Annotated in this window: 59 protein-coding genes and 1 tRNA gene (2 of these 60 running past the window's edge); 37 read left to right on the top strand and 23 right to left on the bottom strand. The window is 61.5% G+C overall.

Features of this window, described 5'->3' with window-relative positions; translation table 11 throughout:
• From NKJ20_RS15455 to NKJ20_RS15430, 6 genes are all read right to left on the bottom strand, one after another.
• Window positions 1–1,493, bottom strand: partial view of a carboxyl transferase domain-containing protein gene (locus NKJ20_RS15455; protein WP_352745066.1) — the 5' portion only. 115 nt of this gene lie to the left of the window's left edge; the window shows 1,493 of its 1,608 coding nt (coding positions 1–1,493); the start codon lies at window positions 1,491–1,493; its stop codon lies beyond the left edge, outside the window.
• Window positions 1,494–1,497: 4 nt separating this feature from the next.
• Window positions 1,498–1,881, bottom strand: coding sequence for a type II toxin-antitoxin system VapC family toxin (locus NKJ20_RS15450; RefSeq protein ID WP_023677795.1), 384 nt, complete (start codon window positions 1,879–1,881; stop codon window positions 1,498–1,500).
• Window positions 1,878–2,270, bottom strand: coding sequence for an AbrB/MazE/SpoVT family DNA-binding domain-containing protein (locus NKJ20_RS15445; RefSeq protein WP_352449021.1), 393 nt, complete (start codon window positions 2,268–2,270; stop codon window positions 1,878–1,880). The genes NKJ20_RS15450 and NKJ20_RS15445 overlap by 4 nt, the downstream gene beginning before the upstream one ends.
• 82 nt (window positions 2,271–2,352) lie before the next feature.
• On the bottom strand, window positions 2,353–3,516 hold the full coding sequence (locus NKJ20_RS15440; RefSeq protein ID WP_352449020.1) for an isovaleryl-CoA dehydrogenase: 1,164 nt from the start codon (window positions 3,514–3,516) through the stop codon (window positions 2,353–2,355).
• A gap of 48 nt (window positions 3,517–3,564) precedes the next feature.
• Window positions 3,565–4,227 carry a TetR/AcrR family transcriptional regulator gene (locus tag NKJ20_RS15435; RefSeq protein ID WP_352449019.1) on the bottom strand — a complete coding sequence of 221 codons (663 nt, stop codon included), beginning with the start codon at window positions 4,225–4,227 and terminating at the stop codon, window positions 3,565–3,567.
• Between the two features lie 147 nt (window positions 4,228–4,374).
• A complete protein-coding gene (locus NKJ20_RS15430; protein WP_352449018.1) occupies window positions 4,375–4,653 on the bottom strand; it encodes an acylphosphatase in 279 nt (92 codons plus the stop codon).
• Window positions 4,654–4,850: 197 nt separating this feature from the next.
• Here NKJ20_RS15430 and NKJ20_RS15425 point away from each other — a divergent pair, with 197 nt between their 5' ends.
• Window positions 4,851–5,351: a MarR family winged helix-turn-helix transcriptional regulator gene (locus NKJ20_RS15425; protein WP_352745063.1), complete on the top strand. Its 501-nt coding sequence runs from the start codon at window positions 4,851–4,853 to the stop codon at window positions 5,349–5,351.
• A 32-nt stretch (window positions 5,352–5,383) separates the two neighbouring features.
• On the opposite strand, the gene NKJ20_RS15420 is transcribed toward NKJ20_RS15425, so the two are convergent.
• Complete coding sequence (locus tag NKJ20_RS15420) at window positions 5,384–6,490, bottom strand: pyridoxal phosphate-dependent aminotransferase (RefSeq protein WP_352449016.1); 1,107 nt, start codon at window positions 6,488–6,490, stop codon at window positions 5,384–5,386.
• 120 nt (window positions 6,491–6,610) lie between these two features.
• Here NKJ20_RS15420 and NKJ20_RS15415 point away from each other — a divergent pair, with 120 nt between their 5' ends.
• Window positions 6,611–8,263, top strand: a complete 1,653-nt coding sequence (locus NKJ20_RS15415) for a tetratricopeptide repeat-containing sulfotransferase family protein (protein WP_352449015.1) — start codon at window positions 6,611–6,613, stop codon at window positions 8,261–8,263.
• 80 nt (window positions 8,264–8,343) lie between these two features.
• Window positions 8,344–9,996 carry a tetratricopeptide repeat-containing sulfotransferase family protein gene (locus NKJ20_RS15410; protein ID WP_352449014.1) on the top strand — a complete coding sequence of 551 codons (1,653 nt, stop codon included), beginning with the start codon at window positions 8,344–8,346 and terminating at the stop codon, window positions 9,994–9,996.
• Window positions 9,997–10,259: 263 nt separating this feature from the next.
• On the opposite strand, the gene NKJ20_RS15405 is transcribed toward NKJ20_RS15410, so the two are convergent.
• A complete protein-coding gene (locus NKJ20_RS15405; protein WP_352449013.1) occupies window positions 10,260–11,411 on the bottom strand; it encodes a porin in 1,152 nt (383 codons plus the stop codon).
• Between the two features lie 449 nt (window positions 11,412–11,860).
• On the opposite strand from NKJ20_RS15405, the gene NKJ20_RS15400 reads away from it, so the two are divergent.
• The 4 genes from NKJ20_RS15400 to NKJ20_RS15385 all read left to right on the top strand — a co-directional run bounded on the left by NKJ20_RS15400 (window position 11,861) and on the right by NKJ20_RS15385 (window position 14,882).
• Window positions 11,861–11,951 (top strand) — tRNA-Ser (locus NKJ20_RS15400).
• 187 nt (window positions 11,952–12,138) lie between these two features.
• Window positions 12,139–12,264, top strand: coding sequence for a hypothetical protein (locus NKJ20_RS15395; RefSeq protein ID WP_352449012.1), 126 nt, complete (start codon window positions 12,139–12,141; stop codon window positions 12,262–12,264).
• Between the two features lie 124 nt (window positions 12,265–12,388).
• On the top strand, window positions 12,389–13,585 hold the full coding sequence (locus NKJ20_RS15390) for a porin (protein ID WP_352449011.1): 1,197 nt from the start codon (window positions 12,389–12,391) through the stop codon (window positions 13,583–13,585).
• Window positions 13,586–13,823: 238 nt separating this feature from the next.
• Window positions 13,824–14,882, top strand: coding sequence for a tyrosine-type recombinase/integrase (locus NKJ20_RS15385; protein ID WP_502895000.1), 1,059 nt, complete (start codon window positions 13,824–13,826; stop codon window positions 14,880–14,882).
• Window positions 14,883–15,188: 306 nt separating this feature from the next.
• Here the strand turns inward: NKJ20_RS15385 and NKJ20_RS15380 are convergent, their stop codons facing one another.
• From NKJ20_RS15380 to NKJ20_RS15370, 3 genes are all read right to left on the bottom strand, one after another.
• On the bottom strand, window positions 15,189–16,082 hold the full coding sequence (locus NKJ20_RS15380; protein ID WP_352449010.1) for an alpha/beta fold hydrolase: 894 nt from the start codon (window positions 16,080–16,082) through the stop codon (window positions 15,189–15,191).
• Between the two features lie 209 nt (window positions 16,083–16,291).
• A complete protein-coding gene (locus tag NKJ20_RS15375) occupies window positions 16,292–18,331 on the bottom strand; it encodes a lytic transglycosylase domain-containing protein (protein WP_352745057.1) in 2,040 nt (679 codons plus the stop codon).
• Between the two features lie 101 nt (window positions 18,332–18,432).
• Entirely contained in the window at window positions 18,433–18,633 is a 201-nt protein-coding gene (locus NKJ20_RS15370; protein WP_352745054.1) for a hypothetical protein, read from the bottom strand.
• A gap of 26 nt (window positions 18,634–18,659) precedes the next feature.
• Between NKJ20_RS15370 and dapA the strand changes: the two genes are divergently transcribed.
• The 4 genes from dapA (at window position 18,660) to NKJ20_RS15350 (ending at window position 21,567) form a co-directional block, all read left to right on the top strand.
• Complete coding sequence (gene dapA / locus NKJ20_RS15365; protein ID WP_352449009.1) at window positions 18,660–19,541, top strand: 4-hydroxy-tetrahydrodipicolinate synthase; 882 nt, start codon at window positions 18,660–18,662, stop codon at window positions 19,539–19,541.
• A 25-nt stretch (window positions 19,542–19,566) separates the two neighbouring features.
• Complete coding sequence (gene smpB / locus NKJ20_RS15360) at window positions 19,567–20,046, top strand: SsrA-binding protein SmpB (RefSeq protein WP_023768487.1); 480 nt, start codon at window positions 19,567–19,569, stop codon at window positions 20,044–20,046.
• A gap of 106 nt (window positions 20,047–20,152) precedes the next feature.
• A complete protein-coding gene (locus tag NKJ20_RS15355; protein WP_352745051.1) occupies window positions 20,153–20,881 on the top strand; it encodes a GH25 family lysozyme in 729 nt (242 codons plus the stop codon).
• Window positions 20,882–20,988: 107 nt separating this feature from the next.
• Window positions 20,989–21,567 (top strand): hypothetical protein, encoded by a 579-nt coding sequence (locus NKJ20_RS15350; RefSeq protein WP_352745048.1) that lies wholly within the window; start codon window positions 20,989–20,991, stop codon window positions 21,565–21,567.
• Here NKJ20_RS15350 and NKJ20_RS15345 read toward each other — a convergent pair.
• Together NKJ20_RS15345 and NKJ20_RS15340 are read right to left on the bottom strand one after the other, a co-directional pair.
• On the bottom strand, window positions 21,540–22,217 hold the full coding sequence (locus NKJ20_RS15345; protein WP_352745045.1) for a uracil-DNA glycosylase: 678 nt from the start codon (window positions 22,215–22,217) through the stop codon (window positions 21,540–21,542). The two genes, NKJ20_RS15350 and NKJ20_RS15345, sit on opposite strands and share 28 nt — an antisense overlap.
• Complete coding sequence (locus tag NKJ20_RS15340; RefSeq protein ID WP_352449005.1) at window positions 22,214–22,795, bottom strand: LabA-like NYN domain-containing protein; 582 nt, start codon at window positions 22,793–22,795, stop codon at window positions 22,214–22,216. The genes NKJ20_RS15345 and NKJ20_RS15340 overlap by 4 nt, the downstream gene beginning before the upstream one ends.
• 278 nt (window positions 22,796–23,073) lie before the next feature.
• Between NKJ20_RS15340 and rpoZ the strand changes: the two genes are divergently transcribed.
• From rpoZ to recO, 12 genes are all read left to right on the top strand, one after another.
• Entirely contained in the window at window positions 23,074–23,475 is a 402-nt protein-coding gene (rpoZ, locus tag NKJ20_RS15335) for a DNA-directed RNA polymerase subunit omega (RefSeq protein ID WP_023677773.1), read from the top strand.
• Between the two features lie 111 nt (window positions 23,476–23,586).
• Entirely contained in the window at window positions 23,587–25,815 is a 2,229-nt protein-coding gene (locus tag NKJ20_RS15330) for a RelA/SpoT family protein (RefSeq protein WP_023677772.1), read from the top strand.
• Between the two features lie 86 nt (window positions 25,816–25,901).
• Window positions 25,902–26,480 carry an orotate phosphoribosyltransferase gene (gene pyrE / locus NKJ20_RS15325; protein ID WP_352449004.1) on the top strand — a complete coding sequence of 193 codons (579 nt, stop codon included), beginning with the start codon at window positions 25,902–25,904 and terminating at the stop codon, window positions 26,478–26,480.
• Between the two features lie 13 nt (window positions 26,481–26,493).
• The gene (locus NKJ20_RS15320) at window positions 26,494–26,874 is read left to right on the top strand and encodes a VOC family protein (protein WP_352745042.1); all 381 of its coding nucleotides are present in this window, start codon (window positions 26,494–26,496) and stop codon (window positions 26,872–26,874) included.
• Between the two features lie 231 nt (window positions 26,875–27,105).
• A complete protein-coding gene (locus NKJ20_RS15315) occupies window positions 27,106–27,687 on the top strand; it encodes a DUF2062 domain-containing protein (protein WP_023677769.1) in 582 nt (193 codons plus the stop codon).
• Window positions 27,684–28,097: a holo-ACP synthase gene (acpS, locus tag NKJ20_RS15310; RefSeq protein ID WP_023719885.1), complete on the top strand. Its 414-nt coding sequence runs from the start codon at window positions 27,684–27,686 to the stop codon at window positions 28,095–28,097. The genes NKJ20_RS15315 and acpS overlap by 4 nt, the downstream gene beginning before the upstream one ends.
• A gap of 77 nt (window positions 28,098–28,174) precedes the next feature.
• On the top strand, window positions 28,175–28,924 hold the full coding sequence (gene lepB / locus NKJ20_RS15305; protein ID WP_352449002.1) for a signal peptidase I: 750 nt from the start codon (window positions 28,175–28,177) through the stop codon (window positions 28,922–28,924).
• Between the two features lie 4 nt (window positions 28,925–28,928).
• The gene (gene rnc, locus NKJ20_RS15300; protein WP_352449001.1) at window positions 28,929–29,654 is read left to right on the top strand and encodes a ribonuclease III; all 726 of its coding nucleotides are present in this window, start codon (window positions 28,929–28,931) and stop codon (window positions 29,652–29,654) included.
• Entirely contained in the window at window positions 29,651–30,577 is a 927-nt protein-coding gene (era, locus tag NKJ20_RS15295; protein WP_023677765.1) for a GTPase Era, read from the top strand. Before rnc ends, era begins: the two co-directional genes overlap by 4 nt.
• A 367-nt stretch (window positions 30,578–30,944) precedes the next feature.
• Complete coding sequence (locus NKJ20_RS15290) at window positions 30,945–31,649, top strand: antitoxin Xre/MbcA/ParS-like domain-containing protein (protein WP_352745038.1); 705 nt, start codon at window positions 30,945–30,947, stop codon at window positions 31,647–31,649.
• Window positions 31,650–32,008: 359 nt separating this feature from the next.
• Window positions 32,009–33,097 carry a porin gene (locus NKJ20_RS15285; protein ID WP_352745035.1) on the top strand — a complete coding sequence of 363 codons (1,089 nt, stop codon included), beginning with the start codon at window positions 32,009–32,011 and terminating at the stop codon, window positions 33,095–33,097.
• Window positions 33,098–33,213: 116 nt separating this feature from the next.
• Window positions 33,214–33,966 carry a DNA repair protein RecO gene (gene recO, locus NKJ20_RS15280; RefSeq protein ID WP_352745032.1) on the top strand — a complete coding sequence of 251 codons (753 nt, stop codon included), beginning with the start codon at window positions 33,214–33,216 and terminating at the stop codon, window positions 33,964–33,966.
• A 23-nt stretch (window positions 33,967–33,989) separates the two neighbouring features.
• On the opposite strand, the gene NKJ20_RS15275 is transcribed toward recO, so the two are convergent.
• Window positions 33,990–34,430: a hypothetical protein gene (locus NKJ20_RS15275; protein ID WP_352745029.1), complete on the bottom strand. Its 441-nt coding sequence runs from the start codon at window positions 34,428–34,430 to the stop codon at window positions 33,990–33,992.
• Complete coding sequence (locus tag NKJ20_RS15270; RefSeq protein ID WP_352745026.1) at window positions 34,393–35,007, bottom strand: COG3904 family protein; 615 nt, start codon at window positions 35,005–35,007, stop codon at window positions 34,393–34,395. The genes NKJ20_RS15275 and NKJ20_RS15270 overlap by 38 nt, the downstream gene beginning before the upstream one ends.
• Window positions 35,008–35,071: 64 nt before the next feature.
• On the opposite strand from NKJ20_RS15270, the gene NKJ20_RS15265 reads away from it, so the two are divergent.
• From NKJ20_RS15265 to NKJ20_RS15230, 8 genes are all read left to right on the top strand, one after another.
• On the top strand, window positions 35,072–35,233 hold the full coding sequence (locus tag NKJ20_RS15265) for a PaaI family thioesterase (RefSeq protein WP_352743287.1): 162 nt from the start codon (window positions 35,072–35,074) through the stop codon (window positions 35,231–35,233).
• 84 nt (window positions 35,234–35,317) lie between these two features.
• Window positions 35,318–38,020 carry a DUF2339 domain-containing protein gene (locus NKJ20_RS15260; RefSeq protein WP_352743289.1) on the top strand — a complete coding sequence of 901 codons (2,703 nt, stop codon included), beginning with the start codon at window positions 35,318–35,320 and terminating at the stop codon, window positions 38,018–38,020.
• 36 nt (window positions 38,021–38,056) lie between these two features.
• On the top strand, window positions 38,057–38,389 hold the full coding sequence (locus tag NKJ20_RS15255; protein WP_352745022.1) for a DUF6572 domain-containing protein: 333 nt from the start codon (window positions 38,057–38,059) through the stop codon (window positions 38,387–38,389).
• A gap of 161 nt (window positions 38,390–38,550) precedes the next feature.
• On the top strand, window positions 38,551–39,069 hold the full coding sequence (locus NKJ20_RS15250) for a sigma-70 family RNA polymerase sigma factor (protein ID WP_352745019.1): 519 nt from the start codon (window positions 38,551–38,553) through the stop codon (window positions 39,067–39,069).
• Window positions 39,066–39,857 (top strand): anti-sigma factor family protein, encoded by a 792-nt coding sequence (locus NKJ20_RS15245; protein ID WP_352540777.1) that lies wholly within the window; start codon window positions 39,066–39,068, stop codon window positions 39,855–39,857. The genes NKJ20_RS15250 and NKJ20_RS15245 overlap by 4 nt, the downstream gene beginning before the upstream one ends.
• Before the next feature lie 209 nt (window positions 39,858–40,066).
• Window positions 40,067–41,173 (top strand): peptidase C39 family protein, encoded by a 1,107-nt coding sequence (locus NKJ20_RS15240; protein ID WP_352745015.1) that lies wholly within the window; start codon window positions 40,067–40,069, stop codon window positions 41,171–41,173.
• Complete coding sequence (locus NKJ20_RS15235) at window positions 41,170–42,633, top strand: RimK family ATP-grasp domain-containing protein (protein ID WP_352448993.1); 1,464 nt, start codon at window positions 41,170–41,172, stop codon at window positions 42,631–42,633. Before NKJ20_RS15240 ends, NKJ20_RS15235 begins: the two co-directional genes overlap by 4 nt.
• A 22-nt stretch (window positions 42,634–42,655) precedes the next feature.
• The gene (locus NKJ20_RS15230) at window positions 42,656–42,928 is read left to right on the top strand and encodes a DUF3303 domain-containing protein (protein ID WP_023719871.1); all 273 of its coding nucleotides are present in this window, start codon (window positions 42,656–42,658) and stop codon (window positions 42,926–42,928) included.
• Window positions 42,929–43,057: 129 nt separating this feature from the next.
• On the opposite strand, the gene NKJ20_RS15225 is transcribed toward NKJ20_RS15230, so the two are convergent.
• The 3 genes from NKJ20_RS15225 to ygfZ form a co-directional block, all read right to left on the bottom strand.
• Window positions 43,058–45,196 (bottom strand): putative bifunctional diguanylate cyclase/phosphodiesterase, encoded by a 2,139-nt coding sequence (locus NKJ20_RS15225; protein ID WP_352745012.1) that lies wholly within the window; start codon window positions 45,194–45,196, stop codon window positions 43,058–43,060.
• Between the two features lie 64 nt (window positions 45,197–45,260).
• Entirely contained in the window at window positions 45,261–45,893 is a 633-nt protein-coding gene (locus tag NKJ20_RS15220) for a YfbR-like 5'-deoxynucleotidase (RefSeq protein ID WP_352448990.1), read from the bottom strand.
• Window positions 45,893–46,753, bottom strand: a complete 861-nt coding sequence (gene ygfZ / locus NKJ20_RS15215) for a CAF17-like 4Fe-4S cluster assembly/insertion protein YgfZ (RefSeq protein ID WP_352745010.1) — start codon at window positions 46,751–46,753, stop codon at window positions 45,893–45,895. The genes NKJ20_RS15220 and ygfZ overlap by 1 nt, the downstream gene beginning before the upstream one ends.
• 83 nt (window positions 46,754–46,836) lie before the next feature.
• Here ygfZ and NKJ20_RS15210 point away from each other — a divergent pair, with 83 nt between their 5' ends.
• Window positions 46,837–48,168, top strand: coding sequence for a dihydroorotase (locus tag NKJ20_RS15210; RefSeq protein ID WP_352745007.1), 1,332 nt, complete (start codon window positions 46,837–46,839; stop codon window positions 48,166–48,168).
• 32 nt (window positions 48,169–48,200) lie between these two features.
• On the opposite strand, the gene NKJ20_RS15205 is transcribed toward NKJ20_RS15210, so the two are convergent.
• The 4 genes from NKJ20_RS15205 to NKJ20_RS15190 form a co-directional block, all read right to left on the bottom strand.
• A complete protein-coding gene (locus NKJ20_RS15205; RefSeq protein WP_352745005.1) occupies window positions 48,201–49,004 on the bottom strand; it encodes a hypothetical protein in 804 nt (267 codons plus the stop codon).
• 81 nt (window positions 49,005–49,085) lie between these two features.
• Window positions 49,086–49,343 (bottom strand): hypothetical protein, encoded by a 258-nt coding sequence (locus NKJ20_RS15200; protein WP_023677749.1) that lies wholly within the window; start codon window positions 49,341–49,343, stop codon window positions 49,086–49,088.
• Window positions 49,344–49,716: 373 nt separating this feature from the next.
• Window positions 49,717–50,094 (bottom strand): TIGR02301 family protein, encoded by a 378-nt coding sequence (locus NKJ20_RS15195; RefSeq protein WP_023677748.1) that lies wholly within the window; start codon window positions 50,092–50,094, stop codon window positions 49,717–49,719.
• A gap of 48 nt (window positions 50,095–50,142) precedes the next feature.
• The gene (locus NKJ20_RS15190; protein ID WP_352745002.1) at window positions 50,143–50,568 is read right to left on the bottom strand and encodes an NUDIX hydrolase; all 426 of its coding nucleotides are present in this window, start codon (window positions 50,566–50,568) and stop codon (window positions 50,143–50,145) included.
• A 123-nt stretch (window positions 50,569–50,691) separates the two neighbouring features.
• Here NKJ20_RS15190 and NKJ20_RS15185 point away from each other — a divergent pair, with 123 nt between their 5' ends.
• Window positions 50,692–51,453 carry an SOS response-associated peptidase gene (locus tag NKJ20_RS15185; RefSeq protein ID WP_352744999.1) on the top strand — a complete coding sequence of 254 codons (762 nt, stop codon included), beginning with the start codon at window positions 50,692–50,694 and terminating at the stop codon, window positions 51,451–51,453.
• 56 nt (window positions 51,454–51,509) lie between these two features.
• Here NKJ20_RS15185 and NKJ20_RS15180 read toward each other — a convergent pair whose 3' ends face one another.
• Window positions 51,510–51,659 (bottom strand): hypothetical protein, encoded by a 150-nt coding sequence (locus NKJ20_RS15180; RefSeq protein WP_023677745.1) that lies wholly within the window; start codon window positions 51,657–51,659, stop codon window positions 51,510–51,512.
• Window positions 51,660–52,071: 412 nt separating this feature from the next.
• On the opposite strand from NKJ20_RS15180, the gene cysS reads away from it, so the two are divergent.
• The 4 genes in view from cysS to NKJ20_RS15160 are tightly spaced (at most 6 nt apart) and all read left to right on the top strand, a layout consistent with a single transcriptional unit that may run on beyond the window.
• Complete coding sequence (gene cysS / locus NKJ20_RS15175) at window positions 52,072–53,541, top strand: cysteine--tRNA ligase (protein ID WP_352744996.1); 1,470 nt, start codon at window positions 52,072–52,074, stop codon at window positions 53,539–53,541.
• Window positions 53,538–53,924: a VOC family protein gene (locus NKJ20_RS15170; RefSeq protein WP_352744993.1), complete on the top strand. Its 387-nt coding sequence runs from the start codon at window positions 53,538–53,540 to the stop codon at window positions 53,922–53,924. The genes cysS and NKJ20_RS15170 overlap by 4 nt, the downstream gene beginning before the upstream one ends.
• Window positions 53,925–53,930: 6 nt before the next feature.
• Window positions 53,931–54,422: a GFA family protein gene (locus tag NKJ20_RS15165; RefSeq protein WP_023677742.1), complete on the top strand. Its 492-nt coding sequence runs from the start codon at window positions 53,931–53,933 to the stop codon at window positions 54,420–54,422.
• Window positions 54,419–54,458: the 5' end (the start) of a GFA family protein gene (locus NKJ20_RS15160; protein ID WP_352744990.1), read on the top strand. It continues 437 nt past the right edge of the window; only the first 40 of its 477 coding nucleotides appear in the window; its start codon is at window positions 54,419–54,421; its stop codon lies beyond the right edge, outside the window. Before NKJ20_RS15165 ends, NKJ20_RS15160 begins: the two co-directional genes overlap by 4 nt.

Here is a 54,458-nt window from a genome sequence, read left to right as displayed (position 1 = left end):
AGCCTTGCCGACGAATAGAGCGGGTGTCCCTCGTGCTCGTACTTCATCAGGATCGGCTTCTTGAATTTCGCTTCCTCCTCGGCGCTCCATTCCCCGCCCTTGCGCTCGATGCCTTCGCGCTTGACCACGGCAAGCACCGTTGCCGCCTGCTCGCCGCCCATCACCGAAATGCGGGCATTCGGCCACATCCACAGGAAGCGTGGCGAATAGGCGCGTCCGCACATGCCGTAATTGCCGGCACCGAACGAGCCGCCGATGATCACGGTCACCTTCGGCACCTTGGCCGTTGCGACCGCCATGACCAGCTTGGCGCCGTCCTTGGCGATGCCGCCGGCCTCGTATTTTCGCCCGACCATGAAGCCGGTGATGTTCTGCAGGAAAATCAGCGGGATCTTGCGCTGGCAGCACAGCTCGATGAAGTGCGCGCCCTTCAGCGCGCTTTCCGAAAACAGCACGCCATTGTTGGCGACGATGCCGACCGGCATGCCGCTGAGATGGGCGAAACCGGTGACCAGCGTGGTGCCATAATTCTGCTTGAACTCATCGAACTCGGAACCGTCGACGGTGCGGGCGATTACCTCGCGCACGTCGTAGGGCTGGCGCAGATCCGTCGGCACGATGCCGTAGAGTTCATGTGGATCGTGAAGCGGCGGAATCGATTTCTGTAAGGCAAGGCTTACAGTCTTGTTCCGATTCAGGTTTTTGACGATACGCCGGCATATGGCCAGCGCATGCTCGTCGTCGAGCGCATAGTGGTCGGCAACGCCGGAAAGCCTTGTGTGCACGTCGGCGCCACCGAGGTCCTCGGCGGTGACGTCCTCGCCGGTGGCCGCCTTCACCAGCGGCGGCCCGCCGAGAAAGATGGTCGCCTGGTTGCGCACCATGATTGTCTCGTCCGACATCGCAGGCACATAGGCGCCGCCGGCCGTGCACGAACCCATGACGCAGGCGATCTGCGGAATGCCGGCGGCCGACATGTTGGCCTGGTTGTAGAAGATGCGGCCGAAATGATCGCGGTCGGGAAACACCTCGTCCTGGTTGGGCAGATTGGCGCCGCCGCTGTCGACCAGATAGACGCAAGGCAGATTGTTCTGCAATGCGATCTCCTGTGCACGCAGATGCTTCTTCACCGTCAGTGGATAATAGGTGCCGCCCTTCACCGTGGCGTCATTGACGACGACCATCACTTCGGTGCCTTCGACGCGGCCGATGCCGGCGATGAGGCCGGCCGAAGGGATGTCCTCGCCATACATCGACCATGCCGCGAACTGGCCGATTTCGAGGAAGGGCGAGCCTGTATCGAGCAATTGGGCTAGGCGTTGCCGCGGCAGGAGCTTGCCGCGGGAGACGTGCCGCTCATGCGCCTCTTCCGAGCCACCGCGCTCGATGGCGGCGGCTTTTTCAGCAATATCGGCGACCAGCGCCCGCATGCGCTCGGCATTGGTGCGGAAGAAATCGGAGGCGGACGACATCTGAGAGGTGAGGGGGGCCATGGCGCTACCGGATCAGCTCGATCTTGCAGCCGACATCGAGGTCGCCCCAATCGCGATCAGCGGTGACGGCAATGGCATTCTCGCGAATTGCCAGCGCCAGGCAAGCCCGATCGCCCAGCGACAAGCCGCGATGCCGCGTCAATTGGCGAAGCTGCCCGGCGGCGATGCCCATCGCGTCGTCGAAAACGGCGATCGGCATGCCGAGACTGGCGAGGTCGTCCGCGGCCTGTTCCATGCTGCGTCCCTTGTCGATCAGCTTGGCGATGATTTCGGCCGCATTGACTGAACTGCATTGTGCGTCCGGCGCGAACCCCAAAGCATTGTCGGTGCCTTGCTCGTTGAGCAGGATTGCGAGCGCCGCCGAACTGTCCATGACGTAGGGCTTCATTTCGTCCGCTTTCCCGTTGTCCCTTCGGCGTGAAGCCGGTCGAGACGCTTGTCGCTTCGACGCTGCTCTTCCCGTCGCTCTTTCAGAAATTCGTCGACGACGCTTTCACCGGGCTGTTTCAACGCTGACAATTCGGCCTGGACGCGTCGCAGATTCTGCAGCCACGATCTTACCCGCAGCTCGCCGTTTTCGACATGAAGGATCATGTCCTCGCCAGGCTTCACGCCCATCTCCTCGCGCATCGCGGCAGGAATGACGAAGCGCCCGCCCTCGCCAAGCTTGACACGCTCGCGTTTCGCCGGAGCACGAAGCTGTGGTTGGCGAGCGCCGGCATCGAACCGTGCCTGCGGATCTTCGTCAAATCCGGACTTTCCCGTTTTGCCAGCCATGGTCCGTCTCGCCCGTGTTGTGGCACATATTCCGAAGTGTGCCACATCGTGCGGCTTCTGGCAAAATCTCAAAAAGACGCCATCAGGCGCCCTCCACCATGATTTCCCGCCCGATCAGCCAGCGACGGATTTCGCTGGTGCCGGCGCCGATCTCGTAGAGCTTGGCGTCGCGCAAAAGCCGGCCGGTCGGGTAGTCGTTGATGTAGCCGTTGCCGCCCAAAAGCTGGATGGCGTCGAGCGCCATCAGCGTTGCCTTTTCGGCGGCGAAGAGAATACAGCCGGCAGCATCCTTGCGGGCCGTCTCACCGCGATCGCAAGCGGCGGCCACGGCATAGACGTAGGCGCGCGCCGCGTTCATCGTCGCATACATGTCGGCTAGCTTGCCTTGCACCAGCTGGAACTCGCCGATCGGCTGGCCGAACTGCCTGCGTTCGTGCACGTAAGGGATCGCCACGTCGAGGCACGCAGCCATCAGCCCGATCGGGCCGCCGGCCAGCACGGCGCGTTCGTAGTCGAGGCCCGACATCAGCACCTCGACGCCGCGCCCTTCCTCGTGCAGCACATTGTCGAACGGCACTTCGACATCCTCGAACACCAGCTCGCCGGTGTTCGAGCCGCGCATGCCAAGCTTGTCGAGCTTTTGCGCCACGGAAAAACCGGCAAAAGCCTTTTCGACGATGAAAGCGGTGATGCCGCGCGAATTGAGTTCCGGATCGGTCTTGGCGTAGACGACCAGCGTCTCGGCGTCCGGCCCGTTGGTGATCCACATTTTGGTGCCGTTCAGCACATAGCGATCGTTGCGCTTTTCGGCGCGCAGGCGCAGCGACACCACATCGGAGCCGGCACCCGATTCCGACATCGCCAGTGCGCCGACTTTTTCGCCGCTGCAGAGCGAAGGCAGATACTTTTCCTTCTGCGCCTGCGTTGCCCAGCGGTTGATCTGGTTGACGCAGAGGTTGGAATGGGCGCCGTAGGAGAGGCCGACCGAGGCCGAGGCGCGCGAAATCTCCTCCATCGCCACGACATGGGCGAGGTAGCCCATGCCGCTGCCGCCGAAATCGGGATCGGCGGTGATGCCGAGCAGGCCGAGCCCGCCGAGCTCCGCCCACAGATGTGCCGGGAATTCGTTCGAGCGGTCGATCTCGGCGGCGATCGGTGCGATCTTTTCCTGGGCGAAGCGCCGCACCAGGTCGCGCAGCGCCTCGATGTCTTCGTCAAGCCCGAAGTTGAGCGTATGCGTGTACATGCCGTTCCTCCCGGCGCACGACCGCGAAAATCGGGATCATGCGCGAAATCAAAGTGCTGCAGCGTCCGTTGCGCGCTCGAATGGACGCACGGCGCCGTGGCTCGTCCTCGCGCCATCGCTCTTTGCTCCAACAAGGCGCATTGTCATTGCTAGATATGTAGCGGTGACTTCGGCGATCGACAGCCGTTCGCCCGGCCGGAACCAGACGATGACGCCGGTCATCATCTGGATCAGCGCCATGGCGGTGAGCCCGGTGTCTTCGATGCTGAATAACCCCGCTTCGACGCCGTCGCGCAGGATGGCGCGCAGCTCCTTCTCGTAGGCCGTGCGCATGCGCAGGATCTGCGTGAGTTTTTCATGCGACAGGCTGCGCAGCTCCATGTTCGAGACATGGGTGGAGTGGCGGCGTTCGATATGGAAAGCGATGTGGTTTTCCACATAAGCGGCAAGCCGCGCTGCCGGATCGGCACCGACAGGGCGTGTTGCGCGCCACGCCTCGATCAAGCCTTCCATATGCTCATGCATCAGCACGAACAGAAGATCCTGCTTGGTCGGGAAGTAGCGGTACAGCGCCGCTGCCTGGACGCCGACCTCGGCCGCCAGCTGGCGCATCGACATCGCCTCGTAGCCGAGACGCGCAATCAGGCTGACCGCCGCCTCGCGGACCGCAGCTTCGGTCTTCTCTCCGTCGGAACCGGTCGTACGCGCCATGACAAGCCGCCTTTTCGCGGACAATAAAACAAACGTTCAATTAATTCAAGGACCGAGGCATGTCCGGGCAGGGTGGCTTCAGATTTGCTCTATCTGCGCCCTGGAGAATTTTGTGCGATGGAAGCGAATGAGCAGGATCATGCCTTGCTAGGCAACAATCCTGAAACCCGCGGACATATCGCGAACCTCGATCTCCTCGACGTCGACTTTCGAAACCGCTGCCCCCGGCGGCCCTTGCCAAAGCCGTTCGATCATTGTCGAGACCGCCGCACCGGTCCCTGCGATCAAGGCTGTCACCGAGCCGTCAACTTCGTTGCGCACCCACCCGGCAAGGCCAAGCGCCGACGCCTCGCGCCGCGCCCAAACCCGGTAGCTGACGCCTTGCACCTTGCCGTATATGCGTACCTGTACAGTCCGGTCGGTCATCGCGCTCTCCATCCTCTGAGTCGAGTCTGGCGCATCGCCGTGCAAATTCAACCGCGCAACGTGCATCGAAGGTCTCTCTCCGGTCGCTATCCGCCAGCCTCACGTGCGAGATAGGCGGCGTCTCCATTAATGATTGACTAAGTCAAATAATAGGCGATCATGGCCCTGACGGAGCGGTCCGTCCGAAGGAGGTCGACATGCCGGCCGATCGGAATGCCCTTGTCGCGGAGATACGTGGCTTCAATCGCTTCTACACGCGCCTGATCGGGCTGCTCGACCTGACCTTGACGCACAGCGCCTATACGCTGGGCGAGGCGCGGCTGCTGTTCGAATTGGGCGGCCGATCCCGCGCTGTCGCCAATAGCGGCGGTGAGGCAGGGTTTCTTGCACGGGCGTTCCACCTCGATCTCCGGCCGGCGGCCTCCGAAATCGCTGCCGAACTCCGGCTCGATCCGGCCTATGTCTCGCGCGTCCTGAGGAGGTTCGCCGCCGCTGGCCTGACCGAGACACGCTCTGACCCAGCCGATCGGCGCAGACGTATCCTGTCGCTGACCGCTCGCGGAAGTGCTGAGCTCGCCAGGCTTCAGGCTGCGGCGGATCGCGACCTCGCCCGGCTGACGGCCGGCCTCGCCGATGACGCGGCTGCCGAATTATCGGACGCCTTGAAGCGCGTCATGCGCCTGCTCGGGGAGAAATAGCGGGCAGCACTGGAATCCCGGCGTTGCGCTCTTCAGTTCCCCCGCGCTGCCGCCAGTGCGCCAGGCAGTTCCTCGGCAAAGATGTCGAGCTCGTGGTCGAGGCCGACAGTGACCCGGATGCAGCGGTCGAGAACCGGCACCATCGGCTTGCGGATGAAGACGTCGCGTGACAACAGCGCCTGCAGCACTTTCAGTGCGAAGGCGCCGTCGCGGCCGCAGTCGATGGTGACGAAATTGGTCGCCGAAGCCAGCGGCTTCAGCCCGTTCGCTTCGGCTATTGCGGCGATACGCCCGCGGCCGGCGGCGACCCGCGCCACCACGCTATCCAGCCAGGCCTGATCGGCAAGCGCCTCGACACCGGCGATCTGCGCCATGCGGCTGACGCCATAGTGGTTGCGGATCTTCTCAAAGTCCCGAATCACCTGGGCCTCGGCCACCGCATAGCCGCAGCGTACGCCGGCCAGCCCATAGGCCTTGGAGAAGGTGCGCATGCGGATGACGTTCGGCCGCGCGACATCGATCGGCGGCAGCGCTGAGGCTGGCCCTAATTCGCCATAGGCTTCGTCGAGCACCAGCATTGTGGTCTCCGGCAAGGCTTCGATGAAGCGGCTGAGCTCGGCGGCTTCCCACCAGCTGCCCATCGGATTGTCCGGATTGGACAGGTACACCAGTGGCGCCTTTTCCCTGGCCACTGCCGCCAGCAGGCCGTCGAGGTTTTCCCGATCGTTCTCGTAGGGCACTGCGACCAGCCGGCCGCCGACGCCGGCAACATGAAAGTTGAAGGTCGGATAGGCGCCTAGCGAGGTCACCACCGCATCGCCCGGCGCCACATACATGCGCGCAACCAGGCTGAGCAGCCCGTCTATCCCTTCGCCGACAACGACGTTTTCGGCGCCGACACCGAGATGCCTAGCTACGGCTACCTTCAAATCGTGATTGTCAGGGTCGCAGTACATCCACATGTCGCCGGCAATCTCGGCCATACGGGCAACGACGCGCGGCGAAGGGCCAAAGCTGCTCTCGTTGGCGCCGATACGGGCGCGAAAGGCGCGGCCGCGGTCGCGCTCCTGCGCCTCAGGGCCGACAAACGGCACCGTGGAGGGAAGCGCGGCGATGAGCGGCGTAAGGGGAGGGCGCATGGCAAAGGCTCATTCGAAAAGGGGCCTTCTTGCTAGCCTGCCGGCTTGGCCTGCGCAAGTTCCGCGGCAGGCGGGAACGTCAGGCTGGATTCTCCCGGATCATTTTGCTAGCGAGACATCATGAGCAATCGACTGCCGCCCGCTTGGTCCAAGCACATAAAGTCCCGCCCGGCGCCGAACGTGCAACCGCCGAAAGCGAAACCGCCGTCGCGCGCGCAGGCCGACGATGCGCTGCTGCGACAGGCGTATGGCTTGCAGCAGGCCAAGCGGTTGGCCGAGGCTGAGGAACTGTGCCGTCGCGTGCTGGAGCGCACGCCCAACCATCCCTTGGCTTCGTACATCATGGGCACGCTATTCGTCGGGCTCGACGATGAAATGGCGCTGCGATATTTGGCCCGAGCCGTCGGCGAGGAGCCTCAAAACCCCTTTTATCACCTTAGTCTGGGTGAAGTTTATCTAAAAGTCAGCGAATATTCGCCCGCAATCAGGCATATTCAGCAAGCATTGAAGTTGAAGCCCGATTTGCTGGAGGCGCTTTGCGCATTGGGACGCGCTTACGTCGAATTCGACAAGGCTGACATGGCTGTCCCGGTTTACGAGAAAGCGCTCAAGATCAACCGTGATCATCCTCGCGTTCGGACAGGACTGGCCAGCGCACTCACCGGTCTCGGTCGCGTGGACGAAGCCGAAGTCTATCTGAAAGAAGCGATCGAACGTCGCATCGCGATGCCCGCTGCCTATAACGAGCTTGTGCATGCGCGCAAATTCACCGAAGAGCCGGCCGAACTTAAGTCCATTCTGCGCGAACTGGGCTACCCAAAACTTGACCCCGAAAGTGCGATGAGACTTCATCACGCAGCCGGCAAGGTGCTGAACGACCTTGGGCGCTACAAAGACGCGATAGATCATTTCAAGAAAGGCAAGCGGGCCGCAGGCTATAAGTTTGACCTGGAAGCCTATCGCCGCTGGGTCGACTCTACGATCGAACTCTTCAACCCGGACATGGTGGCTGCCAAGGCGGGTCATGGAAGCCCATCGGAAGTGCCCGTGTTTGTGTTGGGAATGCCCCGGTCGGGGACCACCCTGACCGAGCAGATTTGCGCGAGCCACCCGGATGTTCACGGCGCAGGAGAACTGAGCAAGCTAAGGCGAGCCGCAAATGCTACCGGCCTCACCAGGCTTTCGGCACGGGCTTTGGGCCAATCGATAGTGCCGATCACCCCTGACCTGTCCAAAATCCTGGCCGAGGAGCACCTGTCCTACCTTCGTGAGCGTGCGCCGACCGCACTTCGCGTCGTCGACAAAATGCCCCAGAATTTCGAACTGATCGGTCTCATAGGCCTTCTCTTTCCCAACGCGCGGATTATTCACTGTCGCCGCGACGCCATCGACAATTGCCTCTCATGTTTTTTCCTGAATTTCTCCAAGGGACACAGCTACATCGCCGACCTGCAGACGCTCGGGCTGTACTACCGTGAATACGATCGCCTGATGCGGCATTGGGACAAGGTTTTTCCAGGACGCATCTTCGAAAATCGCTACGAGACGCTGGTTGCGGATCAGGAGGCACAATCGCGCCGTCTTATCGATTATCTTGGATTGCCCTGGGACGATGCCTGCCTGCGCTTCTTCGACAAGGAGGGATCGGTCAACACGGCCAGTCGCTGGCAAGTCCGGCAGCCGATCTACAGGTCATCTGTCAAGCGCTGGAAAAACTATGAGGGCAAGATCCAGCCGCTGATCGACGCCTTGGGCGACCTAGCCGAACTTTGAACAAGGAGGGCGCCCGACAGGATAGGCCAGCCCTTCAGGCCAGGCTGGATTCTCCCGGACCATTTTGCTAGCGAGACATGATGAGCAACCGACTGCCGCCCGCGTGGTCCAAACACATAAAGTCCCGCTCGGCGCCGAAAGTGCAGCCGTCGAAAGTGAAATCGCCCTCGCGCGCGCAAGCTGACGACATGCTGCTGCGACAGGCGCTCGAACTTCAGCAAGCCAAGCGGCTCCCGGAGGCGGAGGAATTATGCCATCGCGTTCTCGCCCGCACGCCCAACCACCCGCTTTCGCTCTACATCCTCGGCACGTTGGGGCTCGGTATCGACGACGAGTTGGCTCTCAAATATTTTGCGCGGGCAGTAAGCCAGACGCCTCAGAATCCATATTTCCACCTTAGCCTGGGAGAGGCCGGTCTGAAGCTTGGCGACAGCTTGCTTGCGATCAGGCACCTGCAGCGCGCCTGCGAATTGAAACCCGATCTGGTGGAAGCGCTTTGCGGACTGGCGCGTGCCTACGTCAACTTCGACAAGGCCGAGATGGCTTTGCCCCTTTACGAGAAGGCGCTAAAGATCAACGGCGACCATCCCATGGTCCGGATTGGTCTGGCTGGTGCGCTCACCAGCCTCGGCCGCATGGACGAAGCCAGAGCCTATCTCGATCAGGCAATAGAACGTCGCGTCGATGTTGGGGCAGCCTACAATTACCTGGTCGACACGCAAAAGTTCACCGAAAAACCTGCCGAGCTCGACTCTATCCTGCGCGAACTCTCCAATCCCAGGCTCGAACCCGTTGCTGCATCGCAGCTCCACCACGCGGCAGGCAAAGTGCTGAACGATCTTCAGCGCTATGAAGAGGCGATAGACCACTTCAAGAGGGCGAAAAAGGCCGCTGGTCACGATTTCGACCTGGAGTACTACCGCCGAAGCGTCGATTCCATGATCGAGATATTCAGCCCATCACTATTGGAAGCCAAGGCTGGCCACGGCAGTCCGTCTGAAGTGCCTGTGTTTGTGCTGGGCATGCCCCGGTCGGGGACGACGCTGACGGAGCAGATCTGCGCGAGCCATCCGGATGTCCATGGCGCCGGGGAGCTTACGAAGCTGCGGCGAATCGCGAACTCGATGGGCTTTAGAACACTGTCGGATGAAGACCTGCGCAATTCGATTATGTCGATGACGAGGGATCAGTCGAGGGCGCTGGCCGAAGAATACCTGTCTTATCTGCGCCAGCACGCGCCTGCCGCGCCCCGCATCGTCGACAAGATGCCGCACAACTTCGAGTTTATCGGTGTCATTGGAATTCTCTTTCCCAACGCACGCATCATTCATTGCCGGCGCGATGCCATCGACAATTGCGTCTCCTGCTTCGTCTTGCATTTCACCAAGGACCACGGCTACAACGCCGACCTTGAGACACTCGGGTTGTACTACCGCGAATATGATCGCTTGATGCGGCACTGGGACAAGGTCTTTCCCGGACGTATTTTCGAAAGCCGCTATGAGACGCTGGTTGCGGATCAGGAGACGCAATCGCGCCGTCTCATCGATCATCTCGGCTTGCTTTGGGACGATTCCTGCCTGCGCTTTTTCGAGAGGAGCGGATCGGTCAATACCCCCAGCCGCTGGCAGGTCCGGCAGCCGATCTATAGTTCATCCGTCAAACGCTGGAAAAAGTATGAGAGCGCAATTCAGCCGCTGATTGACGCCTTGGGCGATCTGGCTGAAATTTGAACAAGTAGGATGCGCCCGATCGGCCGAGGTCGATCGTGACTTGCTGTCGAGATACATTGATCCGGTAGGCCAGCTCTTCAGATCGGCCCAAGTTTTTCTTTTGCACGAACAAGCGTGCGGAGCGAGCATTGCATTCGACCAGCCCTGCGATCGGCTGCTCAGCAGCAGCCTGCATTATGCATCGAGAGTTGACAGCTGCGTCGCGCCGATACGAAAAACCCGGCGGTTGCCCGCCGGGTTCAATCTCAATCTAGCTCGGACTGTTAGAATGAGCGCTGGAAGCGGAGCATGCCGCCGACGCTGTCCTTGTCGTCGGCATTGGTCCAGTTGCGATCGTAGGCTTTGTCAAACTGGCCGTCGCGGGCCCAATCGACTTCGGCAGTGATCGTGAGACCGGGAACGATATCGTAGGCAATGTTCGCGGCGACGCCGTAGTTTTTGTCATCGTCAGCCGACGCCTGGAGGTTGAACGAGGTCTTCTCGTTTATGGTGTAAGTGCCACCACCCCAGACTGCCCAGTTGCCGCCCCATTGCTTGTAGAAGTTGCGGTCGATGTTGTCGTCCGAACCGTAACCGGCCATGAGGAACAGTGTCAGGTTCTGTATCGGCGTAACGTCGACGCGAACCTTGCCGGCCCACTCCTCCCAGGTGCTGTCATAGGCGGCGACACCGGTGATCGAGCCCCAGCCCTGCGTGTATTTGATACCGCCGACGACATACGGGACATAGCTGTCGATGGAATCATTGCCGCTGTTGCTGTCTTGGAAAATGCCAGGATCCGCAGCGGCACTGCCCGAACCGGTTTCCAACGATGCCACGGCCGAGAAGCCGTTTCCGGCATCGAAGTAATACTGGACGACGTTGGTGTCGAAGCCGCCGTAGGGGACCAGCGTATCCTGAATGACGTTGCCGGCGTAGCCGATGAAGGTATCAAAGGCCGATTCGTCCTTGCCGACGCGCAGACCACCAAGCTGGACCCAGGCAAAGTTCAGCGAAACGCTCGTACCGCCGTTAAAGTTGTCATCAAGGTAATCGTTGTGGTTACCCCAGTTGAAGCGGGTCTCGGTGTAGGTCTTCAGGGTGCCGAGCTCGGTTTCCTGGCCGGTCCAGGTCTTCAGCGTGAAGCGGGCGTGCTTGTAGTAGGTATCCTGCGAGTCGCCGTCCTGCTGATCGGTGGTCTTTGCACCGTCGAATGAGCCGACGTCACCGATGCCGATGTCATAGCGGACATAACCGCCGATGCGCAGGCAGGTTTCGGTGCCGGGGATGTAGAAGTAGCCAGCGCCGTAGACGTCGCAAATCTTGACGTATTCAGCGGGTTCCGGCTCGGCGACAACGACGGCGTCGGCGGCGCGCGCACCGGAAACTGCGATCAGTGCCGCAGCGGAGCCGAGAAGAAGGCTCTTGATGTTCATTTTCTGACCTCCAGTCAAAAGTTAAAAAACGGGTCTGGGTATTCTTTGCTGAAGGACAGCGTTCCCTGCCCCATCCCCACTACCGAAAAAGATGCGCACCGCGCCGCTCCTTCAAACCCGACATTACCCATGAGACGGCGGCGTTCAACCACGATCGTACCGGCAAAAGGTTTGTGTTGGCGCTATACCCCAGCGTTGTTGCACAAATGACACGATTTGGCCTCACTCCGAAAGCTCCCGTTAACCAACAGCCCTTCGCAAGCCGTTGCAAACGGCGGATTCCGGCGATGGTCGGCCCGAAATGTGACCATGGCCCGAGTCGCGAACCGGGGAATTGCCGCAGAATCGCCATATCGCCGCGCGGCGCTTTGGCGAAGGGTCGATTTTTCAAGGATAATAGCGTCAGCTTGTTGATTGTGCCGGCGCTTTTCTTTATCCACCGGCGCAACGGAGAGGTGGCCGAGTGGTCGAAGGCGCTCCCCTGCTAAGGGAGTAGAGGTCAAAAGCTTCTCGTGGGTTCGAATCCCATCCTCTCCGCCACCCTACGCCCTGCGGGCTTTGGGTGGCAGGCCACCCGAAACCGCATTTTGGGCGTAGGGTGTCGCCCGAAGCTACGAAGTAGCGTAGGGGGACCATGTGGTACGTCTAATTTCTGCAACTCCGTAACGGCGATGTCGGATCGACCAACGATCTTCGACGCCGTTTTGATTCGCACCGATCAGGCTATGTGACTTCGACTAAGGCTTATCTGCCTGTAATCTTGAAGGCCTACATCGGGGTTGAAACCGAGGCCAACGCGCGGCAACTCGAGCGATATTTCAAGACCGGTTCGGGCCAAGGCCTTTGCGAGTAAACGTTTTTGGCCGACAGGGCCTCACTGACGGCCTTAGGACTATCTATTTGAAATATAAATAAAAACGGACCCAACGAGCTGCTTTTCGCCGGCCACCGTCCCGATTCTGACTGGAGGTCAGAAAATGAACATCAAGAGCCTTCTTCTCGGCTCCGCTGCGGCACTGATCGCAGTTTCCGGTGCGCGCGCCGCCGACGCCGTCGTCGTCGCCGAGCCGGAACCCGCTGAATACGTCAAGATCTGCGACGTCTACGGCGCTGGCTACTACTACATCCCCGGCACCGAAATCTGCCTGCGCATCGGCGGCTATGTCCGCTATGACATCTCCGTGGGCCAGGCTGGCTCGTTCGACGGCGCCAGGTACCAGGACCTGTCGGATGCCTTGGATGGTGAAGACAACGTCAACGACGGCTATTACAAGCAGGCTCGCTTCACGTTGAGGACCTACACCGGCCAGGAAACCGAGATGGGCACCTTGAAGACCTACACCGAGACCCGCTTCAACTGGGGAACCGGTTATCAAGACGTGCCTGGGTTCGACGAGCACTTTTCCAGGTTTGGTAGCAGAGGCGTTTCGCTGAATTTCGCCTGGATCCAGCTCGGTGGTCTTCGCGTCGGTAAGGACGAAACAGCCTTCAACACGTTCACCGGCTACGCCGGCAACGTCATCCAGGATACGATCGTTCCCTACGGCGGCTTCGACACCAATGTCGTCCAGTACTACTTCGATGCCGGCAACGGCTTCTCGGCCGTGGCGTCGTTGGAAACCGGTGAAGGCTTTATCCTTAACAGCGCCAATACTGCCATCACTCTCGGTCACGACTCGGTCGACAGCTATGTTCCGTATCTCGTTGGCGGCGTGAAGTACACGCAGGGCTGGGGTTCCATCAGCGGTGTTGTTGCCTATGACAGCAGCCTGGAAGAATGGGCCGGCAAGGTTCGCCTCGACGTGACGCCGATGCAGAACCTGTCGCTGTTCCTGATGGCCGGCTACGGCTCTGACGACAATCTCCCGCGCAACTTCTACAAGCAGTGGGGCGGTAACTGGGCAGTCTGGGGTGGTGGCACCTACACCATCAACGAGAAGACCTCGTTCAACCTGCAGGCGTCGTATGACGAAGCCAAGGAAGCTGGCGTCGCGGCCAATATCGCCTACGATATCGTTCCCGGCATGACGATCACGGCCGAAGTGGACTGGGCTCATAACAGCCACCACATCGATAGCGACTCGCTGCCCGGTTATGAATACAACTGGACCGGCATCCCGGGCGACAAGAAAAACGCCGTTGGCGGCTTCCTCCGCTTCCAGCGCTCGTTCTAAGGGCTGGACTTAAGGCAAGTGAAATCCAGCCCGGGCGCCTTAACGCCCGGGCTGTTTTTGTTTTCGCGACTGGTCGCAAACAGAAGGAAAAGGGGGTTCGGTAGCTGAACAGGGTTGTGGAACGATGTCGTTGGGATCCGCCACTGGTGGATGAAATCGGCCACAACGCTTAAAACTCTTGAAAGGGCACCGCCAAGCAGGTAGGTCTAGGCCTATCCACTCGGGGGTGTGGCGAATAATGACGAACGATGCGATTCAAGAGGGAGGAACCTCTGATCATTTTTCGATGTTTTCTTCTCAAACTGCAAAAATAAAATACAGTTACAACAAGATACGAGAAGTAAAGTCGCACAGGATCGGAGAACTTTTTTCAGCATACCGGGACATACTTTGGGATGACGGGCGGCATAAATACAATGTCAGCTCCTTCATCGGCGAAATAGACGAGATCCTCCTTGGGGAGCGTTTCAGCGCCTTTGACCAAAGCACCCTCGACAATCTTATCGGCACCTTGCGCCAGCGCGGCAACAGCAACGCAACCATCAATCGGAAGATGGCTGCCCTCAGCAAACTGCTGCGCAAGGCTCACAAGATGGGAGATATCCACAGCCTGCCCGAGTTCCGCCGCCAGAAGGAGCGGGCGGGACGGATTCGTTTCCTCGAAAGGGACGAGGAGGCCCGGCTGTTCGCTGCCATCAAGAGCCGCAGCGAGGACGCTTATCGGCTTTCCGTCTTTCTCGTCGACACCGGTTGCCGCCTCGGCGAAGCGCTGGGTTTGATCTGGAACGATATCCAGGAGCACCGCGTCAGTTTCTGGATCACCAAATCCGGCCGCAGCCGCACCATTCCGATGACCGAGCGGGTAAAAGAGGTGATCAAGCTGCCGGCCACCGAGGGCCGCCGGCCCAAAGGCCCGTTCACCAAGCTCAGCCAGGCGCAGTTTCGCGCCATCTGGAACGATGCCAAGGCCGAAGTCGGGCTTGGCGCCGACGATCAGGTCGTGCCGCATATATTGCGCCATACTTGCGCCTCGCGTCTCGTCCAGGGCGGCATCGACATCAGGCGTGTGCAGATGTGGCTCGGTCACCAGACGCTGTCGATGACCATGCGCTACGCCCATCTGGCCACCAACGATCTCGATGGCTGCGTCACCGTGCTGGAAACGCCGCGGTGCAGTGGCGCGGACAGAGGCGGTGCAAGCGCTTTGTCTTCTCCACCTCCGGCGAGGCGAGAGCCAAAAAGCGAGCCGGCCGGAAGCAAGGCCCCAAAGCCCGCAAAGAGAAACGCCAAGTCCTGACGGATCTGACGTGAGACATCAGCCCGCTCAGGGTTGCGCTGCCCCTCATTGCCCTGCCGGGCATTTCTCCCCGTATAGCGACGGGGAGAAAGGCGTCCTTGCGAAAGAGTCGCTAATCCCCAGCGTTGCAGACACCTCCCTTCTCCCCGTCGCTATACGGGGAGAAGGTGCCGGCAGGCGGATGAGGGGCAGCGCCGACATCGATAAAAAGTATTTCACCGCTAATTCCAACGGAACTGTCAACGGCCGTCGGAATGCTTTGACCGACGCAAAACCTGCGCGTGAATTACTTCGCTCGGTCGAGCTTTACTTCCTGCCACCCCGCCGCTCCGCCCGATCGAAAAAACCAGCGATCCTGCCCGGCAGGATCCCGGACTCCAAAAACGGTGCATGGCCCTGGCCGTCGGCGGTGATCGTCTCGATATCGGTATGGCGCGTCCGCATCTGCTCGAGCGTTTCGGCGGACAGCAGCTTCGAATTGGCGCCGCGTATGACGAGCATCGGGATGGCCGCCAGCGCGTCGAACTGTGGCCAAAGATCGGGCAGCGGCCGGCTGGGATCGAGCCCCGCCAGCGTCTCGACCAGTTTCGGATCGAAATCGGGCAGAAATCCCTCCTCGGTCTCGCGGTAGAGGGCTGATGCCATCCGCTCCCAATCCGCATCGGTCAGCGCCGCAAAATCCGCGCCATGGGTGCTGCGCAGGCCGCGGACCACCTCTGCGTACGTCTTCGGCCTGGGCGCGAGGTCGAGATAGGAGCGGATATGGGCGAGACCTTGCGCCTCGATCACCGGGCCGATGTCGTTGAAGACGATGGCCTTCAGCACGGCCGGCCGCATCGCCCCGAGCACATGGATGATCAGTCCGCCGCGCGACGTCCCAATGAAGGCTGCCTTCTCGATGTTCAGCGCCGCCAGCCCGGCAAGGATATCGCCCGCCTCGCTGCCGTTATTGTAATGGGCGATATCGGCATCGTAGGCGGACTGCCCGCGCCCGCGATAATCGAAGGCGACAACCCTGCGCTTCGCCTGCGTCGACAGATAAAGCGCCAATTCGTGAAAGTCACGGCAATTGCGGGTCAGGCCGGGCAGGCAAACGACTGGCCAGTGGCCGGAATTCGCTTCGCCGTAGATGCGGGCGTGCAGGGACAGCCCGTCCGGCGCGGCGTAGAAGAAATCGGAGAAGCCTTCGTCGTTTGGCATGTACACTCGATTCCGTGCTGCTGTCAGATCGTTGCGATCGGTCAAATTGGGGGCTCTTCCTTCTCTCCTTGTGGGAGAAGGTGGATCGGCGCGTTAGCGCCGAGACGGTTGGGGGTGTTGGACGGAGCGTTGTCGGAACCAAGCTGGAGCACCCCTCATCCGACCGAGCTTCGCTCGGCCACCTTCTCCCACAAGGAGAGAAGGAAAGGCTAACCCCGGCCGTTCACCAGATCTCCGACAATATCGTACTTGCCGGAGATACGCATCTTGTAGACCTCGTAATTCTCCATCACGCGCTGAACGTAACTTCTTGTTTCCGTATAGGGAATCCGCTCGATCCAGTCGACGACTGCATCGACGTCCTTGCCGCGCGGGTCGCCGTATTTCGTCACCCACTGGGCGGCGCGGGCGGGGCCGGCATTATAGCCGGCGAAGGTCAGCACGTAGGAGCCGTCGAAGCGGCCGAGCTGCTCGCCGAGAAAGGCGGCGCCCAGCGTTGCATTGTAGCCGGCATCAGTGGTCAGCCGGGCCTGCGAGAAAGTCATGCCGGCCTTCTTCGCCAATTGCTTGGCCGTGCCTGGCATCAGCTGCAGCAGTCCGCGTGCGCCGGCGCTGGAGACGGCGCCGATGTTGAACTCGCTTTCCTGGCGGGCAATCGCATAGGCCAGCGCCTTGCCCGAGCCGGAAATGTTGGCGGTGTCGGGAATGACGCCGAGCGGATGCGACAGCGCGCCGACGTCGATGCCACGTGCGCCGGCGATCTTGCCGACCTTCAGCGCCATGAAATGGTTGCCTTGTCTTTCCGCCAGCATCGCAAGCAGCGCCAGTTCGCCGGGGCTGCTCAACTGCCCGGCAAGGTCGCGGTAGAGGGTTTCGGCATAGCGGTCATAGCCTGCCTGCTGCAGCCGCTCGATGGCGCTGACCGCCTCGCGGGTGGCAAAATTCCGGCGGTCGGCGGCACTTGGCTGGGGGTAGACGATGTTGAGGGTCTGCCGGCCGACGCGCTCGCCGGCGAGCTGGCCGTAAAAGGTCGTGCCGTAGCTGGCGGCGCGGCTGAAATAATCCTTGGCACTGCCGGGACCGCCGAGTTCGGCGGCACGGCCGAGCCAGTAATAGGCGCGCGACAGCGACATCGGCCCTTGGGCGAGCTCCGCGATTTGCGCAAAATGCTTGGCGGCGGTGCTCGGGTCGTTGAGGCCGCGCAGCGCGTACCAGCCTGCATGGAATTCCGCCTCGGCAGCATTGGCGGGACTTTCGGCGGCATGCGCGGCGACTATTCTGTAGGCGGTCTTCATGTCGCCCTGGTCGACCAGCTCGCGCGACAGCACCCGGCGTTCGACCCACCAGGCGTCCGGATCGACCAGAGCGTCGCGGTCGCCCGGCGCCTTCAGCACCAGCGCGGCGGCATCGGAAAATTTCTGTTGCTTGCGCAGATATTCGGCTTCGGCAAACAGATAGCCGGCCGCCCGCTGCGCTGCCGGCACCGCCTTCAGCAGCTTGGCCGCGTTCTTGTCGCCTTTGGTGACTGCCGCCCAGGCATCGGCCAATTGCTGGGCGCCGGCGAGACCGGCGACGCGCAGCGCCGAAGCGACCCGATCGGCATAGAACATGCGCTCCATGCGGAAGCGATGGTCGGCGGCCGGGATCAGCGCGCCGAACTCGCGGATGACCGCCGCCTCGTCCGTGGCTTCGAGCTTTTCGGTGCGCCAGAATGGCGACAGCACCGAGCGCGCCGCCTTCGTATCGCCCAGCGCTACATAGGAGCGGGCAAGGATCACCACGCCCTCGAAGGTCAGCGGCTGGCTGCCGTCGAACGCCCGCACCACGACCTGTGGCGCGGGGTTCTCGCGATAGAGCGCGCGCTCGCTGTTCTTGCGCAAGGCGATCGTGCCCGGCCAGTTCGGCAGCATCTTCGCGGCATCGGCGATGTCGCCGCTCGGCACCTGGTCGTCGCCATAGAGCGCAATCGCCCAGGCAAGGATGTGCCGATCGAGCGATTTGGCCGGCAGCGCTTCGCGCACTTGGCGCGCGCGCTGAATGTCGTTTGCCGCCAGCGCATCGAGACCGCTCTTCAGCGCCGCGACGCTGGCGGATGGCGAAGGGGACTGCTGCAGTGCATCGTTCTGCGGCTCCGTCATCGGGATCGCCGACGTGACCTGCCCATCGACGCTGCCGCCGATCGCCGCGCCGGGGATCAGCACAACGATCGCGCCGAGAAGCGCGAAAAGATGAGGCCGCCTGGTCGGCATGGATTTGGTCTTTTCCTATTTCTTCGATGCTACAGCTGGCACAGATGAACTGCAGCCTATTCGTCTGTGATGAAGGGCCCGTAAAGAAAACCTTATCGAGGTCATTCGAATTGCAATTGCTGGCGCAATGCTTGCCGGGCAACAATGTCGAGACTATGGTGCGCCGCTTCGCTTTCGGCTAGAAGGCGCGCACGACAAACACCTACAGCGCCGCGCGTCTTCTCAGACGCGCAAAGGACGCTGTAGCAATTTAAATTTGGCGCATGATCCTTTCCGAAATCGACTGCGATTTTCGGGGTCATGCGCTAGTCCCAAGGAGTTGGACGACATGCTAAGAGGCTCGCTGACCGCGCTCGTCACACCGTTCGAAAAGAGCGGCCGTTTCGACGAGAAAGCCTTTCGCGCGTTCATCGCCTGGCAGATCGCCGAAGGCACGACGGGCGTGGTCCCGGTCGGCACCACCGGCGAGTCGCCGACGCTGTCGCATGACGAGCACCGCCAAGTCGTCAAGGTTTGCATCGAGGTCGCCAAGGGCCGGGTTCCGGTCGTCGCCGGCGCCGGCTCCAACAACACCGACGAGGCGGTCGGCCTGGTCCAGTATGCCGAGAAGGCGGGCGCCGACGCGGCCCTTGTCGTCACGCCTTATTACAACAGACCGACGCAGCGCGGCCTCTATGCGCATTTCGCCGCCGTCGCCAAGGCAACCAGCCTGCCGATCATCATCTACAACATTCCGCCGCGCTCGGTGGTCGACATGAGCCCCGAGACGATGGGCCAGTTGGTGCATGACTTCAAGAACATCGTCGGCGTCAAGGATGCCACCGGCAAGGTCGAGCGGGTTTCGGAGCAGCGCGCCACCTGCGGCAAGGATTTCATCCAGCTCTCCGGCGAAGACGCCTCGGCGCTCGGCTTCAACGCGCATGGCGGCGTCGGCTGTATTTCGGTGACGGCAAATGTCGCGCCCAGGCTTTGCGCTGAATTCCAGGAGGCAACGCTTTCCGGTGACTGCGCTAAGGCGCTCGACCTGCAGGACCGTCTGTTGCCGCTGCACAAGGCGATTTTCATGGAGCCCGGCGTTTCCGGCGCGAAATATGCGCTGTCGAAGCTGGGCAAGGTCGAGAATGTGCTGCGCTCGCCGCTAATGACGGTCGAGCCGTCGACCGCCGAGAAGATCGACGCGGCGATGAAGCACGCCGGCTTGATAAACTAGGGATGAGGCGCCACCTCTCCGCATCATGAATCAAGTCAGAAAAGCCGATCCCAACAACAAGACCGTTGCGGAAAACCGCAAGGCGCGGTTTTCCTATGAGGTGCTCGACACGATCGAGGCCGGCCTGGTGCTGACCGGTACGGAAGTGAAATCGCTGCGCCAGGGCCAGGCCAATATCCAGGACAGCTACGCCTCGGTCGAGGGCGGCGAGATCTGGCTGATCAACTCCTATTTGCCGGAGTATCTGCAGGCCAACCGCTTCAACCATGAGCCGCGCCGCCGCCGCAAACTGCTGCTCAACAAGCGCGAGATGGCCAAGCTGGCGCAAAGCGTCGACCGCGAAGGCATGACGCTGGTGCCGCTGAAGATCTACTTCAACGACCAAGGCCGTGCCAAGCTGCTGCTCGCCGTTGGCCGCGGCAAGAAGCTGCACGACAAGCGCGAGACCGAAAAGCAGCGCGACTGGTCGCGCGAGAAGGGCCGGCTGCTGAAGGAGCGAGGGTGAGGAGCGGTCCGCGAAGCGGAGGAAAAGCCAGCGATTTGGCTTTTCGAGCGACGAACGCCCGGAGCCGTAGCGGCGGGCAGGGCGGACCAAAAGGGATAGGTCTCGTTTGAAAAACCGGATCGTCTTATGGGGCGCGGCCGGTCTGCTCGCGGCGGGCCTCGTTCTGGCCGGCGGCTATACCTACTTCCAGACGTTTTCTCCGGACCGCGGCAAATATCCGGTCAGGGGCATCGACGTCTCCCATCATCAGCGGCAGATCGACTGGCGGCGTGTTGCCGCCGACGATGTCGCCTTCGCCGTGATCAAGGCGACGGAAGGCGGCGATCATGTCGACGATGCCTTCGCCGCCAATTTGCGCGCGGCCGGCGCCGCCGGTCTTGCCGTCGGTGCCTATCATTTCTTCACCTTCTGCAGGCCGGGTGCGGATCAGGCACGCAACTTCATCTCGGTGGTGCCGAACGATCAGCCTTTGCTGCCGCCGGTGGTAGACATCGAGTTCGGCGGCAATTGCCCGCAGCGGCCAACTCCCGAACAGCTGAGCGCCGAACTCTCCGCCTTCCTCGGCCCGGTCGAGGCGGCGTTCGGCAAGACGGCGATCCTCTATGTGACCGACGAGGCGGCGCAAGCCTATGCCGGGCAGCTAGCCGGCCGCCCGCGCTGGCTGCGTTCGCTGGCGCTGCGGCCGGGCCATGACAACTGGATCTACTGGCAGTATCACAACCGGGGCCGCGTCGACGGCATCAGCGGCGACGTCGACCTGAATGTTCTCCAGGGCGGACCTGCGACGCTGGCCGCATTGTTTGCCGCAGCGCCTGAAGCGACAGCGTCGGATTGATGCTATTCCTGTCCACCAAAACACCCTCGATGGCACGAAGACAGAGCGACGAAGCGCTCCCCATGTGGCTATTCATATCGCAGGCGGCCTCGTGCTAAGTACATTTGATGCCGGAGCGCCCTTCATCAACCAATGACAGCAACGCCCCGCCTGCTGCGATGGACGGCGGCGACCTCCGCCTGGCATTTGTCTATGCGGAGGCGGTGCGTGGCCTCCAGCACCAGCAGGGCGTGGTTGAAAGTCTCAATACGCGCGCCGGCAATCTGATCTTCGCAACCGCGTTCGCGAGTTCTCTCCTCGGAGGCAGGGCGCTCCTGGATGGCGTGGGGCCTTGGGACTGGCTCGCGCTGACATTGCTTTTTCTTATCGGGCTGCTGGTCGCGATTATGGTGTGGCCGTATTATAACTATACGTTCCGTTTCGATCCAGAGAAGCTGCTCCAGGACTTCGTCGATCAGCACCTCCCGCAACCCTGGACGGGATGCACCGAGCGCTTGCGCTGCGCATCAAATCCGACATGGCCAGCAATTGGCGGATCATCCAACGCCTGCGCGTCGCGCTGCAGCTTGCACTGTTTCTGTGGTTGCTGGATCTCCTGGCCTGGTTGTTCGCGATCGCCCGAATCTAGGCCTCGTGCCCTGGCGGGCGTCGTCCGACTCTATGTCTTCAGAAAAGCTTCTATCTGACTGAAGACGTTGACGAACATCGCTTCAGTCAACACGCCGGTATTGGTGTTGTAGCGCGAGCAATGATAGCTGGAAAACAGCGTGATGCCATTGGCCTGCTGCTGCCCACCATGCCGGAACGGATAGGCGGCAACGCGTTGGCCGAGCGCCCGCACGGTCGACTGGTGCGCGATCGAGCCGAGCGCCAGCACCGCGCGCAGATTTGAAAACCGTGCGATCGTCGGCACCAGGAACGTCCGGCAAGTCGCTATCTCGGCGCCAACCGGCTTGTTCTCCGGCGGCACGCAGCGCACCGCATTGGTGATCGCCGTACCGACAAGCTCCAGCCCGTCATCTGGTCGCGCTTTGAATTCGCCGCGCGCAAAGCCGTGCGCGATCAGCGTGTTGTAGAGCAGGTCGCCGGCAAAATCGCCGGTGAAGGGGCGTCCCGTCCGGTTCGCGCCGCGCAGGCCCGGCGCCAGCCCGACGATCAGCAACCGCACCGCATCCTCGCCTTCCGGCGGCAAAAAGGTCGGCACCGGCGCGTTGAACCAGGACGGCTCACGCTGCCGCCATTCGGCTCTGAAATCATGCAGCCGCGGACAGAGCGGGCAGTCGCGATCGGGCTCGGGAGAGACGGCCGGCGGCGCGGTCAAGGCGACGATCGTCAATAGTCTTCCTCGTCGGCCTCGGCCGGTTCGGGCCGGCGCACCGGCCGCTCCGACGGATCGCGGCCGACTTCGTTCTTGAGTGTCATCAGGTCAATGAAATGGTCGGCCTGGCGGCGCAGATCGTCGGAGATCATCGGCGGCTGCGAAGCCATGGTCGAGACGATCGACACCTTGCGCCCGCGCCGCTGCAGCGCCTCGACCAGCGTGCGGAAATCGCCGTCGCCCGAAAAGATGACATAATGGTCGACGACATCGGCAAGCTCGAGCGCATCGACGGTCAGCTCGATATCCATATTGCCCTTAATCTTGCGCCGGCCGGTCGAGTCGGTGAATTCCTTGGCCGGCTTGGTCACCACCTTGAAGCCGTTATAGTCGAGCCAGTCGATCAGCGGCCGTATCGAGGAGTATTCCTGATCCTCGACCAGCGCGGTATAGTAATAAGCGCGCAGCAGATAGCCGCGTTTCTGGAAGCTCGCCAGAAGTTTGCGGTAATCGATGTCAAAGCCCAGCGCGCGCGAGGTGGCGTAGAGATTGGCACCGTCGATAAAGAGAGCGATTTTTTCACGAGGATCGAACATGGAAAATGTCCTTTTTCGAAATAAGCGGTCGTCTAAATGGGTGGCGACTATCGGCCGGTCTGATAATAGACCTGTTCGCCTTCATCGTTCGAGATAACGCCAGTTTTACGGCAATCCAAGGCACCATGCCGCACCGCAAGCAATTGTGATCGGCGCTGTGTCGTCGCAGGCGGCCCGCGTCAGAGCTGCGCACCGCCATAAAAGCTTGTATTTTGGCGGCGTTCGGGTTATGGACCGCGCCTGTTTTCCATCAAATCCAGGCATGAAAGGGGCAACTCATGGCCCGCGTAACCGTTGAAGATTGCATCGACAAGGTCGACAACCGCTTCGAGCTGGTGCTCTTGGCCGGCCACCGCGCCCGTCAGATCAGCCAGGGCGCGCAGATCACCGTACCGCGCGACAACGACAAGAACCCGGTCGTTGCGCTCCGCGAAATCGCCGAAGAGACGCTGTCGCCGGACGACCTCAAGGAAGATCTCATCCATTCGCTGCAGAAGCATGTCGAGGTCGATGAGCCGGAAGCCGATGGCGAGGCGATTGCCGACCAGACCGGCAGCGCCGTTGCAGCCACCGATGCCGACGACGCCGAGGACAACGTCACCTTCGATCGCATGACCGAAGAAGACCTGTTGGCCGGCATCGAAGGCCTGGTGCCGCCGGAAAAAAGCGACGATTATTGATCTTACCGACAACTGCCGACACTTTCGCGTCGGCAGTTTCGTGGCTATCTATGACATGCGCCGTACGCCAGTGCGGCGCATGATTCATTTCAGCATTGCGAGATCCCGCCCATGATGCGTCAGTATGAGCTTGTCGAGCGCGTGCAGCGCTACAAGCCTGACGTCAACGAGGCGCTGCTCAACAAGGCCTATGTTTACGCCATGCAGAAGCATGGCCACCAGAAACGCGCCTCCGGCGACCCGTATTTCTCGCATCCGCTCGAAGTCGCCGCCATCCTCACCGAAATGCACATGGACGAGGCGACGATCGCCGTTGCCTTGCTGCACGACACGATCGAGGACACCACGGCGACCAGGGCCGAGATCGACGAATTGTTCGGCCCGGAAATGGGCAAGCTGGTCGAGGGCCTGACCAAGCTGAAGAAGCTCGACCTCGTCTCGAAGAAGGCCGAGCAGGCGGAGAACCTGCGCAAGCTGTTGCTGGCGATCTCGGAAGACGTGCGCGTGCTTCTGGTCAAGCTCGCCGACCGCCTGCACAATATGCGCACGCTCGACCATGTGCCGGAAGCCAAGCGCCTGCGCATCGCCGAAGAGACGATGGACATCTACGCGCCGCTGGCCGGCCGCATGGGCATGCAAGGCATGCGCGAGGAGCTGGAGGAGATTGCCTTCCGCTTCATCAATCCGGAAGCCTACCGCGCCGTCACCGCACGGCTGGCCGAAATCTTCGAGCGCAACAAGGGCGTGCTGTCGGAGATCGAGAAGGCGCTCTCCACGCTGTTCGACAAATATTCGATCAAGGCCGAGGTCAAGAGCCGGCAGAAGAAGCCGTGGTCGGTATTCCGCAAGATGGAGGCCAAGGCACTGTCGTTCGAGCAGCTGTCCGACATTTTCGGCTTCCGCGTCGTTGTCGAGACGGTCGAGGACTGTTACCGCGCGCTCGGCGCCATCCACACCACCTGGTCGATGGTGCCCGGCCGCTTCAAAGATTATATCTCGACGCCGAAGCAGAACGACTACCGCTCGATCCACACCACCATCGTCGGCCCGTCGCGCCAGCGCGTCGAATTGCAGATCCGCACCTATCAAATGAACAAGATCGCCGAATACGGCGTCGCGGCTCATTCGATCTATAAGGATACCGGTGGCAAGATGAATGGTGCCGCCCATGCGATCTCGAAGGAAACCAATGCCTATGCCTGGCTGCGGCGCACCATCGAGCAGCTTGCCGAAGGCGACAATCCCGAGGACTTCCTCGAAAACACCAAGCTGGAACTGTTTCAGGACCAGGTATTCTGCTTCACGCCGAAGGGCATGCTGATCGCGCTGCCGCGCGGCGCCACGCCGATCGACTTTGCCTATGCCGTCCACACCGACGTCGGCGACACTTGCGTCGGCGCCAAGGTCAATGGCCGCATCATGCCGCTGATGACGGAGCTGAAGAACGGCGACGAGGTCGAGATCATCCGCTCGAAGGCGCAGGTCCCGCCGGCGGCGTGGGAATCGGTGGTCGTTACCGGCAAGGCACGCTCGGCCATCCGCCGCGCCACCAAGAACGCCATTCGCAAGCAATATTCGGGTCTCGGTATCCGCATTCTGGAGCGCGCCTTCGAACGCTCTGGCAAGACCTTCACCAAAGAAAGCCTGAAGCCGGTGCTGCACCGGCTGGCGCGCAAGGACATCGAGGATGTACTGGCCGCGGTCGGCCGAGGCGAACTTGCCTCCACCGATGTCATGAAGGCGGTGTTTCCCGACTACAAGGACGAGCGTGTCACGCTGGTCGCGCCCAAGCAGCGCGAGGAGGGCTGGTCGAAGATCCGCAACGCCGCCGGCATGCTGTTCCAGATTCCGGGCCGCGCCGCACGCAAGGACAAGAACCAGCCGCGCGACGACGCGGTGCCGATCCGCGGTGTGCGCGGCGATCTGCCGGTGCGCTTCGCGCCGGAAGGGGCAGTGCCAGGCGATCGCATCGTCGGCATCGTGCAGCCGGGCACCGGTATCACCATCTATCCGATCCAGTCGCCGGCGCTGCAGGCCTTTGACGACCAGCCCGAGCGCTGGATCGACGTGCGCTGGGATATTGACGAGCGCACCAAGGAGCGGTTCCCGGCGCGCGTCTCGGTCACCGCCATCAACGCGCCGGGTTCGCTGGCCGACATTGCACAGGTCGTCGCATCCAACGACGCCAACATCCACACTCTGTCGATGGTGCGCACCGCGCCCGATTTCACCGAAATGCTCATCGATCTTGAAGTGTGGGACCTCAAGCACTTGAACCGGCTGCTGTCGCAGCTAAAGGACAATTCGAGCGTCAGCGATGCAAGGCGCGTGAATGGGTGAATAGTGAATAGTGAATAGTGAATAGTGAAGAGGGTGCTCTCACTACCATTCACCATTCACCATTCACCATGGACATGGAGTGAACGATGAACACCGATGAAGTGCTAGGCATTTTCCGCGAGGCCGGCGCCGTTCTCGAAGGGCATTTCATCCTGACGTCGGGCCTGCGCAGCCCGGTCTTCCTGCAGAAGGCGCGCGTTTTCATGCATGCCGACAAGACCGAGCGCTTGTGCAAGGCGCTCGCCGAAAAGATCCGCACTGGCGTGCCCGGCAGGATCGACTACGTCGTCGGCCCGGCGATCGGCGGGCTGATCCCGGCCTATGAGACCTCGCGCCATCTTGGTGCGCCGGCGATCTGGGTCGAGCGGGAAGGGGGCGAATTCAGGCTGCGCCGTTTCGAGATCGCCAAGGGATCGCGCGTTGTTATTGTCGAGGACATCGTCACCACCGGCCTGTCGATCCGCGAGACCATCGACTGCCTGCGCGGCCTTGGCGCCGAAGTCGTTGCCGCCGCATGCATCATCGACCGCTCGGCCGGCAAGACCGATGTCGGCGTGCCGCTGATCGCGCTCGCCGAATATGAAGTTCCGGCCTATCCTGCCGACATGCTGCCGCCCGAGCTCGCCGCCATACCGGCGATCAAGCCGGGCAGCCGCAATATATGACTGAGGCGCTGCCGTGATTGCCGGCATCGATCATTTCGTGCTGACAGTTCGTTCGATGGAAGATACCTGCGCCTTCTATCAGCGCGTGCTTGGCTTCAAGCGCCTCGACGAGCCGGACCGACCAACGGCGCTGCTGTTTGGAACGCAGAAGATCAATGTGCATCAGGTCGGGCGTACCTTCGAGCCGAAGGCCAAGGCGCCGACGCCGGGCTCCGGAGATTTCTGCTTGATTGCTGCCCGGCCGCTCGCCGAGATATGTGCCAACCTCGCCGCCAATAGTGTGGTGATAGAGGTCGGCCCGGTCGAGCGTGTCGGCGCTCGGGGCGCGATGATGTCGGTCTATTTCCGCGATCCGGACGGCAACCTCGTCGAGGTCAGCGAATATCGATCCTAAGTGACGCTCCTTAAATTCGCCGCGATCATACACTGTTCAGAACGGCGACACCCAGGGCCGGCGCGAGCGGCCACCGAGCGGATGCCGTCGGCCTCGTTGTTCTTCGGCCAGCGCATCGCTATATCAAAGTCGTAGTTGCTTTTCGGCGACCGCAGAGCGCAGCATGGGGCTGTCGCGCCCGGCTGGAGAAGCCGGCGTGAAGCTATTGACGGAACTAGGAACAGGAACAGAGTGCTTTTTCGACGGCGCAAGCCTGATGGTTTTTTCGAGCGGGTGCGCACTTATTTGTGGCCGCGCCGCTCGTTCTCGCGCTCGCTGCGGTATTTTTCCAAGCGCATCCTGCGGCTTAGGGCCACGCCGCATGCCGTGGCCGCAGGTGTTGCGGCGGGCGTATTTGCGTCGTTTTTCCCGCTTGGCTTTCACTTCATCATTGCTGCCATCCTGTGCTGGCTGATCGCCGGCAATCTGGTCGCGGCAGCACTCGGCACGGTCTTCGGCAACCCCCTGACCTTTCCGCTGCTATGGGCCGCCTCCTGGGAGGTCGGCAAGCTGATCCTGCATGAACACCTGCCGGCGCATGGCCCGCCCGCGCATCTCGGCGACATGCTGCATAATCTTTCCTTTGCGCAATTGTGGGGACCGGTGCTGAAGCCGATGACGATCGGCGCAATACCGCTCGGCCTGGTTTTCGGCCTGCTGTTTTACGGCATCACCCGCTGGGGCATGGTCACTTTCCACGAGCAGCGCCGCAAGCGGCTGGCCGAAAGAGCGGCAAAGGCTGGAAAAACCGGGCCGGAAGTTCCTGCCGAATGATTATCGGTATAGGCAGCGACCTCATCGACATCAGACGCATCGAGAAGTCGCTGGAACGCCATGGCCAGCGCTTCATCCAGCGCATCTACACCGAGATCGAACAGGCGCGCTCCGAAAACCGCGCGGCGCGTGCGGCCTCCTACGCCAAGCGTTTCGCTGCCAAGGAAGCCTGCGCCAAGGCACTGGGTACCGGTCTGGCGCAGGGTGTGTTCTGGCGCGACATGGGGGTCGTCAACCTGGCCAGCGGCAAGCCGACCATGGCGCTGACCAATGGGGCGGCAGCGCGGCTGGACGAAATTCTGCCTGAAGGGCACCGCGCGGTGATCCACCTCACCATCACCGATGATTTTCCGCTCGCTCAAGCCTTTGTGATCATTGAAGCGTTGCCGGTCGAAGAAGCGCCACATTGATTGCATCTGACCACCGGCATGACGTTGCCCAGCGCGCGCCGAGACTCTATACCATCCAACGCACAATCGAGGACGACATGAGCGTGGCTGAAAAAACCCAGAAGAAATCCGGCGGACTTGGCGAAACCGTCAGCGTCATAGTCCAGGCCCTGCTGCTTGCGCTGGTCATCCGCACGCTCCTGTTCCAGCCGTTCTCGATCCCGTCCGGGTCGATGCGGCCGACTTTGCTCGAAGGCGACTATCTCTTCGTCACCAAGTGGTCCTACGGCTTCTCCCGCTATTCACTGCCGTTCGGGCCGAACATCTTTTCGGGCCGCATCTGGGGCTCAGAGCCGAAGCGCGGCGACGTGGTGGTGTTCAAGTTTCCGCCGGATCCTTCTGTCGATTATATCAAGCGCGTCGTCGGCCTGCCGGGCGACAAGATCCAGGTCAAGGATGGCCAGCTCTTCATCAACGATGTGGGTGTGCCGCGCGTCAAGGTCGGGCAGATCGACAACCACGACATCACCGAGGAGAACGGGCCGGTCGATGTCTATCGCGAGACGCTGCCGAACGGCGTCAGCTACGACACGCTCGACCTGACGCAGGCTTCGATCGGCGACAATACCAAAGAGTTCAAGGTGCCGCCCGGTCACTATTTCATGATGGGCGACAATCGCGACAACTCGTCGGACAGCCGCTTCACCGTCGGCTTCGTGCCGGACGAGAATTTGGTCGGCCGCGCCAACCTCATTTTCTTCTCGATCGGCGGCAGCGCCAGCCCGCTCGAAATCTGGAAATGGCCGTCACTGATGCGCGCCTCGCGCCTGTTCCATTTCGTCAATTAGGGCCATGGCGGCGACGAAACGGCTGACCGCCGATGCGCTCGCCGAGGCGCTCAGGGAGCGCACCGGCCACAGTTTTGGCGACCATCAGCGCCTGCAGCGGGCGCTGACCCATGCCAGCGCTCGCGGCAGTCACGCCGGCATCGACTACGAACGTTTCGAATTCCTGGGCGATCGCGTTCTCGGCCTTGTCGTTGCCGATATGCTGCTGGCGGCATTTCCCGACGCAGCCGAGGGTGAGCTGTCGCTGAGATTGAACGCTCTGGTCAACGCTGAAGCCCTGGCGGAAATTGCCGAGGAGATCGGCCTGCCGGAACTTATTCGCGCCGGTTCGGACGTACGCGGCCTCGACGGGCGCAAGCGCGTCAATCTGCGCGCCGATGCATTGGAATCGCTGATCGCCGTGCTCTATCTCGACGGAGGGTTGGAAGCGGCCCGTGCCTTCATCCACAAATACTGGCAGCCGCGCTCGCAAGCCATTGACGCCGCCCGTCGCGATGCGAAAACCGAACTCCAGGAATGGGCGCATCAGGCGGCAGGCGCAGTGCCGGTTTACATAATCGACAGCCGCGAGGGACCGGACCACGATCCGCTGTTCACCGTTAGTGTCAAGGTCGGCGCCTATCCGCCGGCGACCGGCAACGGGCGCTCCAAGCGCGAGGCGGAGCAGGCTGCAGCCGCGGCACTTCTGCAGCGGGAAGGCGTCTGGCTCAATCAAGGGAGTGCCGCATGACCGCCACCGAAGCTCCGGCAACAGAAGCTCCCGCTACCCGCTCCGGCTTCGTCGCGCTGATCGGCGCGCCCAATGCGGGGAAATCGACGCTGGTCAACCAATTGGTCGGCGCCAAGGTGTCGATCGTGACGCACAAAGTGCAGACCACGCGCGCTATCGTGCGCGGCATTGCCACCCACAACAACGCGCAGATCGTCTTCGTCGACACGCCGGGCATATTCAAGCCGAAGCGCCGGCTGGACACCGCGATGGTGACCACAGCGTGGGGCGGTGCCAAGGACGCCGATATCGTGCTTCTCTTGATCGATGCCGAGCGCGGCATCCGGGGCGATGCCGACGCCATCCTCGAGCGGCTGAAGGATGTCCGGCAGCCGATGGTGTTGATCCTCAACAAGGTCGATCGGGTCAAGCACGAGACGTTGCTGGCATTGTCGGCGGCAGCCAACGAAAGGGTGCCGTTCAAGCGCACCTTCATGGTTTCGGCGCTGACCGGGTCCGGCTGCAAGGACCTGCTCGACTATCTCGCCGAGACCTTGCCGGCCGGCCCCTGGTACTATCCGGAGGACCAGATCTCCGACCTGCCGATGCGCCAGCTCGCGGCCGAGATCACCCGCGAAAAGCTCTATCTCAGGCTGCATCAGGAACTGCCTTATTCCTCCCACATCGAGACCGAGAAATGGGAAGAGAAGAAGGACGGCTCGGTGCGCATCGACCAGACAATCTATGTCGAGCGTGACAGCCAGAAGAAGATCGTGCTCGGCCATAAGGGCGAGACGATCCGCGCCATCGGCCAGGCCGCGCGCATGGAAATCGCAGGCATACTCGAGCAGAAGGTGCACCTCTTCCTGTTCGTCAAGGTGCGCGAGAACTGGGGCGACGATCCCGAGCGCTACCGTGAAATGGGGCTCGAATTTCCGCACTGAGCCTGTTTGGGCGATCCGCAGAGCGGCCTGTTGGCCGCCTCAGGATTCTGAGCGGTCGCCGGGCTGCCCGCTTGGTCGACTTTGCATTTTGAACAACGGCCGAGTCATTCCGGGAGGCCATGCGTCGACCACGTCGTCGACCCGTTCCTCATTGGTACCGGCGCGACGGGAAATTCTGAGCGGTTTCTGAGAAATTTCCGATACTTCATGCAAAACAGGCCAGCTGACCGGCTGGAACTCCTGCCGATACTGCGATCGAGCATGGTTACCGTTTGTCGTCTCTCCGTCATACACCCTGCCTATAGGCTGTGCGAAAGACCCGCTTCCGAGCAAACCGGAACCGGCAGGCAAACAGCCAGATCAGGACATGACCGGGACTTGGAATCGCATCGACCCCATCCGTCAGATCGAGTTTGCAAACGCCGTCGCTGTTGAGATCGAGCGCGTGCTGGCGCGGCAAGGCAAGGTGACGAACAGCGATGCGGTCGTTGCAGCGGGCAGGGTCGCCGGCGCCGTTGCCGCCGCCGTCGCTTTGCTTGCGCCGACCGACATCAGTGCGATCGACACCATGCAGGAAAGATTACCCGGCATGGCGTCGCGTTTCGTGCGGATATTGGCAGCCGAAGCTGCGGAACGCCGTGCCCGGACGCATCTGTCGACGGCGCACGAAGGCCAAGGGGCAGACATCCAACGCCTGGCCGGAACGGGCGACCTCGACTCGATGCGGGTCGAGGACTGGGCCGGTCGGGTCGCCGGGTCGACGTTCCTGCAGCAAAATCTCGGCATATCGCGCTCGACCCTGCATCGCTGGCAGCGGAGCGGCACGGTCGTTGCGTTGCGCACCGGTGGCCGCAAACATGTATTTCCCCTAGCCCAGTTCATCGACGGCAGGCCGGCGCCGGGTATCAAGGAAGTGTTATCCGCGATGCCCGATCCACGGCATGCCTGGTCGTGGCTGATCGGCCCCGCGCCCGGCCTCGCCGGACGTACTCCCATTGAAATGCTCAAACGGGATCTGGTGGCGGAAGTCGTTCTTGCCGCACAGAACGCAGCGATGGCGAAGTCGCCTTGATCTCGCTGCCAACGTTAGAAGTCTATCCAAAAAAGAACACGTAAAAGGAATGTATGTCGGATTCGTATCGGCTTGCCGGCTAATGCCATAAGTATATTTTTGTACAATTGTGACAGGGTCTCGTTTATGACGGGGCAAATGTGAAGAAAATATGAAGTGATATTTGTGCAACATGAATTTATTCTGTTGTACAAACATTGATTATTTCTGGAATCGTCATTGAGACTGGAATGCTGACGAGTATGTTCGCCGCCTGAGGAGGGGGTGCGGTGCGCGCCTTTTTCGACGTGGGTGAGGCGTTCAGCCGTTCAACCCATGAAACCAAAGCCATTTTTAACTTTGACTGGAGAGGTCAGAAAATGAATATCAAGAGCCTTCTTCTCGGCTCAGCCGCGGCATTCGTCGCGGTCTCCGGTGCGCGCGCCGCCGACGCTGTTGTGGTCGCCGAGCCGGAACCCGCCGAATACGTCAAGATCTGCGACGTCTACGGCGCCGGCTACTTCTACATTCCCGGCACCGAGACCTGCCTGCGCATCGGCGGCTATGTCCGCTATGACGCCAGCTTCGGCGACGCCGGCCGCGTTTTCGATGGCGCGACGACACATGACCTTATGGACGGTGACGAGCAGCAGACCTGGAACAAGAATGCCCGCTTCAATTTGAAGACGTGGACCGGCCAGGAAACCGAGCTAGGCACGTTGAAGACCTATACCGAGACCCGTTTCAACTTCGGCAACACCAAACACACCGTGAGCGGTGTTGATTTCAGCGTGCAGGACAACAAGGCGGTTACCCTGAACTTCGCCTGGATCCAGCTTGGAGGTTTCCGCGTCGGTAAGGATGAGACTGTCTATGATTCGTTCATCGGTTACGCCGGCAGCGTCGTCCAGGACACTATCATTCCTTACGGCACCAAGGACACCAACCTGATCAGTTACTATTTCGACGGCGGTAATGGCTTTACGGCAGTCGCCTCGGTCGAAACGGGCTCCGGCGCTGACCAGTCGATCGACAGCTACGTTCCGTTTGTCGTCGGCGGCGTGAAATACAAGGGCGACTGGGGTGCGATCGCCGCGGTCGGCGCCTATAACAGCACGTCGGAAGAATGGGCCGGCAAAGTTCGCCTCGACGTCAAGCCGATTACTGACCTGACCCTGTTCGTGATGGCGGGCTACGGCAGCGACGACAACGTCGCGAAGAACTTCTACAAGCCGTGGACTGGCAACTTTGCCGTCTGGGGCGGCGGCAGCTATGCCGTCAACAAGAAGACCTCTTTGAACGCCCAGGTCTCCTATACCGACGACCAAGACTTCGCCGTTGCGGCCAACGTCGCCTACACCCTCGTTCCTGGTTACACGATCACCGCCGAAGTCGATTATTACGACAATTTCGATGCCGACGATGCCGACGCAATCGGCGGCATCTTCCGCTTCCAGCGCTCGTTCTGATCAAACGACGATCTCGCAAAAAACGGCCCGTAGCGTATCGCTACGGGCCGTTTTGGTTTGGCGGCGGATAGTCGCTCATCTTGATTTCGCCATCCAACCGGTGACAAGCTCTCGTCATGGAATGGCACGACGAGGGAATCATTCTCGGCACCCGCAAGCATGGCGAAACCAGCGCCATTCTCGAGGTGATGACGTGCGCGCATGGCCGCCATCTCGGTCTCGTGCGCGGCGGCCGTTCGCGCAAGCAGCAGCCGGTCTTGCAGCCGGGCAATCGCGTCGACCTGTTGTGGCGGGCGCGGCTCGACGAGCATCTCGGCACCTTCCAGGTCGAGGCTATCGAGATGAACGCCGCCCGGCTGATGGACAGCGCCGTTGCCGTTTACGGCCTGCAGACGATGGCCGCGCATTTGCGTCTTCTGCCTGAGCGTGACGCCCATGGCGGCCTTTACGAGACGCTTGCGGTGATGATCGCTCATCTCGACGATGCCGATGCCGCCGGCGAGCTGGTGGCCCGCTTCGAGCTGCTGGTACTCGACGAACTCGGTTTCGGCCTCGATCTCAGCCAGTGTGCGGCGACCGGCACCAGGCAGGACCTTGCCTATGTCTCGCCGAAATCCGGCCGGGCCGTGTCGCGGGCGGCGGGCGCGCCGTGGCGCGACAAGATGCTGGCGCTGCCTGCCTTCCTGCAGCGCGGCTCCGGGCTGCGCGCCGATCCGGCGGCGATCGAGGACGCCTTCCGGCTGACCGGCTTCTTTTTGACCCGCCATGTCTACGAACCGCGCGGCATCGAGCCTCCTGGCGCCCGCGCCGGGTTTCTTGCCGCCCTGCGCAGGCATCATGCGCAGCACAAGATGATCAACACCGGATGAAGTAGAATTTTGTCTGAAGACAATCACTGAGAAGTCGAAAACATTTTGTATAGGGCATCCAATTTCTCCCGGCCGCCTTCCGTTGACATGGCCGAAATTCCCAAGAAAATTGGTGCCTCATTGGAAATTCTGATTTGGACGCCAAAACTGTTCGATCTCGATAGCAGTTCAGCTTCATCATTGGTAAGTTTGCACATAACTATCACGTAGATACCATTTATAGATCGAGAACATCTTGTGGAAATATCTACTCTTATGTCTTCGTCGTTAGCTATGATTTCTACCAACCCAAATTCCGTGAGTTCAGCTTGTCTCCCCATAGATTCGATAACAGCAAAAAATACAAACCAACCATCTTTTGCATAGCCAAGCAAAACTTTATTATGACCAAACATAGAATCTCTAACGCCGCGTACATAAATAAAATCAGGGAGTAACTCTGTGCTCCAAGTTACATTGGTCATTCCACCGGTGATGATTTTGCATGGAGTGAAGTTCGTCTTCACTAAGCAGTCTTATATCCGAATTGATAACCGATGACGATAATTCAAGAAATTTTTGAGATATGCCCATGTCGGCAATGTATTTGGCTATTTTTGCAGACAAGATCTGTGACTTCCCTATGTGGGCTGGCGAAGGGTCTTGAAAAGAAAATTGATGGACGCCAAATTTTGCACCGTCGGAAAAATATCGGAGTCTGCCTCCGAGAAAAATCAATGTGGCAGCACTCGCGCATATACCTGGTATGAGTTTTCGTGGTTTAATAAATTCAGAGGGCTTTTCGTGGTCAAGGACGTATTGGCCGATTGAAGTTTCGAACCACGCATCCCGGATAAGTCGACCGATTCCTATCGCCGCTTCGACGTCGCCGCCGCCTGAATTGATGTAGACGCTAGTGCGGGGAGGGGGACCAGCCTGTCTTAGGAAACCTTGAAACATGGAGTCATCGCCAGGCTCAATCGCCCCGAAGATGTTGATAGAATAAAACCCGCCGAAGGCTTCTTCAATCTCGCTCTGGGGATTGGTATATTCGAACTTCAAAGTCCCCTCCTAGCTCGCATGTTGGTCTGGTTTTGTCGGAACCAGTTACCTGAACCGAAATCTGTTGACCAGCTTGTCTTCGCCAATGGTGTGCGAGGGCAAAGTGGTGCACAAGGGCCGCACGCTGACGGTTTCGGAAGCGGCGCTGAAGGACGCCAACGGCAAGCTGCTGGCTTTCGGCACCGAAACATGCTCGATCTTTCCGGCCAATCTGGCGGCACGTTGAATGGACCGGCCGTTTGGCCGCCGCATTTGAATGTCACTGAACATTGAATGTCAGTGACAACTGGCCTGGTTTGGGGGAACCGCCATGTTTGAAAGCCTGATTGGCCTCGTCGCCATCATCGCGCTGTTCGTCATCATTTCACGCCAGCAGAGCCGCATCGGCCTGATCGAGCGCGAGCTTGGCGCCTTGCGCAGCCTTGTGCTTTCGGGCACGCCTGCGCTGCCGCCGCAAGCCAAGGAACCGGCTGTAAACGACAGCAAACCGGCGGATGCCGCAATCCCGCTTGCGGTCGCAGCCGACATGGCCGTATCGCCACGGCCCGCAGCGGTCGTGTCAGCTACAGAGGCCGATGCCGATAGAACGGCGCCGTCCGCGCCGGAGTCGGCGCAACCGGCGGCAGCGGCGAAGGCAGCTCGCCAGTCCGACGTCGAAACGGCGCTCGGTACCCGCTGGGCGGTCTGGGTCGGCGGCATCGCGCTGGCGCTAGGTGGCTTGTTTCTGATCCGCTACACCATCGAGGCCGGCATTTTCGGGCCACGCGTGCGGCTTGTCATGGCGGCGGCACTCGGGCTGGTGCTGGTCGCCGGCGGCGAGTTCATCCGGCGCACCGGCTTCAGGGTGCCGGTGCAAGGTGCTGCCGGTGCCTATATCCCGGCGATCCTGACGGCGGCCGGCGCTTTCATCCTGTTCGGTACCGTCTACGCCGCGTACAGCATTTACGGCTTCATCGGCCCGACGCTCGCTTTCACGCTGCTCGGCGCCATCGGGGTGGCGACGATCGCGGCAAGCCTGGTCCACGGTCAGGCGCTGGCCGGCGTCGGCCTGCTCGGTGCCATGGTGACGCCGCTGCTGGTCGCCTCGCAGGCGCCCAATCCGTGGGCGCTGTTCGGCTATCTGGCGATCGTGCTCGCCGCCACCTGCGTCATTGCCCGCATCCGCGACTGGAGGCTTTTGACGGCCGCAGCCTTCGTCGCCACGGGGATCTGGACCATCTTCTATATGACCGACGCGCCGGGGGCGAACCTTGCCGTCATCCTCTTTATCGACGGGGTGACACTGGCCGTGCTCGCCTTCGTCTGGCTTGGCCGCCGCGACGATGCGGGCGCCGGCAGCGGCTTCGACTGGCCGTCGATCGCGCCGGGCTTCTTCGTCGGCCTTTCGGCGCTGGCCCTGTTTGTCGATCCGGCCTTCGTCGCCATCCGCGGTGCATTGCCGGGGGCCGCCCTTGTCGCAGCCCTGGTGGCGGTGGCGCTCTACCGGCCGCGGGCGCTTGCACTGCTGCACACCGCCGGGCTGGCGACGGTACTGGTCTATCTCGGCATCATTCCGCCGACCACGATCGCTTCAGATTTTTCGGGTGGCGCTCTCGGCGTCGACGGCATGCCGGTCGTGGCGTCCGATGCCTTGATGTTCAGGGTCGGCATCGCTCTCGGCCTGGTCTTCATCGGCGCCGGCTTTTGGGCGGCGCGCCGTTTTGCGGCCTCTGGCTGGCTGCGCGCCGCCGCATGGGCGGCCTGGAGCGCTGTCGCGCCACTGGTCATCCTGCTGGCGCTCTGGTCTGCCTTCGGCAATCTCGACCGTGACCTTGCTTATGCGGCGGTCGCAGCCGTTTTGGTCGGCGTCTTCGTCGCCGGCGGCGAATGGATAGCGCGCGGCGAAGCGCCGCCGCTGACCGGCGGCGCTGCCGTCTCCTTCGCGCTCGGCGGCGCGGCGATTGCCGGCCTGCTGATGCTGCACATGGCCTTCGGTTCAGGCTGGACAACCATCCTGCTCGGAGCAGCCGCCGTCGTGCCGGCGCTGGCGACGCGCTGGCGCAGCTATCCGGTGCTTGGCTGGATTTCCGTTGGTGCGGTGATTGCAGTGCTCGGCCGCGCTGCCTTCGACCCGACCATCGTCGGTGCCGAGTTCCTGTCGAAGACGCCGGTGTTCAACTGGCTGCTGCTTGGATATGGCGTGCCGGCGCTCGCTTTCGGTTTTGCCGCCTGGCAGCTTGCCCGAACCACCAACGGCCGACCGCGCCTCGCAATGGAGGCCGGCGCCGCGCTGTTTGCCCTGCTCACCGTCGCGATGCTGGTGCGCCATGCCATGCATGGCGGCGTCATCGATACGGCTGCTGCGACGCTTGCCGAACAGGCGATCTACACGCTGATCGCCATCGGTGCCGGTGCCATCCTGGTCGCCATCGACATGCGCTCGCCAAGTTCGGTGCTGCGCTACGGCTCGATTGCAGCGGGCGTGGTCTCGGTCGCGTTCATCGTCCTCCAGCATTTTCTGGCGCTGAACCCCTTGCTGACGGACGAATCGACCGGCAGCATTCCGGTGTTCAACCTTCTGTTGCTCGCCTACCTCTTGCCGGCGGTCGCGACAGGCGCACTGGCGCTCTATACCCGCGACAAGCGGCCGAAATGGTATGCGGCCATGCTGGCGGTTGTGGCGGCGGTGCTCGGCTTCGCCTATGCTACGCTGTCGGTAAGGCGCTTGTTCAAGGGCGAGTTCATCGGCCTTTGGAGCGGTCTCGGCCAGCTCGAGACCTATACTTATTCGGCGCTCTGGCTGGTCATCGGCGTGATGTTGCTCACCGCCGGTGTCTGGCTGAAGTCCCAGGTGCTGCGCATAGCGTCGGCGGCGCTGATCTCGGTCGCCGTGCTCAAAGTCTTCATCTTCGACATGTCCGAACTGGAAGGCGTGTTGCGGGCGCTGTCCTTCATCGGCCTCGGCGCGGTGCTCATCGGCATCGGCCTGTTCTATCAGCGGCTGCTGACAAGGGCGGCGAGAGAGGTAAATTAGTGTGAGTCTATGATCACGGGAAAAGGCTATTGACAGATGGCTGTTCAGCATACGGACGTCGTGGATATTGTCGCAAAAGGCAAAAATGAAGAATATTTGCTCAGCATTGTAGATGATCTCGATTGGGATGATGTAGAAAATCATCTTGTGCTTCTAGAGAATAAACTGAATCTATATTGTGTTTTCGTTTTAGAAGGGCAATTCTACAAAGAACATCCGGATGCTGTGGGGCGACCCGTTATGATTTCGGTGGCATTGTTGTCTATTATGCCAGCCGAGGTACAATGGTTCTTTACCGCAGCTGCGGTATCAGTCGAAAAGGCCGGATTGCAATTTGAAGTTCAGCACCTCTCGAAGGGGAATTTGTAGAGGGGTCTTCAGGTGGGGATCGGCCGGGAATAAACCTGCCGCTGGCAGCGTTATTCAGTTGCTTGGGTGACCGGGGCGGCGGACCGCTTCGCGCTGGCCGCTTGCGCCGCGCCGCGAAGGCGCGTTCAATCACCACGGACAGGGCTCCAGAACCAGCGGTCATGGACGAAAAGAAGGCAGCAATCCTTGGTGAAATACCGCGTCTGCGCCGCTATGCACGCTCGCTGTTGCGCGACCGCGATTCCGCCGACGATCTCGTCCAGGATTGTCTCGAGCGGGCACTTGTGCGGCTCGACAATTGGCAGACAGGAGAAAGCCCCAGGAGATGGCTGTTTACGATCATGCATCATTTATTCATCGACCAGATGCGCAAGGTGAACCGGCGCGGCGAGGCAGCGATGCTGCCGCTCGAGGCAAGCGAGGCGCAGGCAGCACCCGCCGAGCAGGTCGAGAGCATCGCTTCGCGCGAGATCGTCGACGCGCTGCAGGCGATAAGCCCTGACCGGCGCGCGGCACTTGTGATGGTCGCCATCGAAGGGTTTTCCTATGCCGAAGCCGCCGACATCCTTGGGGTTCCCGCAGGCACCTTGATGTCGCGCATCGCGCGCGGGCGTGAGGAACTGCGCGCGCTGCTGGATGATACCGCGCGCCGCCGGTCGATAAGGATCGTCGAGAAATGAGCCGACGCGATTTCTCCGAACGCGACATCCACATGGCTCTCGATGGCGAGTTGCCGGGCGATGAGCGGACGGCCTATGAGGCATGGCTCGAGGCCAATGCCGAGATGAAGGCCAGGAGCGCACGCTACGCCGCCGACCGGGCAGCGTTGCGCGCAGCCTTTAACGGCGTGCTGGACGAGCCCGTCCCGGTGCGGCTGACCAAGGTGGTGCTTGGCGAGGCGCCGGTGGTCAGAATGTCGCCATCGCGCTCGCGTTGGTGGCTTGCGGCCGCCGCTGCTGCTATCCTGGTGATTGGCGGCGCTGGCGGCTACCTTGCCGGCATCGGCCGCCTCGGCCTGGAAAACACGGCCGAAGACCAGCTTGCAGAAGAGGCGATCGCCGCCCATGTCATCTATGCCGCCGAAAAGCGGCATGCGGTGGAAGTGCCGGCAAGCGATAAGGATCATTTGCAGAGCTGGTTGTCGAACCAGGTGGGTTTGAAGCTCGTCGCACCGGATCTGGCGGCGCAAGGTTTCCAACTGGTCGGTGGCCGGCTGCTGCCTGCCGGCCAGGGCAAGGCCGCGATGCTGCTTTACGAGGACGACAAGGGCGAGCGCATTTCGCTCTTCGTCATCGCCGAATCGGCAGCCAAGGCCAAGGGCACTTATGGGGAAGAAGATGGTCCTGAGGCCGTCTACTGGCTGGACAAGGGTTATGGCTGCGCCGTCGTCGGATCGCTGCCGCGCGAGCAGCTGGCCGCAGTGGCCAAGAGCGCCTATGGCCAGCTTCTGGCGGGCTTGAAAAGCTGAGCAGGATCTCGTTTTTCCGGAGCCGCGCCGATGCCGAAACACGAAGGTCGTTTCAAAGCCTTTGCGCGACCTGCCTGCCTTGAAAACTGTCACAATTCGGCCCTAATCGAGGTGCGATAGCGCTTGCTGAATGCTGGCACTTCGGCTGGTGTGACCGATGTTTAGACTAGGGCAGTTTCCACAACCCAATCGAGGTTTTCTGAGCCCGCATGCCTGCCGAGATTCGCAAGGCCCGCGCGTCCGACGTCGATGACCTCGCCGCCATCGAAAAAGCTGTTTTCTCGAGCGACCGCATTTCTCGCCGCTCTTTTCGCCAACTGATCGAACGCGACACCGCCGAACTGCTGGTTGGCGAGAACGATGGCCACGTCGCCGGCTATGCGGTCGTGCTGTTTCGCAAGGGCAGCGGCGTCGCGCGGCTTTATTCGATCGCCGTCGGTCCATTTTTCGGCGGCCGCGGCGTTGGCCGCCTGCTGCTGGAACAGGCTGAAGCCGCCGCTTTCGAGCATGGCCGCATGATGCTTCGTTTGGAGGTCCGCGAGGACAACCCGCGCGCCATCCAGATCTACGAGCAGAGCGGCTACCGCAAGATCGGCCGCGAACCGGACTATTACGAGGATGGCGCCACGGCGCTGCGCTATGAAAAGACCTTGCGCGGCGACATTCCGGTCGCCACCGAAGTGCCGTTTTATCAGCAGACTTGCGAATTCACCTGCGGACCATGCTGCCTGATGATGGCGATGGCTTACTTCGGCCCCGGATTCGTGCCGGACCCAGTGATGGAAATCCGGCTGTGGCGTGAGGCGACGACCGTTTTCATGATGTCGGGGCCGGGCGGCTGCGAACCGTTCGGGCTGGCCGTCGCCGGTTATGAGAGCGGGCTTGCTGCTGAGATCTATGTCTCCTTCTACGGCGCGCTGTTCCTGCAGTCGGTGCGCAGCGAGGACAAGCGCCGGGTGATGGAGCTGGCGCAGGTCGACTTTCGCCGCCGCGCGGAACTTTACGGCATCCCGGTGAATTACCGTTCATTCGGGCTTGACGACATTCGCACCGCGATCGCAGAGGGAAAACTGGTGCTGGTCCTGATCAGCGGCTTCCTGATGTTCGGCAAGAAGGTTCCGCACTGGGTATTGGCCATCGGTGACGACGGCGATCATATTCTGATCCACGACCCCTGGGTCGAGGACGAGCGGCAGGAGACGATCCTCGATGCTGCCAACATTCCCGTGCCTTACGGCATCTTCATGAACATGGCGCAATTCGGCCGCGACGGATTGCGCGCCGCCATCACTCTCGGAAAGCGCGACAGCCAATGACCTGGGTCATCCTTACCGGCCGGCAGAACGATCTCGACCAGGTGGCGACGCCGCACAAGATCATCACCAATCGCGACTACCTTGCCCATCCGGCACTGTTTCGCGGTCAGCGGCCGAAGGTCATCAACCTGTCGAACAATTATGGCTACCAGAGCCGCGGCTATTACGCGTCGCTGCTTGCCGGTTCGCGCGGCCATAAGGTCATCCCGACGGTCGAAACGATGATCGACCTGTCAGAACGCAAGCTCTATGAGCACGCGTTGCCGGAACTCGAACTCGCACTCAACAAGTGCCGCAAGGACCTGGGTGGCGCTTTTCCGCAGAAGGTCTGCATCTTCTTCGGCATCGGACCATCCAGGATCTGGGACCGCTTCGCAAAACTTCTGTTCGACTGGTTCCGTGCCCCGGCGCTCGAGCTCCACATCAGGGACAGCGCCGAATGGGCCTCGATCCGCAAGATTGGCTTCCATCCCCTGGCCAGGATGACCGAGGACGAGGAAACGCACTTTCTCCAGTGCCTGGAGACCTACACCAACCGCGAGTGGCGCGACACCAAGGGCCGCACGCCGGCGCGCTACACTTTCGCAACGCTGGTCGATCCGCATGAGGAACTGCCGCCGTCAGAGATTTCGTCGCTGCGCCACTGGGCCAAGATCGCTGAAAAGATGGGCGTCGAAATCGAGCCGATCACCAAGCGGGATCTGGCCAAGCTCGCCAACTACGACGCGCTGTTCATCCGCGAGACCACTTCGATCTCCAACCACACCTACCGCTTTGCCCGCCGCGCCCAGCAGGAAGGCATGCCGGTCATCGACGATCCGCTGTCGATGATCCGCTGCACCAACAAGGTCTATCTCAACGAGCTGATGACCTACAACAAGGTACCGGTGCCGCCGACGGTGATGATTGCCGGCACCTCGGACCTGGAAGTTGCGGCACAGACGCTGGGCTTCCCGCTGGTGCTGAAGATCCCAGACTCCTCGTTTTCGCGCGGCGTCAAGAAATGCGGCACCTTCGAAGAGTTGAAGACGCTCGCAACCGAATGGCTGGAGGATTCCGACCTCCTGATCGCGCAAAAATTCATTCCGACGGAATATGACTGGCGCGTCGGTGTCCTCGGCGGCCAGCCCTTGTTCGCCGTCCATTATCTGATGGCCAAGAAACATTGGCAGATCGTCAATCATAAGGCTAACGGCAAGCCCGACCAGGGCGGCATCAAGACCTTCACCCTGAAGGAAGCACCGGCCCACGTCGTCGAGACGGCGGTGAGCGCGGCGCGCTGCATTGGCGACGGCCTCTACGGCGTCGACCTCAAGGAAACCAGGGACGGCGTCTTCGTCATCGAGGTCAACGACAACCCCAACCTCGACCACGGCTGGGAAGACTCCGGCGAAAAAGACGAGGTCTGGGTGCGGCTGACGCAGTGGTTCCTGGAGCGGCTCGACCGGCCGGGGCGATAATATCCGAACTGAGGGGAAAAAGATGCTGTTCTTCGTAACCGAGGATTTTCGCGGCTGCGACCGCAAGGAGATCTACCGCCGTTTCCGCGACCAGGGCCGCCTGAAGCCGGACGCGCTTCTCGTGCACCACAGCTGGATCGCAGCGGATATGAGCCGCTGCTTCCTGCTGGTGGAGGCCGATGACGTCACGCTCCTGCAGCGGTGGGTCATCGAATGGGCGGATCTGGTCGAATTCGAGATCGTTCCCGTGGCGACGAACAAGGATATGGTGGAGGCATTGAGCGGACATCTCTGACCCGTTGGGAACCTCCTGGTTCGCCACACCTGAATGCCGCCTTCTCCTATCAAGGAATTAACACGCGGATCGAGCGTCATCTCAAGGAGATCTAAGCCGGTTGCCCGCGCTTCCGCGAGACTGTCGCACTTAGCCGGACTGCCGGATCGTCGCGCTCGACTTCAGCAGCCGATTAATGTCCGACGCCTTTGACGGCACCCCGATCAAATAGCCCTGGGCCTCGACACAACCCTCCTTTTGCAGGAATTCAAGCTGCGCTTCGGTCTCGACACCTTCGGCGGTGACGGTGATGCCCAGCTGTGCGCCAAGCCCGATGATGGTGCGCACGATCGCCGCGGTATCGCGACTGTCGATGTCACGGGTGAAAGAGCGATCGATCTTGATCTTGTCGACGGGAAAGCGCCTGAGGTAGCCCAGCGACGAATAGCCGGTGCCGAAATCGTCCAGCGCGATGCGGACGCCCAGATCGCGTAGCTGCCTGAGTGTCTTGAGCACCAGATCGCTCTCGTCCATCAGCACCGTTTCGGTGATTTCCAGTTCAAGCCGGTTGGCCGGCACGCCCGAGAACGCCAGTGCCGAGATAACGCTGCGGGCAAAGGTACCGCTTTTGATCTGCACGGCGGAGACATTGACTGCGATGCGCCAAGCCGCCCAGCCTGCCGCGGTCGTGCAGGCTTTTCGCAGCGCCCATTCTCCAAGCGGCACGATCAGCCCGGTCTCCTCGGCGGCCGGAATGAAGTCGTCCGGCCGTACCAGGCCGCGCACCGGCGAACGCCAGCGCATCAAGGCTTCGGCACCGACGATTTCGCCGGAGGCGATGTTCATGATCGGCTGGAAATCCAGCTCGAATTCCCGGCGCGACAGCGCTGCCCTGAGATCGATTTCGAGCGCCCGGCGTGCCCGCACCATCGCGTCCATGGCTGGTTCGAAGAAGCGGTACAGGTTGCGCCCTTCGCTCTTTGCCCGATAGAGCGCCATATCGGCATTTTTCAGCAAAGTGTCGGCGTCCTTGCCGTCATTCGGAAACAGCGCGATGCCGAGACTGATGCCGACACGCATGTCGTGTCTTTTGTCGCGAAACGGCTTTCCGATGATCTCGACGATGCGTTTGGCCAGCTTTTCCGCGTCGCCCGGGCTTTTGAGATTGAACTGGATGATAACGAATTCGTCGCCGCCGAAGCGGGCGACAACGTCCGTCTCATTGCGCAGGCACCGTTGCAGCCGTTCGGCCACGCATTTCAGCAGCCAGTCGCCGGCGGGGTGGCCCCAGCTGTCGTTGACCGCCTTGAAGTGATCGAGGTCGAGCGAGAATATCGCCAGCGATCCGTCTCTCGTCTCACTCAGGGCTTGGTCGAGCCGTTCGCGAAGCATCGAGCGATTGGGCAGGTTGGTCAGTGTGTCGTGGTGCGCAAGATGGGTCATGCGCTCTTCCACGCGCCTGCGCTCGGTGACGTCGTCGAACGTCGCGACCCAGCCGCCGCCGCTCATCGGCCGCCGCGCAACCAGCAGCGTCCTGCCGTCAGCGAGATGGCGATGCGTTACGTGTGTTTTCCCCGCCCGCAGGCAGGCTTCGATTTGCGAGATTTCGCTGTCGGGGTCGAGCTTTGTATAAATGCCCAGTTCCAGCAGCCGCTTGAACGCATCATGATGACTCATGCCAAGCGGGAAGTCGGCCGGCCTGACATGATAAAGTTCCAGGAAACGTTCGTTGCGCACGATCAGCTTGCCATCCGCATCGTACATCAAAAGGCCTTGCGACATGTTGGCAAGTGCCGCGTCGAAACGGCGGTGCTGCTCCTTCAACTCCTGCTCGGCGCGCCGTTGGTCGGTGATGTCCTCGTAGATCGATACCCAACCGCCTGACGCCAGCGGCCGGTGCGAAATGTTGACGATACGCCCGTCTGCAAGCGTTTCCTCATAGGTGGAAGGTTTTGCCTGGTCGATATAGGGCTTGCGGATGGCATAGAGTTGCTCAGCGCTTTGCGAGGCGATGCCGATATCCACGCTGTGCTGGAGGATGTCGAAAAACCGGATGCCGGGCCGCACCACTTCGGCGTCGAGCCGAAAGATGCTGATGTAGTTCCTGTTGCAGATGATCATCCGTTCATCGGCATCGAACATGCACAGGCCATGCGACATGTTCTCGACCGCTGCCGAAAAACGCTCGTTCTGTTCGCGTAGCTCGTCTTCAATAGGTTGCGGCTGACCAACGCCTTTGGCCCTCCGTCGGCGGACGGACGAACCAGCCTTGATACCGGCGACGGGCATGAGGCAAGCCTATGGACCATGGTTAACCATGGCACTGTTGTCCCTGCCGGTTAATTTACCGTTTTCAGCCGGCTGGAACGGCAGTCTGGCGTCGCGACTTTTCGATCGTCGCAAAGCGTTTGAGAAAGGCATTCTGCGCCCAAGTCACCGAGCGCGGCGTGACGTCGAAGCGCTCGGCGTTGAAGCCGCGCGGCCGCCCGAAGAACTCCGTCGCCTCTGCCGTCGAAAAACCCGCAAGCAGCGTTGCTTCGAAATAAGCGGCGATCTGATCCGCTCGCTTGATCTCCTTGCGCAGTCCCGCGTCGAGTTCGGCCGGCAGTGAAAAGCGCAGATGGATGGCGCGCTGCAGCCTGATCTCGCAATCTCTGTAGCTGCCGCCCATCACGGATTTGAACGGCGAGATCATGTCGCCGATGACATATTCCGGCGCGTCGTGCAGCAGCGCCGCCAACCGCGCGTCGGCGTCGGCATCCGGCATCAGCTCGCCGACAAGCGTTTCGACCAGCAGCGAATGCTGGGCGACAGAAAAGGCGTGCTCGCCTCTGGTCTGGCCGTTCCAGCGTGCGACGCGGGCAAGGCCATGGGCAATATCGGAGATCTCGATGTCGAGCGGCGAGGGATCGAGCAGATCGAGGCGTCGGCCGGACAGCATGCGCTGCCAGGCGCGCGGCGGCGCCCCGGCGCGATCGGCAGCCATCAGGCATCCTCCGCGCCGATGGCTTCCTGCGGAAAGCTGAATTTCGCCCAGGACGGGATAGCGAGCGACACGGCGACGTCCTCCGCCAGGACCGGCAGGCCGGCGTCGAGCGCTGCCTTGACCCGGTCGATGCGGGCAATGGCAAGGCCTGTCCTGGCCGCGGTCGAGCCAAGCGTGCCAACCGGTCGCCCCTCCACGGTCAACTCTGCGCGCGAAGTGGGCAGGGTGCGTTCGGCCGAGACAATCAACACCCGACGCCTGGCAGTGCCGCGATGCTGCATGCGCGAGACGACCTCCTGGCCGACGTAGCAGCCTTTCTTGAAGCCGACACCGCCGATCTCGTCGAGCAACACGTCATGCGGAAAAGCGTCGCCGAGCTGGTAGTCCGCACCGCTTTCGGCAATGCCATGGGCGATGCGAAAGGCTTGCCATGCGGCAAGGTCGCCGCCATCTGCGGTGTCATCGTAGAAGCGCTTGACGGCAGTATCGACAAACCGCGCATCAGCAAACGGTGCTGATTCAAATTGCGAAGTGGTTGAATCGCTTCCCCATGCGACGGCCACAACCGGCTGATCCAGCTTGGCAATTTCGACTTTGGCGCGCAATTTGTAGAGCGTCAGCCGGCGCATGAAATCATCGGCGGTCTCGGTACGGCATTCAAGTCGGAAAGCATTTTCGCCGGCGCGCGAGATCAGGAAGTCGAAAAGGATCTTGCCTTGCGGCGTTAGCAGCGCGCCGGGCTTTGCTTCGCTGCTGCCGAGCACGTCGAGGTCGGTGGTCAGGATGTTCTGTAAAAAGTGCTCGGCATCCGGCCCGGACACGGAAACGAGTGCGCGATCTCTGAGCGGGGCAAAGGGCATGGTGGGAAAACGAGCCTGATCTTGCAAAACTATCGGCCATTACGTAAGCCGCTGGCACTTTCCCCGCAAGAGACCGGATCCGTATGGCCCCCATCTACGATCTCATCCTGACAGGCGGCACCGTGGTCAATCACGACGGCCAGGGTTTTCGCGACGTCGGCATCAATGGTGGGCGCATCGCTGCCATCGGCGACCTCCGCCAGGCGTCGGCCGGTGAGACGATCGACTGCCGTGGGCTGCACATCCTGCCGGGCGTCGTCGACAGCCAGGTGCATTTCCGCGAGCCGGGCCTGGAGCACAAGGAAGATCTGGAGACGGGCTCGCGGGCAGCGGTGCTCGGCGGCGTCACCGCCGTCTTCGAGATGCCGAACACCAATCCGCTGACCACCAGTGAGGCAACCCTTGCCGACAAGGTGCGGCGTGCCACCGGCCGCATGCATTGCGACTTTGCCTTCTGGGTTGGCGGGACCCGCGACAATGCAAAAGACGCTGGCGATCTCGAGCGGCTGCCTGGTGCGGCCGGCATAAAAGTTTTCATGGGCTCGTCCACCGGCGACCTGCTGGTCGAGGACGACGAAGGCGTTGCCTCGATCCTGAGGAACACACGCCGCCGCGCCGCCTTTCACTCCGAGGACGAGTTCCGGCTGCGCGAGCGGCTTGGCGAGCGCATCGCGGGCGATCCGTCCTCACATCCGGTGTGGCGCGACGAGATCGCTGCGTTGCGCTGCACCGAGCGCCTTGTGCGAATCGCGCGCCAGGTCCGCGCCCGGATCCATGTGCTGCACATCTCGACCGCCGAGGAGATAGGCTTCCTCGAACAGCACAAGGATGTCGCGACCTGCGAGGCGACGCCGCATCATCTGACGCTGAGCGCCGATGATTATGCGCAGTTGGGCACCCTGATCCAGATGAACCCGCCGGTGCGCGCCACGCGCCATCGCGACGGGGTCTGGTACGGCGTTGCGCAAGGCATCGTTGATGTGCTCGGCTCCGACCATGCGCCGCACACGCTGGCCGAGAAGGCAAAGCCTTATCCGGCGTCGCCGTCCGGCATGACCGGGGTGCAGACGTTGGTGCCGATCATGTTGGATCATGTCAACGCCGGCCGGTTGACGTTGCAGCGCTTTGTCGACCTGACCAGCCACGGCCCGCAGCGTATTTTCGGCATCGCCAGGAAAGGCCGTATTGCCGCCGGCTACGATGCCGATCTGACCATCGTCGATCTGAAGCGCCGCGAGACCATCGCCAACGCCCAGCAAGGCTCCAAGGCCGGCTGGACGCCTTATGACGGCAGGCAGGTGACCGGCTGGCCGGTCGGCACCATCGTGCGCGGCCGGCGCGTGATGTGGGAAGGCGAGATCGTCACGCCGGGCCAGGGTAGGGCGGTGGAGTTTTCCGAGGCGTTGGCGGGCTAAGCTCCTGTCTCCAAGAGACCATGCTTAGCCACTCAATCGCCGGCGACGAAGAACGTCCATTGTCCGGTCGGCGTGATGCCGACGCGGTAGAAAATGTAGGCACCGAACTGCTTCATGTCGTCATAGTCGCTGGCGGTGACGATCTTGAACAGCTCGACCCGTTGTCTGGCGTCGAGCTTGTCCAGCGGCAGGGCGAAGAAATAGGGCCAGACATAGAGATCCTGCGGCGTGCCGGCATCGACATGGACAAAACCGGCACTGAGCACTTCTTCCAGGATGGCGAGGATCTCCTGGCCTTCCGTATCGCCCGAAAGGCCCTTCAGGAAGGCGATCGGGTCGCCCTCCATGTCGCCCAGCGACAATTGGGTCATCGTGTCTCCCGTGCCGATCAGCGGCCGAAGCTTTTCGATGTCGCCGCTTTTGCACGCCTCGACTATCAGATCGTGCATGCGCCTGACCGGTTCCGGCAACTTGGCGAGGTCGTAGACGACTTCGGGCACAGGCGCGTCGGGATCGACATGCGGATTGGCCACGCCGCCATCATTGGCCGGCCCTTTCGGTTCGGTTTGTTCCGGCTCGTCGGATGGCGTCGGCTGGCTGGCCGGTGGTGGCGTCGTGCCGAGCGGGCCGGGCATCGGCACGGTACTTCCGGGCGGCGACATGTCACCGTCGGGTGGCGGCGTGACCGGTGAGGGAAGGTCTTCGCGCTTGATCTCGCTGAGGGCGTGAGCGGGACTGCTCGCAAGAAACAGTGCAGAAGGAATCATGGCGCAGGAAGCGGTGAGCCAAATGCTGAGGACCAGGCCGTGCGGCTTGCCTGATATCGAAAAATTCACCGCCTGCTACTCCCTGGTTCCAGGCCCGTCCATGTGCCCGGACATGATGTCCGGCGGCGCGCCGTCGTCAAAGAACCGGGGTCAGTGCCGCAGTCTTTCGGGCTCGAAGGCCCCGGCAATCACCTTTTCACGCATGCGATCGAGCAGGGCAAGCGCCGAGGTCTCGCCATTGGTGCGCAGCATTTCGCCGAATGCCGTTTCGAGGGCTGCCTCGGCGATGATTTCCGGCTCGATCCCGGCCGACAATCCTTCTGCCCAGGCTTCGCTGTGGCTTTCCACGGCGGTCAGGCGCTTTTCTTCCCTGACCAGCGCGTCGATGTCGTTGACGCCATGTTCCATTGCGATTTCCACCCTTTCAAGCGGTGATCCGTTGGACAGGGATCAAGCTTGAGTTGTCCCTTTTACACGCAGGCGCAGTAAGTATTTGTAAATACGACATTTTTTTGGTCGTCTTCTACAAATTCCGTCGCGTCCAGCAAACCTGCGTCCGATCCGTTTCAAACTTAGCCGATTAGGCCGGCCAAGGGGACGGAAACCTTCAGTTTGAGTTAATTTCACATTCGCGCGCTAACGTTTCGTTAACATAGTTGCAAAAGTGCAACATCAGGTTTGCACCAAGACCTCACCCGAGGCAAGCGGAGAAGTGTCGAACGCGTCCGCCGCCCACAGCGCCGCGGTTGATGCCGGTTTGCCGGAACGGCAGCTGCCGTCGTCAGTTTCCGTAGCGCGAAGCGATGTCGCGAGACAGCGTCTCGCCTTCCTTCATGTAGCGGCTGATGGCTTCCGTGGCCGAGGCGGTGCATTGCGTATAAGTACCGCCGAACGACCGGTAGCCGCGGTTGAAGCTGGCGATGAAGCGGGCGCGCCGCTCCGGGTTCGGATTTTCCGATGCGATCAGTTTTTCCATCTCGGCTCGCCACCGATCGCCCTTCTCGCCACACAGATTACGCAGGAAATGCAGCGAGCCGAGCACTTCCGCCAGCCGCATCAGCCCGGGCTCGAACGGTGCTTCGGCGGCAATCGCCGGGCGCGCACCGACAACCACACTGACGGCGAGGCATGCGGCGAGAAACGAAGACGTGCGGCTCATGAGTCCTTGTGCTGAAACAATTTGTCGCCTGCAAGGCGATTCTCTGGCTCAGGTCTCGCCGTCTTTGTTGGGACCGAGTAGATCGTCGGCAATTTCAAACACCGCATCGGCGAGCGGCATCGCTGTCATTTCGGCCAGCGTATAGAAAGCCGCGGTTTCGGCGTCGTCGCTGGCCACCGCCTCGCCGCCAGCATAATTGGCCCCAAACACCGTCAGCCAGTAGTCGACCGGATGCCCGTCGCCGCTGCCGTCGATGTGGATTTCCCGCAGCGGCCGGTAGCTGCGCGCCTGCAATCCGGTCTCTTCCAGCAATTCGCGCCGTGCTGCCTGTTCCAGCGTCTCGCCGGCTTCGACCTTGCCGCCGGGAAAGGCATGGAGGCCTTGCGAGGGCGGCCTGGCCCGCTTGACCAGCAGCACCGTGTTCTCGCGCACGACGCAGACCGAGACTGCCGGAATGATCTTGCGTGCTTCCATGGGCTTCGGATCGCTCGATTGGCATAGCCCGTTGTGGACCGGCCGTCGGCGAACAGCTTTAGCGGTTGCGAAAGGCGGGTTCCATGGCCACTTTCACATGCCACCAATTCGAGAGCTGAATTCATGTGCGGACGCTTTGCTTTGACGGCCACTCCGGACCAGACCGCCGCCTTTCTCAGCCTGGCGGAACTTGAGGAGTTTCCGGCCCGCTACAACATCGCGCCGACGCAGCCGGTGCTGATGGCGCTCGCCGGATTGCCGCAGGCGCCGGGCTCGAACCTGCCCGACCGCCGCTCGATGCTGGTGCGCTGGGGCTTGATCCCGGCCTGGGTCAAGGATACGCGTAACTTCCCGCTGCTGTTCAACGCGCGTTCTGAGGGGGCTTCGGAAAAGGCGTCGTTTCGCGCTGCCATGCGCCATCGCCGCGCCCTAGTACCGGCTACGGGATTCTACGAATGGCACCAAACCGGTGGCAGAAGAGGGCAGCCCTATTGGGTGCGGCCAAGGCGTGGCGGGCTTGTCGCCTTCGCCGGGCTGATTGAGACCTATGCCGAGCCGGGCGGCTCGGAAATGGACACCGGCGCCATTCTGACCGCCCACGCCAATGCCGACACTGCCCATATCCACGACCGCATGCCGGTGGTGATCCATCCCGAAGATTTCGCGCGCTGGCTGGATTGCCGCACGCTCGAGCCGCGCGACGTGGCCGATCTGCTGAGACCCGCCCAGCCCGATTTCTTCGAAGCGATCCCGATTTCCGACCTCGTCAACAAGGTCGCCAATACCGGGCCGGAGATTCAGGAGAAGGGCGTCGTCGAGCCTGAGCCCGACAAGGTCAAGCGCCAGAAGTCCGGCGCGAACGACAGTCAGATGAGTTTATTTTAGCAAAAGCTACTATTACTGGTTCGCCGTGAGCGCCTCAATCTTTCCCGACGGCATTCTCAGGCAGCGCGCGGCGAAACGATTTTTTGCGCCGGCTTCTTCTTCTTCGCGGTGTGCAGAAGAGCTGCGACGATTGCTGCCGGGCCGATCGCCCGGTAATGGCTGGCGAGCGCCGGTTGCTTGGCGCGGTTGGATTCTTGCTTAGGCATTGTTCTCTTCCCTGGTAACGTCGTCGTGTCTGCGTTTGCTGGCCGAATCCGACCAAATCGTGACGCTTGCTGATCTAGCCGGCGAATGTTTCATCACAGTGCCGACCTGTTTAATAAAATGTTTCAGTGGCTCAATTCCTGTGAGCCAACGATATTTTTGGCGAAGGTAGCGACTTGACGGCAACACCGGGCAAGGCGATAAAGCCGGCCATGAGAACGTCTTTCGCCATTTGTGGCATTTGCATTATTGGCTAGCCTCGCGCTGGTCCTGGACGTTTTCGCCTCATCTCCTCCCAGATTGGACAAACGCCCCGGCCAGCAGGCTGGAGCCGATTCGCGCCTCGGCGTAACCGACTCCATCCAGGCACGATCCCAAAAGGTCATGCCAAAGTAACGCACCGGGAACGCACGTATGTCTGACGCATCGAAGAGCCTGCGCCTCTACAACACGCTAACGCGGAGCAAGGAGGATTTCTTCCCGATCGATCCGCGCAACGTGCGCATGTATGTCTGCGGCCCGACGGTCTACGACTTCGCCCATATCGGCAATGCGCGGCCGGTGATCGTCTTCGACGTGCTGTTCCGTTTGCTGCGCCATCTCTACGGGCAAGCGCACGTCACTTACGTCCGCAACATTACGGATGTCGACGACAAGATCAACGCCCGCGCGCTGCGCGATTTCGGCGGCGAAATTGCATCGGGCAAGCTGTCGCTGAACGAAGCGATCAGGCGGGTCACCGAAAAGACCGCCGGTCAGTTCCACAAGGACGTTGCGGCGCTCGGTTGCCTGGAACCGACGGTCGAGCCGCGCGCCACCGAGTTCGTCGAGCCCAGGCCCGACGGCAAGGTCGACATGATCTTCTTGATTCAACGCTTGATCGAACGCGGCCATGCCTATGTCGCGGCTGGAGAAGTCTTGTTCGACACCGCTTCCATGCCGGATTATGGGCAGTTGTCGAAGCGCAATCTCGATGAGCAGCAGGCCGGCGCCCGCGTCGCCGTCGATGAGCACAAGAAGAAGCCGCAGGATTTCGTGCTGTGGAAATTGTCTTCGCCCGAGGAACCGGGCTGGGACAGCCCGTGGGGCAGGGGTCGGCCCGGTTGGCACATCGAGTGCTCGGCGATGTCGGCCGCCTATCTCGGCGAGGTGTTCGACATCCATGGCGGTGGTATCGACCTGATCTTTCCGCACCACGAGAACGAGATCGCGCAATCGCGTTGCGCCCACGGCACCGAAACGATGGCCAAGATTTGGATGCACAACGGTTTCCTGCAGGTCGAGGGCCAGAAGATGTCCAAGAGCCTGGGCAATTTCTATTCGATCACCGAATTGCTGGAGACGGATACCTTTGGCGGCCGCAAATGGCCGGGCGAGGTGCTCAGGCTGGCGATGCTGATGACGCACTATCGCGAGCCGATCGACTTTTCCGTGCGCAAGCTGGAAGAGGCGGAGAATACGCTGCGCAAATGGAAGCGGGCGGCCGATCTGGCGCCGCCGACGGCAAAGCCGGTGCCGGCGGATGTGATCGAAGCGCTGTCGGATGACCTTGCCACCTATGCCGCATTCCAGTTGCTGACGCAGTTGGCTGGTGATGCTGTTGATTTCAACGCAGGTAGCGGCAACGCAGCCGCCGAAGACAACGATGCTGCCGCTTCACTGAAGGCATCGCTTCTGTTCCTCGGCTTCGACATCGCAACAGCCAAGGTGGATGAAGACGCCATTGCCAAGGCGATCGCCAAACGCCTCGCGCTGATCGCCGCCAAGAACTGGGCCGAGGCCGACCGCATCCGCGACGAGTTGCTGACGCAAGGCATCCAGTTGAAGGACGGCAAGGACCCCGTCACCGGCGAACGCATCACCACCTGGGAGGTAAAAAGATGATCGATCATCTCGGCATCACCGTTTCGGATTTCGACGCGTCGAAGGCTTTTTACGACAGGGCGATAGCGCCGCTCGGCGCCTCGCTGCTTTACATGGTGCCGCAGGAATTTACCGGCGGCGCCAAGGTCGGCGGCTACGGCCGCGACCGGCCGGTGTTTTGGCTGCATGCCGGCAAGGACAAGCCGAAGGATCATCAGCATGTCGCCTTCACCGCTCGCAGCCGCGCCGAGGTCGATGCCTTTCACGCCGCGGCGATTGCCGCCGGCGGCAAGGACAATGGCGGGCCGGGCCTGCGCCCGCACTACCATCCGAACTATTATGGCGCCTTTGTTTTCGATCCCGACGGCAACAATGTCGAGGCGGTTTGCCATGCGCCGGAGTAGTGCGCGATGAGCCTCGACAACAGACCGGTCTATACAGGCGGCTGCCAGTGCGGCGCGGTGCGCTTTCGCGTCGAAGGAGCGCTCGGCGATGCTTCCGTCTGCCATTGCCGCATGTGCCAGAAGGCGAGCGGCAATTTCTACCTGCCGCTGGTCTCGGTGCGCGGCGCAAGGCTGGACTGGACGCGCGGTGAGCCCAAACGCTTCCGCTCGTCCAACGCGGCTTTGCGCGGTTTCTGCGCCGAATGCGGCACGCCGCTGACCTTCGAAGCGCCCGACGGGGTGGCCCTCGCCATCGCCACATTCGACCACCCCGAGGAGATCGCCCCGACCATCCAATGGGGTGTCGAAGCCAAGCTCCCGTACGTGGATCACGTCCACGAATTGCCAGGTGAGGAAACGATGGCCGACGTCTCGTCGGCCTCCTATCTCGCCGATCTCGTCTCCTACCAACATCCCGACCACGACACCGAACAATGGCCGCCGGAGGAAAAATCATGACCGAAACCATTCGTACCGGCGGCTGCCAGTGCGGCG

The sequence above is a fragment of the Mesorhizobium sp. M0185 genome, from assembly GCF_040322175.1.
GTDB lineage: Bacteria > Pseudomonadota > Alphaproteobacteria > Rhizobiales > Rhizobiaceae > Mesorhizobium.
The sequence above is the reverse complement of the archived record's forward strand: the minus strand, read 5'-3'. Positions and strand labels throughout refer to the sequence as shown.

What these genes read in the sequence shown, in the direction of transcription:
- NKJ20_RS15450 (WP_023677795.1), bottom strand. Translation starts at nt 1,881, where the DNA reads ATGAAGCCCTACGTCATGGACAGTTCGGCGGCGCTCGCAATCCTGCTC.
- NKJ20_RS15445 (WP_352449021.1), bottom strand. Translation starts at nt 2,270, where the DNA reads ATGGCTGGCAAAACGGGAAAGTCCGGATTTGACGAAGATCCGCAGGCA.
- NKJ20_RS15440 (WP_352449020.1), bottom strand. Translation starts at nt 3,516, where the DNA reads ATGTACACGCATACGCTCAACTTCGGGCTTGACGAAGACATCGAGGCG.
- NKJ20_RS15435 (WP_352449019.1), bottom strand. Translation starts at nt 4,227, where the DNA reads ATGGCGCGTACGACCGGTTCCGACGGAGAGAAGACCGAAGCTGCGGTC.
- NKJ20_RS15430 (WP_352449018.1), bottom strand. Translation starts at nt 4,653, where the DNA reads ATGACCGACCGGACTGTACAGGTACGCATATACGGCAAGGTGCAAGGC.
- NKJ20_RS15425 (WP_352745063.1), top strand. Translation starts at nt 4,851, where the DNA reads ATGCCGGCCGATCGGAATGCCCTTGTCGCGGAGATACGTGGCTTCAAT.
- NKJ20_RS15420 (WP_352449016.1), bottom strand. Translation starts at nt 6,490, where the DNA reads ATGCGCCCTCCCCTTACGCCGCTCATCGCCGCGCTTCCCTCCACGGTG.
- NKJ20_RS15415 (WP_352449015.1), top strand. Translation starts at nt 6,611, where the DNA reads ATGAGCAATCGACTGCCGCCCGCTTGGTCCAAGCACATAAAGTCCCGC.
- NKJ20_RS15410 (WP_352449014.1), top strand. Translation starts at nt 8,344, where the DNA reads ATGAGCAACCGACTGCCGCCCGCGTGGTCCAAACACATAAAGTCCCGC.
- NKJ20_RS15405 (WP_352449013.1), bottom strand. Translation starts at nt 11,411, where the DNA reads ATGAACATCAAGAGCCTTCTTCTCGGCTCCGCTGCGGCACTGATCGCA.
- NKJ20_RS15390 (WP_352449011.1), top strand. Translation starts at nt 12,389, where the DNA reads ATGAACATCAAGAGCCTTCTTCTCGGCTCCGCTGCGGCACTGATCGCA.
- NKJ20_RS15385 (WP_502895000.1), top strand. Translation starts at nt 13,824, where the DNA reads ATGACGAACGATGCGATTCAAGAGGGAGGAACCTCTGATCATTTTTCG.
- NKJ20_RS15380 (WP_352449010.1), bottom strand. Translation starts at nt 16,082, where the DNA reads ATGCCAAACGACGAAGGCTTCTCCGATTTCTTCTACGCCGCGCCGGAC.
- NKJ20_RS15375 (WP_352745057.1), bottom strand. Translation starts at nt 18,331, where the DNA reads ATGCCGACCAGGCGGCCTCATCTTTTCGCGCTTCTCGGCGCGATCGTT.
- NKJ20_RS15370 (WP_352745054.1), bottom strand. Translation starts at nt 18,633, where the DNA reads ATGACCCCGAAAATCGCAGTCGATTTCGGAAAGGATCATGCGCCAAAT.
- dapA (WP_352449009.1), top strand. Translation starts at nt 18,660, where the DNA reads ATGCTAAGAGGCTCGCTGACCGCGCTCGTCACACCGTTCGAAAAGAGC.
- smpB (WP_023768487.1), top strand. Translation starts at nt 19,567, where the DNA reads ATGAATCAAGTCAGAAAAGCCGATCCCAACAACAAGACCGTTGCGGAA.
- NKJ20_RS15350 (WP_352745048.1), top strand. Translation starts at nt 20,989, where the DNA reads ATGCCGGAGCGCCCTTCATCAACCAATGACAGCAACGCCCCGCCTGCT.
- NKJ20_RS15340 (WP_352449005.1), bottom strand. Translation starts at nt 22,795, where the DNA reads ATGTTCGATCCTCGTGAAAAAATCGCTCTCTTTATCGACGGTGCCAAT.
- rpoZ (WP_023677773.1), top strand. Translation starts at nt 23,074, where the DNA reads ATGGCCCGCGTAACCGTTGAAGATTGCATCGACAAGGTCGACAACCGC.
- NKJ20_RS15330 (WP_023677772.1), top strand. Translation starts at nt 23,587, where the DNA reads ATGATGCGTCAGTATGAGCTTGTCGAGCGCGTGCAGCGCTACAAGCCT.
- pyrE (WP_352449004.1), top strand. Translation starts at nt 25,902, where the DNA reads ATGAACACCGATGAAGTGCTAGGCATTTTCCGCGAGGCCGGCGCCGTT.
- acpS (WP_023719885.1), top strand. Translation starts at nt 27,684, where the DNA reads ATGATTATCGGTATAGGCAGCGACCTCATCGACATCAGACGCATCGAG.
- lepB (WP_352449002.1), top strand. Translation starts at nt 28,175, where the DNA reads ATGAGCGTGGCTGAAAAAACCCAGAAGAAATCCGGCGGACTTGGCGAA.
- rnc (WP_352449001.1), top strand. Translation starts at nt 28,929, where the DNA reads ATGGCGGCGACGAAACGGCTGACCGCCGATGCGCTCGCCGAGGCGCTC.
- era (WP_023677765.1), top strand. Translation starts at nt 29,651, where the DNA reads ATGACCGCCACCGAAGCTCCGGCAACAGAAGCTCCCGCTACCCGCTCC.
- NKJ20_RS15290 (WP_352745038.1), top strand. Translation starts at nt 30,945, where the DNA reads ATGACCGGGACTTGGAATCGCATCGACCCCATCCGTCAGATCGAGTTT.
- NKJ20_RS15285 (WP_352745035.1), top strand. Translation starts at nt 32,009, where the DNA reads ATGAATATCAAGAGCCTTCTTCTCGGCTCAGCCGCGGCATTCGTCGCG.
- recO (WP_352745032.1), top strand. Translation starts at nt 33,214, where the DNA reads ATGGAATGGCACGACGAGGGAATCATTCTCGGCACCCGCAAGCATGGC.
- NKJ20_RS15275 (WP_352745029.1), bottom strand. Translation starts at nt 34,430, where the DNA reads ATGACCAATGTAACTTGGAGCACAGAGTTACTCCCTGATTTTATTTAT.
- NKJ20_RS15260 (WP_352743289.1), top strand. Translation starts at nt 35,318, where the DNA reads ATGTTTGAAAGCCTGATTGGCCTCGTCGCCATCATCGCGCTGTTCGTC.
- NKJ20_RS15255 (WP_352745022.1), top strand. Translation starts at nt 38,057, where the DNA reads ATGGCTGTTCAGCATACGGACGTCGTGGATATTGTCGCAAAAGGCAAA.
- NKJ20_RS15250 (WP_352745019.1), top strand. Translation starts at nt 38,551, where the DNA reads ATGGACGAAAAGAAGGCAGCAATCCTTGGTGAAATACCGCGTCTGCGC.
- NKJ20_RS15245 (WP_352540777.1), top strand. Translation starts at nt 39,066, where the DNA reads ATGAGCCGACGCGATTTCTCCGAACGCGACATCCACATGGCTCTCGAT.
- NKJ20_RS15240 (WP_352745015.1), top strand. Translation starts at nt 40,067, where the DNA reads ATGCCTGCCGAGATTCGCAAGGCCCGCGCGTCCGACGTCGATGACCTC.
- NKJ20_RS15235 (WP_352448993.1), top strand. Translation starts at nt 41,170, where the DNA reads ATGACCTGGGTCATCCTTACCGGCCGGCAGAACGATCTCGACCAGGTG.
- NKJ20_RS15230 (WP_023719871.1), top strand. Translation starts at nt 42,656, where the DNA reads ATGCTGTTCTTCGTAACCGAGGATTTTCGCGGCTGCGACCGCAAGGAG.
- NKJ20_RS15225 (WP_352745012.1), bottom strand. Translation starts at nt 45,196, where the DNA reads ATGCCCGTCGCCGGTATCAAGGCTGGTTCGTCCGTCCGCCGACGGAGG.
- NKJ20_RS15220 (WP_352448990.1), bottom strand. Translation starts at nt 45,893, where the DNA reads ATGGCTGCCGATCGCGCCGGGGCGCCGCCGCGCGCCTGGCAGCGCATG.
- ygfZ (WP_352745010.1), bottom strand. Translation starts at nt 46,753, where the DNA reads ATGCCCTTTGCCCCGCTCAGAGATCGCGCACTCGTTTCCGTGTCCGGG.
- NKJ20_RS15210 (WP_352745007.1), top strand. Translation starts at nt 46,837, where the DNA reads ATGGCCCCCATCTACGATCTCATCCTGACAGGCGGCACCGTGGTCAAT.
- NKJ20_RS15200 (WP_023677749.1), bottom strand. Translation starts at nt 49,343, where the DNA reads ATGGAACATGGCGTCAACGACATCGACGCGCTGGTCAGGGAAGAAAAG.
- NKJ20_RS15195 (WP_023677748.1), bottom strand. Translation starts at nt 50,094, where the DNA reads ATGAGCCGCACGTCTTCGTTTCTCGCCGCATGCCTCGCCGTCAGTGTG.
- NKJ20_RS15190 (WP_352745002.1), bottom strand. Translation starts at nt 50,568, where the DNA reads ATGGAAGCACGCAAGATCATTCCGGCAGTCTCGGTCTGCGTCGTGCGC.
- NKJ20_RS15185 (WP_352744999.1), top strand. Translation starts at nt 50,692, where the DNA reads ATGTGCGGACGCTTTGCTTTGACGGCCACTCCGGACCAGACCGCCGCC.
- NKJ20_RS15180 (WP_023677745.1), bottom strand. Translation starts at nt 51,659, where the DNA reads ATGCCTAAGCAAGAATCCAACCGCGCCAAGCAACCGGCGCTCGCCAGC.
- cysS (WP_352744996.1), top strand. Translation starts at nt 52,072, where the DNA reads ATGTCTGACGCATCGAAGAGCCTGCGCCTCTACAACACGCTAACGCGG.
- NKJ20_RS15170 (WP_352744993.1), top strand. Translation starts at nt 53,538, where the DNA reads ATGATCGATCATCTCGGCATCACCGTTTCGGATTTCGACGCGTCGAAG.
- NKJ20_RS15165 (WP_023677742.1), top strand. Translation starts at nt 53,931, where the DNA reads ATGAGCCTCGACAACAGACCGGTCTATACAGGCGGCTGCCAGTGCGGC.